This window comes from Pseudomonas sp. 3296, assembly GCF_031456615.1.
Taxonomy (GTDB): domain Bacteria; phylum Pseudomonadota; class Gammaproteobacteria; order Pseudomonadales; family Pseudomonadaceae; genus Aquipseudomonas; species Aquipseudomonas mucoides.
The window spans coordinates 114,636-171,847 of the sequence record NZ_JAVDUY010000011.1; the positions used below are offsets into that span (position 1 = coordinate 114,636).

The 57,212-nt window shown below is 57.4% G+C and carries 55 protein-coding genes and 1 tRNA gene (1 of these 56 only partly in view); 19 read left to right on the forward strand and 37 right to left on the reverse strand.

Translation table 11 applies throughout. From position 1 onward, the window contains the following. The first annotated feature begins 199 nt into the window (after positions 1-199). Complete coding sequence (locus J2X66_RS27765; protein WP_310271158.1) at positions 200-1,132, forward strand: LysR family transcriptional regulator; 933 nt, start codon at positions 200-202, stop codon at positions 1,130-1,132. Between the two features lie 2 nt (positions 1,133-1,134). Here J2X66_RS27765 and J2X66_RS27770 read toward each other — a convergent pair whose 3' ends face one another. From J2X66_RS27770 to J2X66_RS27795, 6 genes are all read right to left on the reverse strand, one after another. Beyond that, positions 1,135-1,500 (reverse strand): 5-carboxymethyl-2-hydroxymuconate Delta-isomerase, encoded by a 366-nt coding sequence (locus tag J2X66_RS27770; RefSeq protein WP_310271160.1) that lies wholly within the window; start codon positions 1,498-1,500, stop codon positions 1,135-1,137. A gap of 57 nt (positions 1,501-1,557) precedes the next feature. After that, complete coding sequence (locus tag J2X66_RS27775; RefSeq protein WP_310271162.1) at positions 1,558-2,484, reverse strand: LysR substrate-binding domain-containing protein; 927 nt, start codon at positions 2,482-2,484, stop codon at positions 1,558-1,560. A 73-nt stretch (positions 2,485-2,557) separates the two neighbouring features. After that, positions 2,558-4,681 (reverse strand): DUF6311 domain-containing protein, encoded by a 2,124-nt coding sequence (locus tag J2X66_RS27780; protein ID WP_310271165.1) that lies wholly within the window; start codon positions 4,679-4,681, stop codon positions 2,558-2,560. Continuing rightward, a complete protein-coding gene (locus J2X66_RS27785) occupies positions 4,678-5,064 on the reverse strand; it encodes a GtrA family protein (RefSeq protein WP_310271168.1) in 387 nt (128 codons plus the stop codon). Before J2X66_RS27785 ends, J2X66_RS27780 begins: the two co-directional genes overlap by 4 nt. Beyond that, a complete protein-coding gene (locus J2X66_RS27790) occupies positions 5,061-5,771 on the reverse strand; it encodes a methyltransferase domain-containing protein (RefSeq protein ID WP_310271170.1) in 711 nt (236 codons plus the stop codon). The genes J2X66_RS27785 and J2X66_RS27790 overlap by 4 nt, the downstream gene beginning before the upstream one ends. A 3-nt stretch (positions 5,772-5,774) precedes the next feature. Next, positions 5,775-6,743 carry a glycosyltransferase family 2 protein gene (locus J2X66_RS27795; RefSeq protein ID WP_310271173.1) on the reverse strand — a complete coding sequence of 323 codons (969 nt, stop codon included), beginning with the start codon at positions 6,741-6,743 and terminating at the stop codon, positions 5,775-5,777. A 277-nt stretch (positions 6,744-7,020) separates the two neighbouring features. Between J2X66_RS27795 and J2X66_RS27800 the strand changes: the two genes are divergently transcribed. Continuing rightward, on the forward strand, positions 7,021-7,212 hold the full coding sequence (locus J2X66_RS27800; protein WP_310271176.1) for a DUF1508 domain-containing protein: 192 nt from the start codon (positions 7,021-7,023) through the stop codon (positions 7,210-7,212). Between the two features lie 141 nt (positions 7,213-7,353). Here the strand turns inward: J2X66_RS27800 and J2X66_RS27805 are convergent, their stop codons facing one another. The 14 genes from J2X66_RS27805 to J2X66_RS27870 form a co-directional block, all read right to left on the reverse strand. Next, positions 7,354-8,058, reverse strand: a complete 705-nt coding sequence (locus J2X66_RS27805) for an NAD(P)H-dependent oxidoreductase (protein WP_310271179.1) — start codon at positions 8,056-8,058, stop codon at positions 7,354-7,356. Between the two features lie 67 nt (positions 8,059-8,125). Further along, positions 8,126-9,541 (reverse strand): aldehyde dehydrogenase family protein, encoded by a 1,416-nt coding sequence (locus J2X66_RS27810; protein WP_310271182.1) that lies wholly within the window; start codon positions 9,539-9,541, stop codon positions 8,126-8,128. Beyond that, positions 9,534-10,724: a pyridoxal phosphate-dependent aminotransferase gene (locus tag J2X66_RS27815; RefSeq protein ID WP_310271185.1), complete on the reverse strand. Its 1,191-nt coding sequence runs from the start codon at positions 10,722-10,724 to the stop codon at positions 9,534-9,536. The genes J2X66_RS27810 and J2X66_RS27815 overlap by 8 nt, the downstream gene beginning before the upstream one ends. Before the next feature lie 27 nt (positions 10,725-10,751). Beyond that, a complete protein-coding gene (locus J2X66_RS27820; protein ID WP_310271188.1) occupies positions 10,752-12,359 on the reverse strand; it encodes a 5-guanidino-2-oxopentanoate decarboxylase in 1,608 nt (535 codons plus the stop codon). Positions 12,360-12,369: 10 nt separating this feature from the next. After that, complete coding sequence (locus J2X66_RS27825) at positions 12,370-14,469, reverse strand: acetate--CoA ligase family protein (protein ID WP_310271190.1); 2,100 nt, start codon at positions 14,467-14,469, stop codon at positions 12,370-12,372. 18 nt (positions 14,470-14,487) lie between these two features. Beyond that, positions 14,488-15,648 (reverse strand): acyl-CoA dehydrogenase family protein, encoded by a 1,161-nt coding sequence (locus tag J2X66_RS27830; protein WP_059181450.1) that lies wholly within the window; start codon positions 15,646-15,648, stop codon positions 14,488-14,490. Positions 15,649-15,688: 40 nt separating this feature from the next. Beyond that, the gene (locus J2X66_RS27835; RefSeq protein WP_310271194.1) at positions 15,689-16,480 is read right to left on the reverse strand and encodes an enoyl-CoA hydratase/isomerase family protein; all 792 of its coding nucleotides are present in this window, start codon (positions 16,478-16,480) and stop codon (positions 15,689-15,691) included. A 270-nt stretch (positions 16,481-16,750) separates the two neighbouring features. Continuing rightward, on the reverse strand, positions 16,751-18,163 hold the full coding sequence (locus J2X66_RS27840; RefSeq protein WP_310271197.1) for an amino acid permease: 1,413 nt from the start codon (positions 18,161-18,163) through the stop codon (positions 16,751-16,753). A 193-nt stretch (positions 18,164-18,356) separates the two neighbouring features. Then, positions 18,357-20,618 (reverse strand): ATP-binding protein, encoded by a 2,262-nt coding sequence (locus tag J2X66_RS27845; RefSeq protein ID WP_310271200.1) that lies wholly within the window; start codon positions 20,616-20,618, stop codon positions 18,357-18,359. Beyond that, a complete protein-coding gene (locus J2X66_RS27850) occupies positions 20,615-21,388 on the reverse strand; it encodes a transporter substrate-binding domain-containing protein (RefSeq protein WP_310271203.1) in 774 nt (257 codons plus the stop codon). The genes J2X66_RS27845 and J2X66_RS27850 overlap by 4 nt, the downstream gene beginning before the upstream one ends. A 5-nt stretch (positions 21,389-21,393) precedes the next feature. Further along, positions 21,394-22,110: a response regulator gene (locus tag J2X66_RS27855; RefSeq protein WP_310271205.1), complete on the reverse strand. Its 717-nt coding sequence runs from the start codon at positions 22,108-22,110 to the stop codon at positions 21,394-21,396. 92 nt (positions 22,111-22,202) lie between these two features. Further along, positions 22,203-22,850, reverse strand: a complete 648-nt coding sequence (locus J2X66_RS27860; RefSeq protein ID WP_310271207.1) for a TetR family transcriptional regulator C-terminal domain-containing protein — start codon at positions 22,848-22,850, stop codon at positions 22,203-22,205. A gap of 162 nt (positions 22,851-23,012) precedes the next feature. Continuing rightward, positions 23,013-23,795: a class II aldolase/adducin family protein gene (locus J2X66_RS27865; RefSeq protein ID WP_310271211.1), complete on the reverse strand. Its 783-nt coding sequence runs from the start codon at positions 23,793-23,795 to the stop codon at positions 23,013-23,015. Between the two features lie 75 nt (positions 23,796-23,870). Further along, positions 23,871-24,920: an ABC transporter substrate-binding protein gene (locus J2X66_RS27870; RefSeq protein ID WP_310271213.1), complete on the reverse strand. Its 1,050-nt coding sequence runs from the start codon at positions 24,918-24,920 to the stop codon at positions 23,871-23,873. Between the two features lie 217 nt (positions 24,921-25,137). On the opposite strand from J2X66_RS27870, the gene J2X66_RS27875 reads away from it, so the two are divergent. Both J2X66_RS27875 and J2X66_RS27880 read left to right on the forward strand, forming a co-directional pair. Further along, positions 25,138-27,099, forward strand: coding sequence for an FAD-dependent oxidoreductase (locus tag J2X66_RS27875; protein ID WP_310271216.1), 1,962 nt, complete (start codon positions 25,138-25,140; stop codon positions 27,097-27,099). A 65-nt stretch (positions 27,100-27,164) separates the two neighbouring features. Further along, the gene (locus tag J2X66_RS27880) at positions 27,165-27,761 is read left to right on the forward strand and encodes a cupin domain-containing protein (RefSeq protein ID WP_310271343.1); all 597 of its coding nucleotides are present in this window, start codon (positions 27,165-27,167) and stop codon (positions 27,759-27,761) included. A gap of 33 nt (positions 27,762-27,794) precedes the next feature. Here the strand turns inward: J2X66_RS27880 and J2X66_RS27885 are convergent, their stop codons facing one another. After that, positions 27,795-28,127, reverse strand: a complete 333-nt coding sequence (locus J2X66_RS27885; protein WP_310271218.1) for a hypothetical protein — start codon at positions 28,125-28,127, stop codon at positions 27,795-27,797. Between the two features lie 584 nt (positions 28,128-28,711). Here J2X66_RS27885 and J2X66_RS27890 point away from each other — a divergent pair. The 8 genes from J2X66_RS27890 to J2X66_RS27925 all read left to right on the forward strand — a co-directional run bounded on the left by J2X66_RS27890 (position 28,712) and on the right by J2X66_RS27925 (position 34,987). Then, positions 28,712-29,002 (forward strand): DUF3077 domain-containing protein, encoded by a 291-nt coding sequence (locus tag J2X66_RS27890; RefSeq protein WP_310271222.1) that lies wholly within the window; start codon positions 28,712-28,714, stop codon positions 29,000-29,002. A gap of 279 nt (positions 29,003-29,281) precedes the next feature. Further along, positions 29,282-30,781, forward strand: coding sequence for a tyrosine-type recombinase/integrase (locus J2X66_RS27895; protein ID WP_310271225.1), 1,500 nt, complete (start codon positions 29,282-29,284; stop codon positions 30,779-30,781). Between the two features lie 779 nt (positions 30,782-31,560). After that, the gene (locus J2X66_RS27900) at positions 31,561-31,800 is read left to right on the forward strand and encodes a hypothetical protein (protein ID WP_310271228.1); all 240 of its coding nucleotides are present in this window, start codon (positions 31,561-31,563) and stop codon (positions 31,798-31,800) included. A gap of 161 nt (positions 31,801-31,961) precedes the next feature. Further along, the gene (locus J2X66_RS27905; RefSeq protein ID WP_310271231.1) at positions 31,962-32,156 is read left to right on the forward strand and encodes a hypothetical protein; all 195 of its coding nucleotides are present in this window, start codon (positions 31,962-31,964) and stop codon (positions 32,154-32,156) included. After that, the gene (locus J2X66_RS27910) at positions 32,149-32,376 is read left to right on the forward strand and encodes a hypothetical protein (RefSeq protein WP_310271234.1); all 228 of its coding nucleotides are present in this window, start codon (positions 32,149-32,151) and stop codon (positions 32,374-32,376) included. Before J2X66_RS27905 ends, J2X66_RS27910 begins: the two co-directional genes overlap by 8 nt. Beyond that, the gene (locus J2X66_RS27915) at positions 32,373-32,849 is read left to right on the forward strand and encodes a hypothetical protein (RefSeq protein WP_310271237.1); all 477 of its coding nucleotides are present in this window, start codon (positions 32,373-32,375) and stop codon (positions 32,847-32,849) included. Before J2X66_RS27910 ends, J2X66_RS27915 begins: the two co-directional genes overlap by 4 nt. A 1,222-nt stretch (positions 32,850-34,071) precedes the next feature. Next, positions 34,072-34,287, forward strand: a complete 216-nt coding sequence (locus J2X66_RS27920) for a hypothetical protein (protein WP_310271240.1) — start codon at positions 34,072-34,074, stop codon at positions 34,285-34,287. A gap of 133 nt (positions 34,288-34,420) precedes the next feature. Then, positions 34,421-34,987 carry a recombinase family protein gene (locus tag J2X66_RS27925; RefSeq protein ID WP_310271242.1) on the forward strand — a complete coding sequence of 189 codons (567 nt, stop codon included), beginning with the start codon at positions 34,421-34,423 and terminating at the stop codon, positions 34,985-34,987. 499 nt (positions 34,988-35,486) lie between these two features. Here the strand turns inward: J2X66_RS27925 and J2X66_RS27930 are convergent, their stop codons facing one another. The 6 genes from J2X66_RS27930 to dapA form a co-directional block, all read right to left on the reverse strand. After that, positions 35,487-37,217 (reverse strand): reverse transcriptase domain-containing protein, encoded by a 1,731-nt coding sequence (locus tag J2X66_RS27930; protein WP_310271244.1) that lies wholly within the window; start codon positions 37,215-37,217, stop codon positions 35,487-35,489. Between the two features lie 795 nt (positions 37,218-38,012). Next, positions 38,013-38,102, reverse strand: a tRNA-Ser gene (locus J2X66_RS27935). A gap of 84 nt (positions 38,103-38,186) precedes the next feature. Further along, entirely contained in the window at positions 38,187-38,900 is a 714-nt protein-coding gene (purC, locus tag J2X66_RS27940; protein ID WP_007944067.1) for a phosphoribosylaminoimidazolesuccinocarboxamide synthase, read from the reverse strand. 28 nt (positions 38,901-38,928) lie between these two features. Beyond that, complete coding sequence (locus J2X66_RS27945) at positions 38,929-39,687, reverse strand: MBL fold metallo-hydrolase (RefSeq protein ID WP_123433871.1); 759 nt, start codon at positions 39,685-39,687, stop codon at positions 38,929-38,931. Positions 39,688-39,691: 4 nt separating this feature from the next. Further along, positions 39,692-40,807, reverse strand: a complete 1,116-nt coding sequence (gene bamC / locus J2X66_RS27950; RefSeq protein ID WP_310271248.1) for an outer membrane protein assembly factor BamC — start codon at positions 40,805-40,807, stop codon at positions 39,692-39,694. Between the two features lie 17 nt (positions 40,808-40,824). Further along, positions 40,825-41,703, reverse strand: a complete 879-nt coding sequence (dapA, locus tag J2X66_RS27955) for a 4-hydroxy-tetrahydrodipicolinate synthase (RefSeq protein WP_310271251.1) — start codon at positions 41,701-41,703, stop codon at positions 40,825-40,827. A gap of 325 nt (positions 41,704-42,028) precedes the next feature. On the opposite strand from dapA, the gene J2X66_RS27960 reads away from it, so the two are divergent. Together J2X66_RS27960 and J2X66_RS27965 are read left to right on the forward strand one after the other, a co-directional pair. Then, entirely contained in the window at positions 42,029-42,589 is a 561-nt protein-coding gene (locus J2X66_RS27960) for a glycine cleavage system protein R (RefSeq protein WP_027925530.1), read from the forward strand. Positions 42,590-42,599: 10 nt separating this feature from the next. Beyond that, the gene (locus J2X66_RS27965) at positions 42,600-43,073 is read left to right on the forward strand and encodes a peroxiredoxin (protein WP_123433867.1); all 474 of its coding nucleotides are present in this window, start codon (positions 42,600-42,602) and stop codon (positions 43,071-43,073) included. Positions 43,074-43,187: 114 nt separating this feature from the next. Here the strand turns inward: J2X66_RS27965 and J2X66_RS27970 are convergent, their stop codons facing one another. Both J2X66_RS27970 and J2X66_RS27975 read right to left on the reverse strand, forming a co-directional pair. Continuing rightward, positions 43,188-44,258, reverse strand: a complete 1,071-nt coding sequence (locus tag J2X66_RS27970) for an AI-2E family transporter (protein WP_310271257.1) — start codon at positions 44,256-44,258, stop codon at positions 43,188-43,190. A gap of 31 nt (positions 44,259-44,289) precedes the next feature. Next, the gene (locus J2X66_RS27975; RefSeq protein WP_027925533.1) at positions 44,290-44,529 is read right to left on the reverse strand and encodes a sulfurtransferase TusA family protein; all 240 of its coding nucleotides are present in this window, start codon (positions 44,527-44,529) and stop codon (positions 44,290-44,292) included. Between the two features lie 98 nt (positions 44,530-44,627). Between J2X66_RS27975 and J2X66_RS27980 the strand changes: the two genes are divergently transcribed. After that, complete coding sequence (locus J2X66_RS27980) at positions 44,628-46,061, forward strand: M48 family metalloprotease (protein WP_310271260.1); 1,434 nt, start codon at positions 44,628-44,630, stop codon at positions 46,059-46,061. 74 nt (positions 46,062-46,135) lie between these two features. Here the strand turns inward: J2X66_RS27980 and J2X66_RS27985 are convergent, their stop codons facing one another. The 4 genes from J2X66_RS27985 to rpoE all read right to left on the reverse strand — a co-directional run bounded on the left by J2X66_RS27985 (position 46,136) and on the right by rpoE (position 49,907). Continuing rightward, entirely contained in the window at positions 46,136-47,554 is a 1,419-nt protein-coding gene (locus J2X66_RS27985) for a DegQ family serine endoprotease (RefSeq protein ID WP_405046812.1), read from the reverse strand. Positions 47,555-47,742: 188 nt separating this feature from the next. Further along, on the reverse strand, positions 47,743-48,699 hold the full coding sequence (locus J2X66_RS27990) for a MucB/RseB C-terminal domain-containing protein (protein ID WP_310271265.1): 957 nt from the start codon (positions 48,697-48,699) through the stop codon (positions 47,743-47,745). 8 nt (positions 48,700-48,707) lie between these two features. After that, positions 48,708-49,295, reverse strand: coding sequence for a sigma-E factor negative regulatory protein (locus J2X66_RS27995; protein WP_123433861.1), 588 nt, complete (start codon positions 49,293-49,295; stop codon positions 48,708-48,710). Between the two features lie 30 nt (positions 49,296-49,325). After that, complete coding sequence (gene rpoE / locus J2X66_RS28000) at positions 49,326-49,907, reverse strand: RNA polymerase sigma factor RpoE (protein ID WP_007944079.1); 582 nt, start codon at positions 49,905-49,907, stop codon at positions 49,326-49,328. A 556-nt stretch (positions 49,908-50,463) separates the two neighbouring features. Between rpoE and nadB the strand changes: the two genes are divergently transcribed. After that, the gene (nadB, locus tag J2X66_RS28005; protein ID WP_310271270.1) at positions 50,464-52,080 is read left to right on the forward strand and encodes an L-aspartate oxidase; all 1,617 of its coding nucleotides are present in this window, start codon (positions 50,464-50,466) and stop codon (positions 52,078-52,080) included. Here the strand turns inward: nadB and J2X66_RS28010 are convergent. After that, positions 52,049-52,501: a protein YgfX gene (locus J2X66_RS28010; RefSeq protein ID WP_310271274.1), complete on the reverse strand. Its 453-nt coding sequence runs from the start codon at positions 52,499-52,501 to the stop codon at positions 52,049-52,051. The two genes, nadB and J2X66_RS28010, sit on opposite strands and share 32 nt — an antisense overlap. Next, on the reverse strand, positions 52,485-52,739 hold the full coding sequence (locus tag J2X66_RS28015; protein WP_007944081.1) for a succinate dehydrogenase assembly factor 2: 255 nt from the start codon (positions 52,737-52,739) through the stop codon (positions 52,485-52,487). Before J2X66_RS28015 ends, J2X66_RS28010 begins: the two co-directional genes overlap by 17 nt. Positions 52,740-52,888: 149 nt before the next feature. Here J2X66_RS28015 and J2X66_RS28020 point away from each other — a divergent pair, with 149 nt between their 5' ends. Next, positions 52,889-53,830 carry a folate-binding protein YgfZ gene (locus J2X66_RS28020; RefSeq protein WP_310271281.1) on the forward strand — a complete coding sequence of 314 codons (942 nt, stop codon included), beginning with the start codon at positions 52,889-52,891 and terminating at the stop codon, positions 53,828-53,830. Positions 53,831-53,864: 34 nt separating this feature from the next. Further along, entirely contained in the window at positions 53,865-54,686 is an 822-nt protein-coding gene (locus J2X66_RS28025) for an HDOD domain-containing protein (RefSeq protein WP_310271284.1), read from the forward strand. Positions 54,687-54,751: 65 nt separating this feature from the next. Here J2X66_RS28025 and J2X66_RS28030 read toward each other — a convergent pair whose 3' ends face one another. Together J2X66_RS28030 and J2X66_RS28035 are read right to left on the reverse strand one after the other, a co-directional pair. Continuing rightward, complete coding sequence (locus J2X66_RS28030; RefSeq protein ID WP_310271287.1) at positions 54,752-56,137, reverse strand: sensor histidine kinase; 1,386 nt, start codon at positions 56,135-56,137, stop codon at positions 54,752-54,754. Then, positions 56,130-56,801 carry a response regulator gene (locus J2X66_RS28035; RefSeq protein WP_310271290.1) on the reverse strand — a complete coding sequence of 224 codons (672 nt, stop codon included), beginning with the start codon at positions 56,799-56,801 and terminating at the stop codon, positions 56,130-56,132. The genes J2X66_RS28030 and J2X66_RS28035 overlap by 8 nt, the downstream gene beginning before the upstream one ends. Positions 56,802-57,194: 393 nt before the next feature. Between J2X66_RS28035 and J2X66_RS28040 the strand changes: the two genes are divergently transcribed. Beyond that, on the forward strand, positions 57,195-57,212 hold the 5' end (the start) of the coding sequence (locus J2X66_RS28040; protein ID WP_027925544.1) for a tripartite tricarboxylate transporter substrate binding protein. 960 nt of this gene lie beyond the right edge of the window; the window shows 18 of its 978 coding nt (coding positions 1-18); the start codon lies at positions 57,195-57,197; its stop codon lies beyond the right edge, outside the window.

The following is a 57,212-nucleotide window of genomic DNA, read 5'->3' on the forward strand; positions in this document are numbered from 1 at the left end:
TTGAAGAACCTTGGTTGCAATTTTGCTAAACAATCATCCCCTTGGCACGCCCTGACAGCATTCGTGCCACTACCACCAACACATCGACTGATCAGCGCAGAAACTTCCTACAAGGCATTCTCCTGGCACCATCGTTCCGTTAGGATCTTTCGCACACGTTGCGCATTGATCGCGCACGGAACACAGCGAGACAGAACGGATGCTGAACAGTAACTTGCTTCGAAAGCTCGACATGCAGGACCTCATGGTGTTTGCCGCCGTGTACGAGCAAAGCAGCGTCACCGGTGTGTCGGAGGCGCTCTGTGTCAGCCAGTCCACGGTGAGTTACTGCCTGAAAAAGCTGCGGACCAGTTTTGAAGACGAGTTGTTCATCAATACCCGCACCGGCATGCGCCCCACCTACAAAGCCAGCACCATGTACGCGCATGTGCTGAAAATTCTCGAAAGCATCAACCTGTGCCACGCCAGCACCCAAGCGTTCGACCCGACCTTGCAAGCCGTGACGTTCAACATTTGCGCGCCAGAGTACTTCGAACAGTTGATTCTGCCGCGTCTGCTCAAGCGCTTCGATTTCGCCGACCTGCCGGTGATGGTCAACATGCACAAGTTCGAAACCGACATCCCGGTCGACGAGTTGCGCGATGGCCGCCTCGACCTGGTGATCTGTTTCGGCCCGAATTTCCATCGCAGCCACACCGACTTCAAATCCCGGCTGTTACTGGAAGATGATCTGGTCTGTGTGTTCGACAAGCGCGCCACACCACTGGAGTCACGGCTGAGCCTGCAAGCCTTTGTGCAACGCCGGCATGTGTTTCCAACCCCATGGACGTCCAGCACCAACATGGTCGACGGCTGGCTGGCGCAACAGGCGCACAAACGGCAGATTGTCGCGCGAGCCAACAGCTACAGCGCGGCACTGAAGATGATCACCGGCACCGACTACATCCTGACCCTGCCCCGCCGTATCCAGCAATTGCTCGCCAACGAGGCGATCTTCAATCATTGCGAAGCACCCAACGGCCTGCCGGGTTTCACCCTGGACATGCAGTGGAGTCAAAGTGTCGATCAGGACAGTGCCAACACCTGGCTGCGCGAGCAGGTGATTGACGTCTGTGCCGAGCAGGTGGCCTGAATTCAGGGGGTGATGGCGGTCTTGGTGTAGGACTCGCGATCGATATCGAGAATTTCCACGCACAACTGCACTTCGACACCGGCTGGCCATTCACACAGGTCCTGGACCACCGCCAGCAGGCTTTCCGACAGCTGCTGTTTGATCTGCGGTGAGCGACCGCTCAACAGCGCCAGTTTCACGTGCACAAACGCCCGTTCATTCAACGCAGTGCCGACCTTGAAGGTCTCGACCTTCAGTGCCCGACTCTTGATGTCGAACTCTGCCGCGAACTGACCGGAAGCCACCAAGGCATTATTGAGACGGATCAACGCCACGTCGGCGTTCAGCCCAGGCAGGTTGGCGGTGTATTCCATGTGCACGTGAGGCATGACGCGGCTCCAGATAATGGGCAGAAAGATCCTACGTATAACACAGCGCCGTCTGACTCACTCGGGCAGCGGCAAGGGTGGACGTTCACTCATGAACACCTCCAGGCGCGAACGCAACCAGCGTTCGGCGGGGTCGGTATCGACATGGCTGAGCCAGACCATCGACAGGTCCAGGGTCGGGGTCTTGAACGGGAAAGGTTCCTTGAACAGCAAACCGGTAGCCGCCATGGCGTCGGCCGTGTAATCCGGCAGGCTGGCAATCAGATCGGTGCCCGCGAGCAAGGCCGGCAACGAGCTGTATTGCGGCACGGACAAGACCACCTGACGCGTCCGGCCAATCTCGGCCAGCCACTCATCGGCGTAACCACTGATGTTCGCCGTGTGGGAAACCAGCACATGAGGGCGAGAGCAATATTCATCGAGCGTCAGCGGTGTGTCGGACGCATCGGCGCGCAGGATGCTTGGCTGAATGTGGCGCAACAATTTGCGCTTGGCGTTGGCCGGCAGGCCGCGGGTCTGGCTGATGCCGACCGTGATGTCGCCGGACGCGAGCAAGTCCGGTATGCGCCAGTAATCGACGTGCTGGACCACAAACACCACCTTCGGCGCTTCCTGGCGCAAGGCGCGCAGCAACGGAGGCAGCAGGCCGAACTCGACGTCATCTGACAGCCCGATGCGAAACGTCATGGTGCTGCTGGCCGGGTCGAAACTGTGGGTCAGGCTCAACGCCACCGACAACGAATCCAGCGCCGGCGACAGATACTGAATCAACTCCTCGGCGCGGGCCGTCGGTTCCATGCGGTGGCCAACACGGATGAACAGCGGATCGTTGAACATCGCCCGCAAGCGGTTGAGCGCCGAGCTGATGGTCGGCTGACCGAGAAACAGCTTCTCCGCCACCCGCGTCACGTTGCGCTCGAGCATCAACGTTTCGAACACCACCATCAGGTTGATGTCCGCCTTGCGCAGTTCATTACGATTCATTCCTTGCCCCCGATCCCCAACACTTGAGGCAGTGTAGAAAGGCCCGACGCAAGCGTCTATGTCCAGCGGGGAATCAATTGACGGTCAAGGCCTTCAACCCGAGTGCAAGCGGTCGAACGTCCGGCCCCATCCCGAACTGTTTCGGGCTGACGGCATCGGCGAACTGCAATTGCACAATCAACACCCCCTCGCTCGACACCCGTTGCTGCATCTCGGCCGTAAGGGCCACATCGATGATGTTGCCATCTGCCTGCTCAAGCCGGGTATTCACGGCCGGTACGCCATTGATGTTGATAAGGACACGTTGCCGCGCATGACCTGGCGGAAGGAACGCCGTGGCTTCCAGACGCAAGGAATGCACGGGCGCCGGGACCCGGAACATGACTTCGGCGTCGGGACTTTTCGACCAGGTGCCCCAGAGTTCTGGCTCGGACCATCCATTGGCGAGCAGTGCCCCGCCCTTGCCGCCGTAATTGAACAGGGTCTTTTGTCCGGGTTCGACGCTGGGCACAAGATCCAGCGGGTTGATTTGCGAGGCCTGCTGCAGGCATGTGCTGCATTGTTTCCAACCCGGGGCCAGCACTGTGAACCCGTCAATCCTGGCGAAGAGGTCCGTTCGGGTATCAATATTTCTCACCGCCTGGATCAACGCCCGCTCATCGAGCAGGTACAACGAGTCGGCGGCATACTTGCCCGAGGCCATTTCACGCGCCGTCTCCTGCTCGGATTTGATCCAGTTGGCGGTGTCCATACGCCCGAGGTACACGGCATTCGTTGCCAGGCCATGGGCACCGGCGAAATCAGCCACCGACATCCACTTCGGGGACAGATTCTGCGGAACGATCCAGCGAATGCTCCGGTAATGAGTCGCAGCACTGTTCCAGAACGGATCGACCATGGGCGACACCCACTTCGACGCCGGCTCAACCATCAATTGTTTGCGCACGCCTATCCAGCCGGCATGGGTATCGAGCACCTGGATCAGCAACGCCAGAGACAACAGACTCACGGCGGTACGTGGGGAATTGGCGCGAATCACCAGGAAAATGATGGCGAAGATAATCGCGTAGTAGACCGGCCAGAACATCCGCCCTGACGCCCTGAAAATGTTCGCGATCGAGATCACCCACTGCGGCAACGGATAGGTCCATTCCAGCGAGCCGAGCGCTACATGATTGGAGATCGAGAACAGGCACAGCCCCACCAGAGCCACCAGTAATAGGGGGTGCTGGCCCAATCGCCGAGCAAAACCGGTTTGGCCTTGAAGCAGCCCCATCAGCGCACAAATGCCCAGTGTGATCAGCCCGAGCCCCAGATAGAGAAACCCTTCACCGTCGCCATACCCCTGAACACCGGGCATATCCTTGAGGACATAGGACCACTGCCCTGACCAATTGCCCGGATCGACCAGTGACAGCAGGTTCATGGCGTACAGGCCAAAACCATCCGATACCGCACCACTGCCCACCGAAAAATAGCCCGCCTGCCAGCAGCAAAAACTGACCAGCGAAAACAGCCCGATCAGTTCGATGGCAGCCGACTGCAGCGTCAGTTTTTTCCTGAAATAGCCGGCCGTGAGATCGGCGATCCAGATTACAGCCACCATTGCCAGAAAATACGCATGGATCAACGCGGCCGCCGCCAGCAAAGCGCCCCAGGCCAGTCGTCGACGGCGCAAATTCGGGTGCAGTCCCAGGTACAAGGAAGCCAGCACCAGAAAATGACCACCAAGGGACAAGTGGAACGGCATACGCATGATCATCGGCGGCGCGAAGACAAACAGCGCCGTCCCCACGGCACGCACCCCCACATGCGAAGAAACCAGCCCCAGCAGTTTCCAGGCAAACCAGGCCTGCAAGACGAAGCACGCGAGGAACCACAGCCCGAAATACTGGAAAGGCATCGGCAACAGCGCGGAGAACGGTTTGAACAAGAGGGCCAGCAGCGGATTGGAGTCAGAAAAAATGATGCCATTGCCCAATTCCAGCCCGTAGGACGGATTGAGCCCGACGGGAAAGGACCACGGTGACTGGCGGAAAAACACCCAGCCCAGATAATGCGTCGCCGGATCACCGTTCCCTAGCCACGCAATGTTTTGCGGGTTCAGCGCCCTCGGCCCGACCACGATGAAAAAAGCCACAACACCGATCAACAAGGGCAACAGGTTGAGCGGCAGGCGTTTAACAAGATCCTTCATCGATACGTCCAGAAGTTATGCAGTACAAAGGTGAAGGCCGGAATCGTCAGCGCCACGGCGCCAATCCCCAGCAAGTAATGCAGCCCGGCCATCTGCGCGGCCCAGGCCACCAGCATCGCCAACAGAAAACCGGCGCCGGACACCATCATGAAACGCAACAGCGTCCTGCCGTGCAATCGCGCGGAAAAACTCCAGGTGGTATTGATCACGTAGGACACCACGGTCGCCACGGCAAACGCCACGCCGTTGGCCAATGGTGGCAACGGCGACACGTAATTGATGAACAGCACGGCCACCAATGCATGCAAGGCGGTGACGAACAACCCGGTGACGGCAAAGCGCAGGCCACGCTTGATCAGGGCGGATTTTTCGGCTGACGTCACGGCTTCTGCGCCAGCACAAACACCGTCAAACCGGCCAGACGATTGGCCTTCATGAACGGCAACTCGATGTTGCACAAGGTCTTCAACAGCGTGTTCACCAGCGGGTGATGCTGCTTGAGTTGCGAACGTGGCGGCGACGGTTGCGCGCCTTTGGGCAGCAATCGCAACGTGGCGGCAATCGGGAACACCAGGCCGAAATAGTAGGTGCCCTGCTGCACCGTCAAGCCGGCCGCTCGGGCCACGGTTTCCAGTTGCGCCAGGGTGTAGCGGCGTTTGTGCTCGAGAAACTCATCATGCCCGCTCCAGAGAAACCGGAACGCCGGCACCGTCATCAGGAATCGGCTGCCAGAGGGGACTTTGTCGACATAGGCCTTGAGCAACCCGACGTCGTCGTCGACATGCTCCAGCACGTCCATCAGCAACACCAGGTCGGCGTCCACCGCATCGATTTCGCGCCGGTAATGCACCGGTTTGCCGGCGGTGCTGGCGTCCGAGTCGGCGTCGTAACTGATGTCCACGCACCACGCTTCGCTGGCCGATGAATGACTCAGCAGATGGTGACTAAAGAACCCGGAGCCTGCGCCCACGTCGAGAATTTTCCTGATCGGAGTGCTGCCGAGCAACCGTGTGGTCGCCGCCGCTTTGGAGGCGTAATACCAATGCTGATCGATGCTTGAACCGAGAATGTCGGTTTCCTTGAGATCCACGGTTCAGTCCTTGGGGTCATAGACACGCCGCACCAGATACACCGGCCGGCGTTTCGATTCAATGTAGGTTCGGCCCAGGTACTCGCCCAGCACCCCGATGCCGATCAATTGCAGGCCACCCAGAAAGGTGACCGCCACCATCAACGAGGCATAACCCGGAAGGTCGATACCGGAAATAAGGGTGCGCACGATGATGAAGATGGCGAACGAGAAGGAAATCAGCGAAACGAGCAGCCCGAGGTAGGTCCAGATCCGCAGCGGTTCGGTGCTGAAACTGGTGATGCCCTCCAATGCGAAGTTCCACAACCGCCAGCCATTGAACTTGGTCGCTCCGGCCGCCCGCTCCGGGCGCTCGTAGTTGACCTGGGTGGTGCGAAAACCGACCCAGGCGAACAAACCTTTCATGAAGCGCCGGGACTCGGGCAAGGACTGCAAGGCATCGATCACGCAGCGGTCCATGAGGCGGAAATCGCCGACGTTTTCCGGCAGGTGTTGCTCGGCGATTTTGTTGTGCAGGCGGTAGAACCAGTTGGCCGAGGTCTGTTTGGCCCAGGAGTCGGTGTTGCGACTCACACGATGACCCAGCACCACTTCATAACCTTCACGCCAGCGGGCAATCATCTCGAGAATAACCTCGGGCGGGTCCTGCAAATCAACGTCGATCGGCACCACGACCTGGCCGGTGGCGGTCTGCAAACCCGCGGTCAACGCGGCTTCTTTGCCGAAATTGCGACTCAGGTCAACGATGCGCAGGCGCGGGTCCGTCAACTGGCGTTCCAGCAACAGATCCAGCGTGGAATCGGTGCTGCCGTCATTGACGAACACCAGTTCCAGACCAATCAGCGCCTCGTCCTTGAAGACGTCATTGATCCGCGCGAGGAACAAGTCGACGGTGGCGGCTTCATTGAACACCGGGATGACGAGCGATAACGCCAAATGCCCGGCCAGTTGCGTTCCGTGCTGATGAGTCAATTGATTGCTCTTTTTTATAGTGGTTTTTCTACAATCCGGGGTCGCCGACAGTTTCTCGACGCCATGAGTCGAGTCGTATTAAGCAGGACCATGGGAGGTGATGCAAGGGCGAATCAGAGGGGGTTTTGGCCATTCCCACCGGCCTGCCGGCGCTCGCAGAAATATTTTCAAATGCCTGGAAACAAATGCCCGGTGGCCAAAAAAGCCAGCTCCGCTAGGCTTGCCCCCGACGCGTCACACAGGTTGTCGCAATAACCCATCGCATGGAGCGAGCAATATGTATTTCGAGATTTACAGGCAATCCAAGGGCACCCCGAGCACCGGTAAAGGGCAATGGCGCTGGCGGTTGAGGGCGGGGAATCACGAGACCATCGCCAGTGGCGAGTCGTATGTGAACAAGGCCGATTGTCTGCATGCCATCAGGTTGATCAAAGGGGTTGAGGGTGAGACGCCGGTGAAGGAGATTTAAGCCTGATTGGCATTGCCCAGGCTGCTCGGCTTGGGCAGGGGGCGAGCCATTGGTTTTTTGGCTGGATTCACTGTCCCCATCGCGAGCAAGCTCGCGTTGGGGCCGCAAAGAACACCATCAAACGCCAGGTAAAAACCCGCCTCAAACCGGCAACGGATACAACGCCTCATCAAACTGCGCCAACCGCGGAAACTGCATCGGCTGGTCATCGCTCAAGTGCTCCAGTCGCTGCTGATAGCTCACCAGGAATTCCTTGCGCGCCTCGTCGCTGATGTACGGCACATGCCACGCCACAAACGGTTCCAGCACGTCGAAGCCGACATACGCCAGCGTGCCGCGCAGGATCGGCCGCAGCATGTCTTCCAGCGGACCGTGAATCGCCCCCTCCCCGAACATGTGCTCGCGCCCGCCCAGAGTCACGGTCACCAGTGCCTTCTTGCCGCTCAAGCCGCCCTGATCGTAAAAGCGCTTGCCGCCGTAGCAGATCCCGGACACCAGCACCCGGTCGATCCAGCCCTTGAGCATGGCCGGGGCCGAGAACCAGAAAATCGGGAAATTGAGGATCAGCAGGTCAGCCCACAACAACTTGTCGAGTTCCTGTCGAATGTCCGGCGCCAGCGACTGGCTTTTCACCCCCAGCCGTTGCTCCAGTGCATACACCAGGTACTCCGGGTTCTCCCGAGAAGAAAAGTCATCGGCACTGGCCACCGGGTTCCAGTTCATCGCGTACAAATCGCTGACCTGCACCTCATGCCCTTGGGCTTCAAGGGTGGCGACGGCCTGGTCACGCAGGGCGGCGGTGAAAGATTGCGGTTCCGGGTGAGCGTGGACGATCAGTACTTTCATGACAATTCCTTAAATATTGATCAGCGTTGAATTTGAAGTCGGTAATGCAAGCTCGTCCATTGAGCGGTCACACCTGAATCGCCTTCACTTCAACGAATTCGTTAAGCCCTTCCTCGCCCCACTCCCGGCCATTGCCCGATTGTTTGTAGCCACCGAAGGGCGCCTGATAATTGAACGCTGCGCCGTTGAGGAAGCACTGCCCGGCACGCAACTGCCGCCCCAGGTGCAAGGCGCGTTCGGCACTGCCGGCCCAGACACCGCTGGACAGGCCGAACGGCGAATCGTTGGCGAGCTCAATCGCCTGCGCTTCATCGGTGTAGGGAATCAGGCACAGCACCGGGCCGAAAATTTCTTCCTGGGCGATGCGCATCCGGTTGTCGACATTGGCGAACAGCGTCGGGCTGACGTAGAAACCACGCTCGAAGGCGTCGGCCGTATCGCCGCCGCACACCCGTCGCGCGCCTTCTTGTTGGCCGACCTGAATGTAATCACGCACGGTGCGCCGTTGCGCCGCCGAACACATCGGCCCAAGGAAACTCTGCGGGTCCAGCGGATCGCCCATGCGCAGGCTTTGGGTTTCGGCGATGGCCAGTTCCACTGCTTCGGCGTAGCGACTGGCCGGCAGCAGCATGCGAGTCAACGCGGTGCAGGTTTGGCCGGAGTTGATCATCACGTCTTGCACGCCGTAGCGCACAGCGGCAGCGAGGTCGGCGTCTTCGGCAATCAGCAGCGGTGATTTGCCGCCCAGTTCCAGGCACACGCGCTTCACCGACGGCGCGGCGGCTTGTGCCACGCGAACCCCGGCGCCGGTGGAGCCGGTGAACGACACCATGTCGACGTCCGGGTGTTTGGCCAGCGCTTCGCCGACCTTCGAACCCGGCCCGCTGACCAGGTTGAACACGCCGGCCGGCAAGCCGATGGCTTCAATCATCTGCGCCAGCAAAAAGGCATGCAGCGGGGTTTCCTGGCTAGGCTTGACCACCACCGTGCAACCGGCAGCGAGCGCCGGGGCGAGCTTGCCGATCAGTTGATGCAGCGGGTAGTTCCACGGATTGATGAAGGCGCACACGCCCACCGCTTCGCGAATCACCAGCGAGTTGCCGACCTCACGCACTTCGTCCATCAGGCCTGCGAGCTCGACGTACTGCTCCAGCCCGGTGATCGGGCCGTCGACCTGCACCGAGCGGCACCATTGCACCGGCATGCCCAGTTCAGCGGTGATGACTGAAGCCATCTCGTCAGCCCGCGCACGCAACTGCTCGGCGAGGGCGCGGATGTAGCCGGCCCGCACACTCGAGGGCGTGCGCGACCATGAGCTGAACGCTTTGCGTGCCGCAGCCACCGCGTGGTCGACATCGCGCTCATCGCCCAACGGCACCGAGCCTGCAACTTCTTCAGTGGCCGGGTTGATCACCTCGGCGATGCCCTGCCCCGACGGAGTTTGCCAACGGCCATCGATAAACAGCGCTTTATGGTTATGCATAAACCTGAGACTCCAGCAATTCAGTGGCGCAACGGGTGATGCGCTGGCAGGCGTCACGCAACGGTTCGGCGCCCAACACCAGCCCCAGACGAATGTGCCCGGCGGCGCTCGGGCCGAAGGCTTCACCGGCCAGCACCGACACGCCATGGCGGTCGAGCAAGCGGTCGGCAAACGCCTGGGCGCTGAGCCCGGTGTCGCGGATATCGACCATCACGAACATCCCGCCATCGGGTTTCAAGGCCCGCACGCCGGGGCAATCAGCCAGGCATTCGCACACCAGATCACGGCGTTGGCGATAGGCTTCGCGCATGGCCTCCAGCTCGGGCAAGTGGCTTTCCAGAGCGACGACCGCGGCGTCCTGCACGAAGTCCGGCAAGCCGTAGAGCATGCACAGCGCGAGGTTTTCCAGGTGCGCCGCGAGGGCCGGTGGTGCCACTGCCCAGCCAATTCGCCAACCCGTCATGGCGTGGGATTTCGACAGGCTATTGAGCGTCGCGGTGCGCTCGGCCATGCCCGGCAAACTGGCCGGACTGACGTGCTCGCCGTCGAACAACAGCTCGCTGTAGACCTCATCGGAAATCAGCCACAGGTCATGGGCGATGCACAGGTCGGCCAACGCCTGCCAGGTCGCGCGGGACAAACTGGCGCCCGATGGATTGTGTGGACTGTTCAGCGCCAATGCCCGAGTGCGCGGGGTGATGCGGGCCGCGACATCTTCAGGCAGCAGACGGAAACCGTTTTCCGAACGCACCGGCACCGGAATCACCACGGCGCCACAGGCACCGAATACCGCTTCATAGGTCACGTACATCGGCTCGGCAACGATCACTTCATCGCCAGGGTTGAGCACGCATTGGGCGACGCTGAATAACGCGCATTGCGCGCCGGCCAGGACGATGACCTGATCAGCCGAAACCTGTTGGCCGCTGCGCCGTCCGTAGTGCCTGGCGATGCTTTCACGCAAGGCGCGTTTGCCACGCACGTCGGCGTAGTGGGTGTTGCCGGACAACAGGCTGTCGATGGCCGCCTGCACGATCGGCGCCGGCGTGTCGAAATCCGGGTCACCGACCGACAGCAGCAGAATGTCTTCACCCTGCTCCTGCAGCGCGAGTGCGCGGTAATGGATGTCCCACGCAGCAGCGCCGTCACCGGCGATACGTTGAGTCAGATCGGAAAAACGCATGGCGATACCTCTGCCAGAAAATGAAAATCAGTGCGCGCACGCGTGCTTGAGTTCGATCAGGGTCACGCCGTTGCGCTTGAAGCCGTGGCGCAAGTCGGTTTGCAGCTCGGCCAGGCTTTGCGGTTGATTCACGGTGCAGCCGAACGCACGGCCGAGGGCGGCGAAATCCGGGTTGCGTGGCAGTACGCCAATCGGTTCGATGTCGAGCCCAAGCATGTCATCGCGAATCTGCCCCAGCGCGTCGTTGTTCCACAGCAACACCACCAGCGGGCTGTCGAGCTCTTCGACGGCGGTCGCCAGCTCTTGCGCGGTGTAGAGGAAACCACCGTCGCCGACCAACACCAGCCCTGGCCGCTGCGGCGCGCCGAACTTGGCGCCGATGCCTGCCGGCAAGCCATAGCCCAAAGTGCCGTAACCGGTCGGGTGCAACCAGCTGCGCGGTGCCAGGCTGTTGAAGGCGTAGTTGCCGGTGTAGGCCAGTTGGGTCATGTCGGTGCTGATGAACGCGTCGGCCGGCAACTCGGCGGCGATACGGTCAAGGATCGCCTGGTGGATCGACTGCAACGGGCCATGGCTTGCCTTCACAGCTTCGCGCAAGGCTCCTACGGCAGAAATCGCTGCGCTGGCATCACGCGCGGTGGACGGTAGACGTTCCAGCAGCGCGACGAGGGTTTGTTGGGCATCACCGTGCAATGCCACCGCACACGGGTAGAAATCGTTGAACTTGCGCGGGTCGATGTCCACGCGCAACAGTTCGGCATTCAGCGGCAAGCGCTCGCGCCAGAAATCGGTGTCGGCCATTTCGGTGCCGACCGCCAGCACCACGTCGGCCTCGGCGATCAGGTTCCAGCCGGGTTCGACGCACAGGGTCGAGCCCGCGTTCAGTGGTGCATCCGGCGGCAACAAACCTTTGCCGGCGACGCTGGTGAACAGCGGCGCGGCCAGTCGGTTGCTGATGTCGTGCAGTGCTTGCTGCGCATTCAACGCGCCGCCACCGGCAATGATCATCGGCCGCTTGGCGTTTTTCAGCTTGGCCACGGCCTCGTCCAGCGCTGCGGTTGAGGCGGCGCCACGACCCGGACGACGGACCACGTCGTTGCTCCAGTCACGGGTAATTTTTGCGGACAACACGTCCAGCGGCACCGAGATGTGCACCGGACGCGGGCGCTCGCTGTCGAACACGGCGTAGGCGCGGGCGATCAATTCGGGCAGGTCGTCGGTGCTCAACGCGACCGCCGAGAACGCGGTGATGGGTGCGGTGATCGCGCGCTGGTCCTGGGTTTCGTGCAGGCAACCCCAACCCTTGCCTAGGCTGGCGGTGTGGTTGACGCTGGAAATCACCAGCATCGGAATCGAGTCGGCATAGGCCTGACCAATACCGGTTGCGGCGTTAGTTACGCCGGGGCCGGTGATGACGAAGCACACGCCCGGTTTGCCGCTGACGCGTGCATAGCCGTCAGCCATGAAACTGGCGCCCTGCTCGTGGCGGGTCAAGACGTGGCGTATGCCGCTGCCGGGCAAGCCGCGATACAACTCCAGCGTGTGCACGCCGGGAATGCCGAACACGGTGTCGACGCCGTAGTTGGCCAGCAGACGCACCAGGGCCTGGCCGCCGGTCAATGTTGTGGTTTGCATGTTCACATCCTCACTCGTGGCCAAGGCGAATCAACGCATCGACCGCAGTCGTGCCAGCGGCACCGACCAACAATGGGTTCACATCGAGTTCCAGCAACTGCCCGGCGTTTTCACAGGCGTAATCGGCCACCGCACGGATCGCTGTCACCAGCGAATCCAGATCCGCCGCTTCGCGTCCGCGGAACCCTTGCAGCAACGCCGCACTGCGCAGGCTTAAAACGGCCCTGCGAATGGCACCGTCGGTGGTCGGCAGCAGCAGGCTGCGACTGTCCTTGAGCAACTCCACCAGAATCCCGCCAGTGCCGATAACCAAAGCGAGACCGAAGTCGTTTTCGCGCTTGATGCCAACGATCAATTCAGCCAGCGGCGGCTTGGCCATCGGCTCCAGCAGCACGTGATCGAACGGCACCTGCGGCGCGTACTCGGCAATGCTTGCGCGCATTTTTTCCAGGGCGGCGCTCAGGGCGGTGGCGTCCTTGAGGTTCAGCGCCACGGCACCGGCTTCGGTTTTGTGTGGCAGTTGCGCGCTGACCGCTTTGAGCACCAACGGATAACCCAGTACGTCGGCGTCACTCAGCGCGTTGTCCGGCGTGCTCAAGACGCCGTTGGGCGTCGGCAGGCCGAAGGCATGCAATGCTTTTTTCGACTCCCACTCGTTGAGCAGGCGTCCTTCGCCGATCAAGGCGTGCGGACAATGCGGCACCAGCGCCGATTCACCGAGCGCCAGCAGTGCCTGACGATTGCGCTGATAACCGGCAATGCGCCCCCACGCCGCCAAGCCGTCTTCCACGCCTTGCAACGCAGCGACGCCTTGCGAATGCAGACGTTCACGAGCGTGCGCCGGGAGCAATTCGGGAAACGCCGAGGTGACGAAACCGGTCTTGCCGTGGCGCACCAGCGCGGCGCAAAACAGCTCCAGCAGCAGGTCGCATTCCTTGCGCTCACCGGTGAACTCAGCCGGGTAATCAAGCACCAGCATCGCGGCGTCGGCTTCGGTGCGCAGGGCACTGTCGAGCATGCGGTTCAAGGCGTCGCCATCGCCCCAGATTGCCGTGGTGAAATCCAGCGGATTGACCAGGTTGGCGTAGGTGGGCAGCACTTGCGCCAGTTCCCCGACCTGGCCTTCATCGAGCTTGGGCAGGCTCAGGTCATTGCGTTCGGCGTAGTCGGCAATCAACCCGGCATCACCGCCGGAACAGGCCAGCGCAATCAGGCTGTTGCCCGTCGGCAACTGGCCGCACGCCGCCGCTTTGAGGGTTTCGACAAAACTCACCGGGCCACTGACGCGGATCACGCCGAGACGCGCAAACAGGCTGTCGTAGAGCGCATCGGAGCCGGACAGCGAACTGGTGTGACTGAGCGCCAGTTCGGCACCGATCTGCGACACGCCGGTTTTCAGGGCGATGATCGGGATGCCCTTCTCCAGCGCCTTGTGTGCGGCACGGGCGAAACCCGGCACGTTTTTCAGGCCTTCGAGGTGCAAGCCGATGGCCGTGACGCGCGGCTCATCGAGCAACACGTCCATCAATTCGGCAATGCCCAGTTGCGCCTGATTGCCGACTGACGCCATGTAGGCCACCGGCAGCGAGCGGTCGCTCATCGACAGGTTGTAGGCGAAGTTGCCGCTCTGGGTCAGCACGGCGACGCCCTTCTCCACCGGTTTGCCGCCATGGGCCACCGGCCACAGCGCGGAGCTGTGCAGGTAATCGAGCAAGCCGTAGCAGTTGGGGCCGAGCAACGCCATGCTGCCGGCCGCTTTGAGTAACTGTTGCTGCAAGGCCAGGCCTTCAGCGCCGGTTTCGGCAAACCCGGAGGCGTAGCAAATCGCCCCGCCCGCGCCCTTGGCCGCCAGTTCGGCGACACAGGTCAGGGTCAGCTCGCGGTTGGTCGCGATGAACACCGCGTCAGGGCCGCACGGCAGCTCGGCGATGCTGCGCACACAGGGCACGCCTTCAAGCGTGTCGTGCTGCGGATTGATCAGCCACATCTCGCCCTGGTAGCCACCGTCGGCGCAGCGCTTGAGCGCGCGGGCCATGCTGCGCCCACCGACAAACGCCAGATGGCGCGGTGCGAGCAGGCGTTTGAGGTTGTCACGAATCGTCTGCGACATACACATTCTCCGGGCCGATCAGCGCAAAAGCGGCCGCAGCAATTCGCGGGAAATGATGTGGCGCTGGATCTCCGAAGTGCCTTCCCAGACACGCTCGATCCGCGCGTTACGCCAGATGCGTTCCACCGGGCATTCATCCATCAGGCCCATGCCACCGAAAATCTGCACCGCCTCATCAGCGACCTTGCCGAGCACTTCACTGGCGAACAGTTTGGCCATGCCGGCTTCGCCATCGGTCATGGTGCCCTGGTCCATTTTCCAGGCGGTGTGCAAGGTCAGCAGTTCGGCCGCGCGGATCTGCGTGACCATGTCCGCGAGCTTGAACGAGACACCTTGATAGGTACCGATTGGCTGGCCGAACTGCTTGCGATCCGCCGCCCATTGCAGCGACACATCCAGCGCCCGTTGCGCCTGACCGACGCAGTTGGCGGCGACCATGACGCGCCCGGCGGTCAGCCAGGCGTTGGCCACGTCCCAGCCCTTGCCGACTTCGCCCAGCACTTTGGAAGCGGGGACGCGGCAGTCGTCGAAGAACATTTCGTAGGTGTGGTAACCGCGATTGCTCACGCACTTCGGACCGCGGCGGATGGTCATGCCCGGTGTGTTGCGGTCGACCAGAAACGAGGTCACGGCGTTGCGCTGGCGGCCGTTGTGCTCGTAGGTGTCGGTCACCGCGAAGACGATGGCGAAGTCGGCGTGGCCGGCGTGGCTGATGAAGTGTTTGCTGCCATTCAGAATGAAGTCATCACCGTCGCGGACGGCGCGGGTCTTGATCGCGTTGGCGTCGGAACCGGCACCCGGTTCGGTGAGCGCGAAGCAATCGATTTTCTCGCCCTGGATGCACGGCAACAGGTAGTCGTTGATTTGATCACCGGTGCAGGCCATGAGGATTTTCGACGGCCGGGCAACGAACACATGCAGTGCCCAGGAGACCTTCGACAATTCACGTTCGATCAGCGCCTGGGACAGGTAGTCCAGACCGCCGCCGCCGACTTCTTCCGGCATGTTGAAGGCATAGAAACCGGCGGCGATGGCCTTGCCGCGAATCTGTGCCGCCAGCTCCGGGGAAACTTCGTCGGCACGGTCGACCGCTTCCTCATGGGGCAGCAGTTCCTTGGCGACAAAACTGCGTACCGCGTCCACCAACATTTCTTGTTCTTGGGTCAGTTGGAAATTCATGGGGCTACCTGTTGTTCGTGTGCTGAAGATGGTGTCGGGCTTAGCGGCCGATGAAATTGGCCGGGCGTTTTTCGATGGAGGCGCGCAGGGCTTCATTGCCGTCTTCGCTGCGGCCGCACAACAGGCCGGCGGCGAGTTCGGCTTGCAGTTGCTCCGGCAGGCTGCGCTGGGCGCCTTCACGCATGAGTTTTTTGGTCTGGGCGAAGGCGAAGGTCGGGCCGTTGGCCAGGCGCGAAGCAAGTTCAGTGGTGACGTCGAGCAGTTGCTCATCGGCGCAGACCTCGCCAACGAGGCCGGCGGCCAAGGCACGATCGGCACCCCACAACTCGTCGAGGAACAACAGGCGTTTGGCTTGCTCGGTGCCGATCAACCGAGGCAGATGCCAACTGGCGCCAGCGTCCGGCGAGTAAGCCATGCTGGTGTAGCCGGCCTTGAAGCGCGCCGATTGCGCAGCTATGCGCAAATCGCAGCACAGCGTCAGGTCCATGCCGGCGCCGACGGCGGTGCCGTTGATGGCAGCGATGGTTGGTTTTTCCAGGCTGTACAGACGACTCATCAAGGCGTGAGCGGTTTCGGTCCAGCCGTAGGTTTCGAGGGCGCCACGGGCTTCGGCTTCGGCCCACTCGGCGAGGTCAGCACCGGCGCAAAAACTGCGACCGCTGCCGGTCAGCACAACGACTCGCACGGCGGGGTCGGCGTTGAATTGGTCCAGCAAGGCGTGGAGGTTTTTCAGGGTCGGAATGTCCAGCGCATTGCGCTGGGCGGTGCGATTTAGGGTGATCCAGGCAATGCCGGCTTCGACCTGACTGAGCAGAGAAGATTGAGTAGTCATGCGAATCCTCGAATTATTGTGATTGGTCTGAGGTGATGCGACTTGAGGCCATACTAAACGAGTGTTCAGTAAGGCGGCAATCGGCAGGAAAATGAGTTGTAAAAGCTTAAAAACAAATCCATCTATTTGTATTTAAAGGAATTATTAGAAAATACCGGCACTGTGAGGATTGCGCTGTTACAACTTCGAACAACTGCCTACAGCCCACCGCAAAACAACTGTGGGAGCGGGCTTGCTCGCTCCCACAGGAACAGCGGTGAGTTCAAAGAATTAAACGGTCGGCAAACTCGGCGCCAACACCGCTTCACGCTTGCGATGAATCAGGAAGTACGCGCCGTAGCACAGCGCAATAAACCCAAAGCCCCAGTACAGCGAAGGCCGTTGCGTTTCATCCAGCGCGAGAAACACAAACAGTGAGCTGCACAACGCAATGCATGTCAGCGGCAGCAGCGGGAACCACGGCGCCCGATACTTCAGATCACTGAGCTTGCCGCCATCACGCAGATACGCCCGGCGGAATTTGTACTGCGCCAACGCAATCACAATCCAGGTCACGGTGCCAGACATGCCGCTCACGGCCATCAGCACCATAAACAGCGTGTCGGCCGCGACAAAACTGGTCATCAGCGACACCAGTGCAAAGCACAAGGTGATGCTCAACGCCCGCAGCGGTACGCCGCGCTTGCTCAAGGGCGACAGGCTTTTCGGCGCCATGCCGGTCTTCGACATTGCCCATAGAATGCGCGTCGAGGCATACAGGCCGGAGTTGCCCACCGACAGAATCGCCGTGAGGATCACGAAGTTCATCAGGTCCGCGGCATAAGGAATGCCGACCATGTCGAACACCTGCACGAACGGACTTTCCATTAACCCAGCCTGCTGCCACGGCACAATCGCCGAGAGCACCACAATCGCCAGCACATAGAAAATCAATACGCGAAACACCACGTTGCGCACCGCGCGCGGGATGCTTTTTTCCGGCTGATCGGTTTCGCCGGCGGCCACGCCCATGATCTCGCAGCCCTGAAAGGCATAGACCACAGTCATCATCACCGCGAACACCGCCGACAGGCCGTTAGGGAACAGCGAGTCGCCGACCAGGTTGCTCATCATCGGCGCCGGAGCACCGCTGGTCAGCGGGATGGCGCCGAAGATCACCAGCACGCCGACGACGATAAAGCCCAGAATCGCCGCGACCTTGATCCCGGAGAACCAGTATTCCGCTTCACCGAAGGCGCGGGTCGCCAGTGCGTTCAAACCGAACAGCACCACCACGAACAGCGCCGACCAATACCAGATCGGCACCGCCGGAAACCAGCGCGTCATCAACATGCCCGCCGCCGTGAATTCCAGCCCCACAGTGGTCGCCCAGCTCATCCAGTACACCCAGCCGATCATGAAGCCAGTGGCCGGCCCGATGAATTTGGTGGCGTGGGTTTGAAACGAGCCGGACACCGGCATTTGTACGGACAGTTCGCCCAGGCAGACCATCACCAGGTACATCAGGAAGCCCGCGACCAGATACGCCAGAATCGCGCCCACCGGCCCGCCCTGATTGATCGTCACGCCGGAGCCCATGAACAGCCCGGTGCCGATCACGCCGCCCAGCGACAGCATGAAAATGTGCCGGCTTTTCAGGGCGCGGGTAAGTTGGATGCCTTTGGTTTCGGTAGATTCGCTCATGTCCGCACCTCAATAGTCAGCAAGGTGTGCGGCATGGCGCGGGGAAGGATCAGCTTTACGGCAGTTCATTATTATTATCTCCAATAAGCTTCGAAGACCGCGCTGTGGCGGTTGCCTCGATTATTGGAAGCGCATGTAAGGTCCGGTTGACCGTAAAGATCGAAGTTGTAAAAAGTCGTAACGAACTTGTACGTCAGCGGGACAACAACTCAGCCAGCGTCTGTTGCGAATGCTGCAATTGCGCATCAAGTTGAGAAGCCAAGGTCCGCATCGTCTGCTCATCATTGACCATCGCGGCCTCTTCCAAAGCGCGCAGCACATTGGCCAACGCGCGAAAGCCCAATGAGTCGCTGCTGCCGGCCAGTCGATGCGCCAGATGGGCGACTTCAGTGCAATCGTCAGCCTCGATGGCTTCGGTGAGTGCGTCACGATGCTGATGGATCGAGTCGCGCAACACCGCCAGCAAGCCCTGAAGTTTCTGCTCCCCGAGCAACATGCGATGGGTATCCAGCAGCGGCCAATCCATCGCCTCGTCATCCGCTTGTGGCGTGGACACCGGCAGTTGCCCGGCGAGCACTTGTCGCAGGTTTTCGAGCTTCAGCGGCTTGGCGAGAATGCCGTCCATCCCGGCCTCCAGATAACCGCGCATCAAGGCCGGCTGCACGCTGGCGGTCAGGGCGAAGATCCGCGTCTGACGGTTCGGGCCTTGGTTGTGACGGATCAGTTTGCACAGTTCGACACCGCTGATGCCCGGCAGATGCACATCGAGCAAGATCAAATCGAAGGCCTGCCCGGCACATTGCACCAGTGCCTGTTCGCCTTCTTCGGCAAGCCAGACCTGATGCCCGTCACGCTGCAACAAACCGCTGACCACTTCGCGATTCAGCGCCACGTCCTCGACCACCAGCACCTTCAGCGCCTGCAAGGATTCGCTGCTCTGCGCCACAGTGGCAATGCCGGTAGACGCCTGCAATGTCAGCTCAAACCAGAAACAACTGCCCCGCCCGACTTCACTTTCAACACCGATCCGTCCGCCCAATTGCTCGACCAGATGCTTGCTGATCGCCAGCCCCAGCCCGGTTCCGCCGAAGCGTTGCGCCACCTCTTCGCTGGCCTGGGTGAAGCGCTCGAAAATCTTCTCCTGCATGGCCGGAGCGATGCCTATGCCGTTGTCCGTCACGCTCACGCGCACACGCTGCCCTCTCTGCTCCGGGCCTTGCGCCAGCAGCGCGACGTCGACCTCAACCTCACCGCCTTCGGTGAATTTGATCGCATTGGCCAACAAGTTACTCAGCACCTGACGCAAGAATTGCTCGGCTCCATGATGCCGTTCGGCGACCCGCGGATCGGTTCGGCAGTGCAGCGTCGTGTCGTTGCTCAACGCGCGCGGTTCCAGCAGCGTCAGCACCTCTTCAAGCAATTGCCGGATCGAAAAGTCGACCGGTTCCGGGTGGCTGACGCCCTCCTCCAATCGCGCGAAATACAGCACTTCGTTGAGGATCGACAGCAGCCCTTCCCCGGCCTTGTACAGCGCATCCAGACGTTTGCCGTCGCGCTCATCCAGGCGTGCACCGCGTAGCAGTTCGGCCATGCCGAGAATGCCGTTGAGCGGGGTGCGCAACTCGTGGCTCATGGTCGCCAGAAAGCGCGATTTGGCGAGGTTGGCGGCCTCGGCTTCGTCCTTGGCGCGCATCAGACTGGCGGTGCGGCGCTCGACCAGCCTGAGCAATTCATCGCGGTTGTCTTGCAGGGCCAGCCGATCGGTTTCGCGGCGGTCAATGTCACTGAGAATCGCCCGGCGCATGTCGTCCAGCGCGTGGGCCACGGTGTCGATTTCGTCTTCGTGGGCATGGCGGCGCTTGTCCAGGTGCAACGGCTCGTGCCAGTCACCGGCAGCGATGCGTCGGGCAAACTCGGCCATGACTTGCAGGTGCCGGGTGACCAAGCGGTAGAACAGCCCGGACAACGCCACGGCCAGACCGCACAGAAACACGCTCATCCACAGCAGGCTGGTCAAACCGGTGGCGAACAGGCGCTGATGCACCGCGCCCAGATCGGTGCTGACCTCCAACTGGCCCAAGTGCCGTGAAGGCCCGGTCGGCGGTTGATAATCCAGTTCAAAACGCTCGACGCGCAATGGCCCGACCGGCTCGGAGTTGCCTTGCAGCAGATCGAAATCGGGGCTGATCAGGTGCACCCGCGCCACGTCGGAAAAGTCCACCAGCCCCCGCAACTGCACGTTCAGTTGTTCCTGGTTCAAGTCCCAGAGACTGCGCTCCAGACTGGCCAGGTAACCGGCCCGAATCAGCTCCATGCGCGAGTCGATGTCGCGCATCTCGCGGCGGTATTCGAAATACAACTGCACAGTACTCGCCAGCACGGTGAAACACAGGCTGAACAACAGAATGAACAGCAGCAGACGCCGCAACAGGCCACCCGGACGTGCGCGGATCATTTGGCGTTCGCCGGCAGATTGATCATGTCGCGGTAGGTGACTTCGCTTTCATTCAACCACTGCTCGACTTCTCCGGCATCGACCATGCGTTTCAGTTGCGCGTCGATCTCCGGCATGCGCTTGGCCAAGGGGGATTGGCGTGAAACGGCCACCCGCAAATAGTCGACGCTCAAGGCATTGGGCAGCGCGACGATGTCTTGCGCGCCCGGCAGGTTCTCGACGTACAGCTGGCCGGTGCGCCGTTCAGAGGTGATGAAATCGATGCGCCCGCGAATCAGCTTGCCGAAGTTCTGGCCGCTGTCAGAGACCCATTCGATATTCTGGTGTTGCGCGACCAAGCGATCGAAATCGACGCCGTAACTTTCACCGAAGAGCAACCCGCCACGGTAATGGGCCAGGTCCTCCAGACGCTCGAATTTCACCGGGTGCTGACGATTGATGAACAACGCAACCTCCTCGCGCAACACCGGCACCGTCGAAAAAACCATGCTCTGTTCGCGTTGCGCCGTGCTGTAAGCCAACACCACATCGACCCGGCCTTCGGCAGCGTCGAGCAGGCAGCGTTTCCAGTTACCGAGCACGACGATGTCGACGTCATAACCCAAACGACCGAAGAGGTTTTTCACCACGCTCGGGGCCAGGCCGCGCACTTGCTTGCCGTCACTCCAGGAGATCGGCGGGTACACCGGGTAGTCGCAGTAGCGCACTTTTTCTGCGGCTATCGCGCTGTTCGCGGTCAGCGCCAACAGCAGGCCAAACATACGCAGCATCGGGCTCAGGCTGCCACGCTGGCAGTGAACAAATAACCGGCGCCGTGAATGGTAATGATCAATTGCGGCTCGGCCGGGTCGTCATGCAACTTGCGGCGCAAGCGTCCGACCAGCACGTCGATGGAGCGATCGTTGGGCACCCATTCACGGTTGCGGATCTGATCCATCAATTGATCGCGACTCAAGGTGTGGCCGCTGTTGCGCAGGAACACGCTGAGCAACTGGTATTCGCCGTGGGTCAGTAAAGTCTCGCTGCCGGTCGGGTCGATCAGCCGTCGGCGGTCGGTGTCCAGCGCCCAGTCAGCGAACTGTTTGACCGGTTTGGCGATGGCTGCCATTGGTTGCGGCGTTTGCGCGTGACGCACCCGGCGTATCAGGTTTTTCGCCCGGGACACCAGCTCGCGAGGGTTGAGTGGTTTGATCACGTAGTCATCGGCGCCGCATTCAAGACCGACGATACGGTCGATTTCGTCGTTGCGCCCGGTGATCAGAATGATCCCGACTTCCGAACGGACCCGCAGCTCTCGGGTCAGGGTCAGGCCGTCCTTGCCCGGCAGGCGGATATCGAGCATCACCAGATCGACCGTCTGGCTCGCCAGGAAAGTCTCGGCCAGCTCTGCCGTGGCGGCGCAATGCACCTCGTAACCTTCCTGGGACAAGTAAGCCTGCAGCAGTTCGCGAATCAACGGATCGTCGTCGACGATCAATACCCGAGGAGTCATCGCATGGTGTCCCGCGTGTGCCCGAAGGCGTGTTTCTTATTAGAGTGTTTTGTTGCTATGGCGCCAGAGAGTATCGACTGCTGAACGACTGATCAACAGCCCGTCGTCTGGACGCAAAACCGCTGGCGGCCACCTGCTTGCAATCCGTCGACCCAGGCTTCGCAAATCTGGATGCCCTGCTCCGGGGTGAAGGTGCCAGGGTTGAGGCCGGACTCCAGCCACAAACCATCGAGCAAGGCGCTGAGGCTGATGGCGGCCAGATCGGCGTCGAAATTTTCCCAGTTTTCTTCCTGTGCCAGTTCGGTCAGGACCTTGCGCAGGATGCCGCGATACTCGCCATAGGAATGTTCGTGCGCGAGGTTGATCGACTCGGCGGTACGCACCGCGCCCCAGAATGCCAGCCAGGCGTCGATCAATTGTGGATCGAGCAATTCGGCTGAAAACGAACCGCGGAAGAACGCCGACAGACGCTCGCGGGGGTTGGGGGCCGCGTGTTCCATGGCGTTGCGCAACAGGCTCATGACGCGGCCGGTAATCGCGCGGTAGGCCTCGGCCACCAGTTCATCCTTGCCGGAATAGTGATGGCTGATCAACCCGACCGAAACACCGGCCTCGGCGGAAATCTTGCGGATCGAGGCGCCCTGAAAACCGTGGCGCTTGAGGCACACCAGCGTCGCCTCGATCAGATTGGCCTTGCGCAACTCCGGCTCCATGCGGGAAAAACGGGCTTCCTGACTCATGCGCGACACTCTCCGTGGGATCGATCGTTAGGGGCGCGGTGGGTTAATCCACGCGCTGAACGACTGTACAGCAAGAGGGTGGATAGTCTCTAGTCGGTTGCAGGGTTCTGAGACCGTGTCGCGCACATCGCGGGCAAGCCCGATCAACACAGGCCCCCTAGGTCAATCCCGATAACCCGGCGCCACCCGATCAAGCAATCGCAGCATCGCAGCCCAAGCCAATTGCATGGCATCCGGGTCACTCAACTCGCCTTCTTCCAGCGGCCGGCCAGGGTCATTGAACTGGCGCTCGGTGTGTTCGCAAACCTGCGCCGGTGGCAACACCAGCTCACCTGCTGCCTGCGCGGCAAGCTGAATTTCGCAAGCTTTCTCCAGGTAATACATGCGTAAAAACGCCTGGCTGACGGTCTCCCCCACGGTCAACAAACCATGGTTGCGCAGCATTAACACCGGCTTATCACCAAGGTCCCGCACCAGACGTTCCTGCTCACTCATGTCCAGCGCCACACCTTCATAATCGTGGTACGCAACCCGGCCATAAAACTCCATCGAGATCTGGTTCACCGGCAACAACCCGCACTTCAACGCCGCGACCGCGCAACCGGATTTGGTGTGGGTGTGCAGCACGCACTGCGCGTCTTCACGAGCCCCGTGAATCGCGCTGTGGATCACAAACCCGGCAGGATTCACCGGGTACGGCGACGCCTCCACGGCCCGGCCATCCAGGCCGATCTTCACCAGATTGGACGCGGTGATTTCATCAAACATCAACCCATATGGATTGATCAGGAAGTGATGCTCAGGCCCCGGTATGCGCACCGAGATGTGGGTAAAGATCAGATCGGTCATGCGAAAGTGCGCGATCAATCGGTAGCAGGCGGCCAATTCCTCACGCAGATGTTGCTCGGTGGCGCTGCGCTGAGAAAACATGGCGATCTCGTTCATTGTTTTAGGTCTCCAGGCTGATCGACTGCGCGAAACAGTAAGGCTGGACGCGCTACCACGTCCAGCCGCGTGCGATTACTTGCTGGCCCAGGCGTTGAATCGCTCTTCAAGTTCTTCACCGTGATCAACCCAGAACGCCACGTCCATCGACAGCGCACCCTTCAGGTTCTGCGGCGCGGTGGGCACCCATTGCGCGAGTTTGCTGTCCAGTTTGGCGGCGGCTTCGGTGTTGGTCGGGCCGTAAGGGATCTGCTCGACGTACTTGACCTGAGCGTCCGGCTGATTGGCGAAGGCGATAAAACGCTTGGCCTGATCGACATGTTTCGAGCCTTTGATGATCGCCCAGTAATCCATGCCATACAGACTGCCCGGCCAGACCAATCCGAGATGACTACCGCTTTGCGCAGCAGCGGCCACACGTCCGCTGTAGGTCGAGGTCATTACCACATCCCCCGCCGTCAGCCATTGCGCCGGTTGCGCGCCGGCTTCCCACCACTGGATGTACGGCTTGAGCTGGGTGAGTTTGGCGAAGGCGCGGTCGACACCTTGCGGGGTGTTCAGCACGGAATACACGTCCTCGACTTTCACGCCGTCAGCCAGCAAGGCGAATTCCAGGTTGTACACCGCGCGTTTACGCAGGCCACGCTTGCCTGGGATTTTCTGCACGTCCCAGAAATCCGCCCATGACGTCGGGGCTTGCGCCAGTTTTTGCGTGTCGTAGGCAATCGCTACGCTCCACACCAGCGCCGCCGAACCGCACGCCTGTGCCGCATCGGGTATCAGTTGATCGACGCGACCGAGTTTGCTCCAGTCGAGTTTCTCGTACATGCCTTCATCGCAGCCGCGCATCAGGTCCGGGCCTTCGATCTGCACCACGTCCCAATCGGCATTGCCGGTGTCGACCATCACTTTGATCCGGGCCATCTCGCCGTTGTATTCACTCTGAATCAGCTTGCTGTGATCCGCGACGCTGAACGGCTGGAAAAACGCCACATCCTGGGCTTTCTGGCCGGCACCGCCGTAACCTACCACCACCATGTCCGGTGCTGCCTGAGCGCTGCCCAGGCCCATGGCCAGGGACAGCATCAAGGGATAAAAACCGTGCTTGAGCGTGTTCGATTTCATCAGTGGTTCCTCTTGCAGGTGCCACGCGACTCAACGCCGCCGTAGCCCATTTTTATTGTTGTGAGGTTTGCCCCAGGTGCGGGCGCCCAATGAATCTACTGTGAGCCCAAGTAAAAAAACAAGTTGATTTTTTACTGAAGGTAAATTTCTATAGGCAAATAATAACAACGCCGAAAACCCGGCCTTTCGGCTTCAGCCTGCCTGGAGTACCCGCACCATGCCGTCCTCTTCCGCCGCTTTTGCACACCTGTTCGAACCCTTGCAGCTGCGGGGCAAACGCCTGAAAAACCGCATCATGTCCAGCGGTCACGACACGTCGATGCCCACCGACAACCTGGTCAACGAGCAACTGATCGCCTATCACACCGCGCGAGCCGAAGGCGGTGTCGGGCTGATCGTGCTGCAAGTGGCCGGGGTGCATGACAGCGCGCGGTACACCTCGCATGTGCTGATGGCGACCGATGACGCGTGCATCGAGGGTTATCGGAAAATCGCTGACAGTTGCCATGCACACGGCACGGTGGTGTTGTCGCAGATCTTCCATCCGGGGCGGGAAATCATGGAGTCCAGCGATGGCCTGCTGGCCGTCGCGTACTCACCGTCGGCGGTGCCTAACGAGCGCTTCCGGGTGATGCCGCGAGCGCTGGATCAGACGATGATCGACGAGATCGTCGCCGGTTATGGGGCAGCGGCGCGGCGCTTGTATCAGGCCGGAATCGACGGCGTGGAAGTGGTCGCCAGCCACGGTTACCTGCCGGCGCAATTCATCAACCCACGGGTCAACCGCCGCACCGATGGCTACAACGGCGAACTCGAACAGCGCCTGCGTTTTCTGCGCGAAGTGATCGCCGCGGTACGCGCCAACACCGATGAGCACTTCATCATCGGCCTGCGCATTTCCGCCGATGAACGTGATCCCGAAGGCCTGACCGAAGACGAGTCCTTGTCGGCCGTGCAATCGCTGCAACCGCTGCTGGATTACGTGCACATCGTCGCCGGCACCTCGGCCTCCTTGGGCGGCGCGGTGCACATCGTGCCGCCGATGGCGATCGAAGCGGCGTACCTGGCCAAGGAGGCCGGAACGTTCAAGGCCAGCCTGTCGATTCCGCTATTCGTCACCGGGCGCATCAACCAGCCGCAGGAAGCCGAGCTGATTCTGTCGCGCGGTCAGGCAGACGTCTGCGGCATGACCCGTGCGCTGATCTGCGACCCGCAAATGCCCAACAAGACCGACACCGGCCACGTCGAAGATGTGCGCGCCTGCATCGCCTGCAATCAGGCGTGCATCGGTCACTTCCACAAAGGCTTGCCGATCTCCTGCATCCAGCATCCCGAAACCGGGCGCGAATTGATCTTCGGTCAACGGCAACCGGCGAAGCAACGCAAACGCATCATGATCGCGGGCGGTGGCCCCGCCGGCATGAAAGCCGCCGCCGTGGCCGCCCAGCGCGGACACGAGGTGACCCTCTACGAAGCCAACTCGCAACTCGGCGGCCAGGTTTTGCTCGCGCAACTCTTGCCCAAGCGTGCGGAATTCGGTGGCGCGAGCACCAACCTGCAACGTGAAATGGAACTGGCCGGCGTGCGAGTGGTACGCAACACCCGCGTCGACCGGGCACTGGTGGAACGCGAACGACCAGACATGGTGATCGTCGCCACCGGCGCCGAACCGTATTGGCCGGCGTTCGAGCGCGGCGGTGAATTACAGGTGGTCGACGCCTGGCAAGTGCTGCGCGACGAGGTGCAAATCGGTCGTTCGGTGATGGTGGTCGACTGGCGCTGCGACTGGATCGGCCCCGGCATCGCCGAACGCCTGGTCCGCGCCGGTCATCAAGTGCAACTGGCGGTCAACGGCACCCATTGCGGCGAAAACCTGCCGTTGTACGTGCGCGATCAACTGGCCGGCGAACTGCACAAGCTCGGCATCCCGATCACCCCCTACGCCCGCCTGTATGGCTGCGACGACAACACCGTCTACCTGCAACACACCGCCAGCGGCGAACCGATGATCTTCGAAAACATCGACACCCTGGTCCTCTGCCAAGGCCATCAACCCGTCGATACCTTGGGCGCAGAACTGCAAGGCCTGGTGGAGTTTCGCCGCATCGGCGACTGCCTCGCCCCACGCACCGCCGAAGAAGCCATCTACGAGGGTTTGAAAGTCGCCTGGGAGCTTTAAGGCTGTTTATACTCCGGGGTTTTGCGAACCCCGGTTTGGAGCACGCCATGAGCAACAGCAGCAAGATGCAGCCTGCCACCGGCGCGCCCACACAGGACAGCGCCGCCGCGCCGCACTTCCTTGGCACCCGGATTCGAGGCCTGCGTAAGCGCCGAGGCATGACCCTGGCCGAGTTGGCGCAGATGAGCGAATTGACAGCGGGCTACATCAGCCAGCTCGAACGCAACCTCGCCTACCCTTCCATCCCGGCCCTGTTCAACATCGCCCGCAGCCTGGGCGTGACCATTCAATGGTTCTTCGCCAGCGAAACGCAAACGGCGCCGGAAGATGACGGCATTGTCGTGCGCAAAAACACCCGCATGAGCGTGCATTACGAAGACGGCATCGTCGATCACCTGCTGACGCCGCAGCCGAATCGACAGCTGGAGATGCTGCATTCACGGTTTCCACCGGGGGCTTACAGTCAGCAGAGTTATAGCCATGAAGGCGAAGAGGCTGGGTATTTGCTGTCGGGCAGTTTTGAATTGTGGGTGGGGGAACGGCATTTTTTGCTGGGTGAAGGGGATAGCTTTAGTTTTTCCAGCCAGGAACCGCACCGGTATGGGAATCCGGGGGAGGTGGATGCTGTGGTGATTTGGGTGGTTACGCCGCCTACGTTTTGAGCGTTTGCCTGGCTTTATCTGCCAAATGTCAGCTCACAGACTCTTCTGTTGAGCTGGATCGTCCGCAGACAGGATGAGCGGCGGCTGCGCTGCCAGCTCTGAGTCGGTATCAGCGTTCGCTTGAGGTTGGGGTTTGGCGGTGACAAATGGGGCTATTAATCGCCGTATACCTTCTTCAATGAATGAGAGAAGCCCGAAGGTGATGAAGCCGAAGATCAGCCCGACAACCAGAATACTCAACGGATGTATTCGCGAGGCGTCAGTGCTGTCCATCATGTAAAAGAAGGCCTGAACACCGGCGGCTACGCAGGCCGCTACGGCTGTTATCAGCTTCACAGACAACCAAAGCCGTTGCCATCTGTTCATGCGTCCTCCGTCATCCGGATATTTGTTGTGTATTGCATGATAGCTAATGACGTGGATTTTCCTTCGCGCAGTCGCTTCCTGTTTTGGCGTTCGGGTTTTGTGTTGCTCGGTTAGCAGACTATCCGGGTGACTCTTGATGAAGTTGTAGGCAAAATCCGAGAGTTGCGTACGAGGGTACGTTTGCTCTGCAATTGGGCAAGTTACCTCCTTGTTGGTCATATCTACGTCGGGATACTCTCCAGACGTCGCTGTACATTCAGCGATCGGGCGTGAGACCCCGGGTACCAATCAAGGCGCAAAGCGCCACAGAACCCATCGCGGTGTTTTTTAACCTGCGATACGGTTTTATGGCGGCTGTGCGTGGAAGGCCTTCGGGCCTACCGGTTGCCTTGATTGCCGGGTCTCACACCACGCACGGCTGCCACCCAAGCTTTTGAGACGGCTAAGTGGCAGTTCCTCAAATCAAGGGAACTGATAATGAATAAAGTAAATCCGTCTAAAAATCGTCCTTTCGCTTACCGCTGTCTTGCACTACGTAGCTTCCCGTTTAGTCGCCTCCACCTGTGCATCAATGGAGGTGGCAAATGAGCGAACCAACAGAAGCAAAAACCATCGGCTTCACCCCTATCTACTGCTCGGACAATGCAATGTTCCACGTCAGCGCGGGCGTGCCCATCAGTGTTGCATTGGCACAGGCCTCGGATTTCCTGTTCCTGGCCAAGGCGCTCACAGAAGATGCAGCTTATGCAAAAGACACGGACCGTCATGCTTGGGCTGCGCACTATTTAACTTCGATGGGAAAAGCGCTGATCGATGATGTGGTAAAGGCTGTTTCGCCACGGCCATTTCGGAATAATGAAAAGACAGCAATTTAGTGGCTCGCCATTCTGAGTATTCGCCCGAGATATCAGGGGCCTTCAACTCTGGTTGAAAGCGCAGCTAAAAATGCCCTAAACCAAACACCAGAAACGAAAAAGCCCCTGAAATCTTTAACGATTTCAGGGGCTTAGTCTTATTCAATAATGGCGGAGAGATAGGGAGTCTCCGATTACGACCTCAGACCCCATAAAACCCAGTGTTTACTGACCACAACCACCATCAGTAGTAGAAAACAGTAGTAGAATCGGTACTACTACTCACGCCTTGGTGCACTCATGCCCGACAATCTCGTTCAGAAGAAAAACGAATCAACGTGGTATGTCCGGCTGGATGTACCAAAGGATGTCCGCCGTGCGCTTGGCAATCGAACCGTGCTGATTCAATCACTGAAAACCGGTATGAGGTCAGAGGCGATGGTGAGGCGTCTGCCGATACTTGCGCAATGGAAAGCTGACATTGCAGCAGCACGTGACCAAAAGATCACAGCACGCGAACAGTGGCGACCTGAACTGGCGAACAAAGGTTCTGAACTGGAACAGAAGATAAATACACGTTTGCTAGATGCGGTAAAGAACCCATCCAAAGGTTCAGACTTCCTCTCTCGTGCGTACCAGTTGGACATATCTGAACAAGAGTTACCATGGACGGGTATACAACCGGGGCAACCAATCCCAAGTGAATACGTAGAAGTCATGAAGGCTGCTTTTAAACGAGAACCTTCCTCAACTGTCGATACCGTGTTGGGTGGTTCTCAATTCACTACTGACTTTATGGTATTACTCGCCAAAGACAAATATAAACTTTCTCAACTTGAATCGGAGGAAGCGCGTGAGTTAATTATTAATCCAACTATCTACAAACCACGTTCACCAATCAGTGCATCAATGATTGAGGCATGGGCAAATCACCTTGTCACTCAGATTGACACAGAGAAAACCCGTGACAGTCACAAAGCCCGCGTTGAAAAAATATCAAAGTTTCTGACAACAGAAGGTACACCACTTAACTTTGACACCATTCACAAATTTGTGGAAAAACAAGGTGGTGCTCGCCAGACACTTATGAACTATTTATGGTCTGGCAGAGATTTTTGGAAGTGGGCTATAAAATACAACGCCCAGTTTCGTGAACAATTCTCCGGACAACAATGTCCGTTTGATGGTCACGAGTTACCAAAGGTTGGAAAAGAAGCTGGTGAACCGTGGGTACCCTTTACTCGCAAAGAGGTTGAAGACCTTCATAAGAAAGCAAAATACGCGGCCAAAGATGAACTAGTAAACCTTATTGTCTTTGGTGCATACACGGGTGCTAGGATTGAAGAAATTGGGCATATAAAAATAGATAGTACAATTTTTGACGACGATGGTGAACCTATTGGTTTCAACATCCCTGACGCCAAGTCAAAGGCAGGTGTCAGGGATGTCCCTATACACTCTTCTCTTGTACCACTGTACAAACTTCTTTGTTCGCAAGCACAAGCTAATGATGGATACTTGTTCAAAGGTGGTAATAACAAATACGATAACCGACTTGACAGATTGGGCAAGCAGTTTGGGAGATTGAAAACGAAAGCTGAATTCTCTGACCTTCATGTTTTCCACAGCATCCGAAAAACAACCACCACTGAGCTTCATCGAGCAGGTGTTGGTTTGGAGGTATTGCCGTACATCGTAGGACACGAAAACAAATCATTTACACTGAGCGTCTACAGTGGTGGTTGTTCATTCGAACAGAAGCAAAAAGCGATACAACTTTTACACTTTGACTTTCAGTAAAATAGTTGAACGATAGTGTTCAAAACAGTCGTCACGGTATTGACAATTATTCTCATTTCGTGAGATAATGTCTTTATTGGAGTTGAACAGATCACGCCGACTCTTTCCAGTTGTCAGCCATCAACTGCGGCACCTCTATTACAAATCTTGCCCTTCCTTCAAGGTTTGTATGGTGGTTTGATCCTCCAACCAATTCTCTCCTGAACCTAACCCCATATTCTTTAACGAGTATGGGGTTTTGTTTGTCTATCGTAAACAGTTCCAAACACTATCAATTACTAACGAGGTAATATCTTATGCCTATTAACGTCTGTCGTGCCTGCAATACCCCTTTGGTTAACCGACGACCACAAACACGGACATGTAACGCAGCCTGTAGAGCAAAGGTATGGCGTCACTCAAAGATGAAAATGTTGCCAGTGAATATCATGTTCAACCTTACAAACTATGCACTGATTAAAAATGTTGCCGAAACGGCTGGCATCTCAATTAATCAATATGCGCATGATCGTCTAGTCCAGACAATAGGGTGTGAACAATGATTATCAGATTGAACCAAGAAGCTCAACAACAACTTGAAGCTCTAATGCTAAGGACCGGATACACCAGTCACAACCATTGCATAAACGTGATGATCAGTAGCGTTACCAACAATCTTCGTCGCGAAGACGAGAAGAAAGCCAAGATAAAAGCAACACACATTTAATACACCCATCAATCAAAAATACTTTCAACCTACACAGTAGAGGATAGAACGTATCGCATAGAGGAATAGAATCATGAACTACTTGGTAACTCATAAACCATCGCAACTCATTCTAAAAGTAATAACAACAGCTCACACACCAATACCTGATCGTGATCATACGTTTCATCCTGCATCAGTCGCAGTGCTTGATAAATTTTACAAGCTCGCGACTAAAGCACGTCGTAAAGGTGTATTAGTAAATGTGGGTGACCTTGCTAATGTCAGTCCAAGTTTCTTGCAATCACTGTTAGATTCAAAGAATCAGCACTAAGCCATTTCATTGACCCAAATCGATTAAATATGCGTACTCCTGACTACCCTATAGGGTACGGTGTTTTGCATGTCTACATCCCTTGTAAACCGGGCATCAAATACATCAAAAACGCCTGATGTCAGGTGTAATTCATACAACCAACCAAAAGGAATAATCCCATGATCGAAACAACCATCGACCTTGACCGTCACCTTGCCGTTAAACAGATGGTTCACTATCTGAACCTGCAACAAACAGCACGAACTATTGGTGACCATCATGAATACCGACGTACAACGGATATCATTGACCAACTGACCACTGAACATGGCATGTCAGTGTTACATGATGCATATGGTGGTTGCCGTGAGTGATCTAGACCGCTTCAGTCGCGGACTCACAAAAGCATTTGAACGAAGACGTGCGCTGCAACAACAAACAATGCAACAAACACAAATTGTAGAGAAGACTGATGACGATAGTGATGCAATCATCACCAACACTAAAACCAACACACTGAGCAATGATGAGCAATACAAACAAACTATCGTGCAAAACATGATTGCACTGATCCACAAAAGGAAAACAAAATGAGTGACAAAATCAAGATCGTAGGTAGTGCCAGAAAGTTTGACCAAGCAGAACTTGAGAGACGCCAAGCTGGTTATCACAATGTCTACAAATCAACCGACCAGTGTACAACTGTTGTGCATGGTGACATTGCCTTTGGATTCTTAACCAAAGTAATCGAGATGACCACGCAGGGTTACGTCCTTACCCATAAATACCCAATCGTCTGTTCTCCAACGGTTTATTACTGCTCAATGACCAAGCCCGAATCAGAGCAGGCTGTTGACCTCCAGGTCATCAACGACCGTGTGAAACGCGAGTATGTGAAAGAACTGGAAGAGGAGCTCGCAGAGTACAAACAGATGCTGACCGCACAACTTCTTCAAGCAGCACAATTGAAGGAAGCTGAGAAGGTTGAGAAAGCCAAAGCGAAACTGCTTGCTGACATCCAGAAAGAAGTGGATGCAACCTTTTCTGATCTAGTGATCCCTGATTGATTACAGGGTAACCGACTGATCCCGTGGCCGACGGCGACGACACCAGCGGCAGCGACACCATCCTGTGCAGCTCCATAGCGCGTTCTGAGAACCGTTCCCCATGAAACCCTACCCATCATGGCCCCGGCAGATTACCCAGCCTGTACGGGGCTTCTGTTTGCCCGTAGGAAAGGTGGGTAGTCTGTTCGACTGCTCTAAACGAGAATGATCACCAAATGAGAATGGGTCTTGACAAATCCAGAAAAATCAGTATAATAGAGCTTAGCGAACGAGTGATAACGAGTGAGCTAAGATCAAAAGCTTTATATTTAAAAGATTGTTATATTAGAAGATATATTATTATAGGGTAACTACCCTATATTATTTATTAAAGAACATAGAGAGAAAGAGGTAGGAGTAAACCTACCTACAAAGAGTATTATATTTAAAGAATAATATTATCAGCTATAGCTGATAGAAGTTATTATCTAAAGAATAACTATTCTGTCGTTACGACAGTAATTACTTTTCTGTATTCACAGAAGACAAATCAAAAGCGAGATAGCTTGCGCTTATCATCTCTTCTGAAAAGCAGTTCACCTTCGGTTCACCTTGCTGATCATCTCTTTGTATGTAGAGTTAACAAACTTCTATAGAACCACTCCTGATTGAAAATCAGATGTCAGAAATCTCTGTGTAAATGTACACAGAATACAACTGATGAACATTCAGGAAGAGATGAACGGAAGTGAAGCCAAACACCAAACATTTTCTTCACACCGTTCAACGGTGATATACAATTCTTAAATCAACCCTTGATACCTAACCAGTGTCAGGGGTTTTTTGTGGATGTTGATATTTCTCACTGGTGTCAATCAGTGGTAATAGTTTTCAGGGATGAGATCAGATAGCTACTATCCACATTCAGTTCCAACTGACAGACCAATATGGTCGCAAACACTGATTTTATATGGGCTCATCGAGCTATTGGTTTAAACACTGTTGCAGCTCTATCTGCAATATCTTTTCGGCTGAATGCAATCCAGTGGAAATCAGAAGAATAATCCAGATTCAGCAGACGCCGGTTGATCATCCATCACAAACCTTTGCACAAACGCTGCGTACATTCCCATACGGGTGTTAATGCCAACCCTGACTAAAATGTCGATATGACGACAGATACCACAGCGTCATTCTGCAACATCTGAGCTACGATCTGTTTTCACCAATCAAGGATGACCCCATGCCAGACAACCACGCCGCAATCGCTACCGCCGATGTACTCACACTGTTGCTGCACAACCAGCACGCGATTGCGGCAGCAATCGAAGAAGTTTCTGTGTGGGTAAAATCAACAGGTTCGCCCGACGTGCATGACAACGTGATCGCAGCACTGGAAACCATCGACATGAACGCATCTGCCATCACCACTGGCATTCTCAAGATACGTCAGTGTTGATCGTGTTCAATTGGGTACACCCTATGACCACTGGTCTGGTGAATACGTAAAAGCGTATTCATAGGGTTGCTTTCAGTCTGATACACAGGCAAAGTTCAGCCTTCTAGATCCTATGACTACAGAGGCGCACCAAATGGTTGACGTTGCATACATCCGAGTTTCATCCGTTGACCAGAATACCGACCGTCAACTTGACGGCCTGACCTTCACCAAGACATTCACAGACAAAGTGAGTGGCGCCACAACAGACCGTCCCAAGCTACAACAGATGATTGAGTTTGTGCGTGAGGGTGACTGCATCCACGTGCATTCGATTGACCGCTTGGCTCGTAGTCTGGAAGACCTGTTGAAACTGGTGAAAGACTTCACAGCCAGAGGTGTAGCAGTTAAGTTTCACAAGGAGGCTCTCCACTTCACAGGTGAAGCTAACCCAATGCAGGAACTGATGCTGTCGATGATTGGTGCAGTCGCTCAGTTTGAACGCTCCATGATCAAAGAGCGTCAACGTGAAGGTATCGCCAAGGCAAAGGCCAAAGGGGTTTACAAGGGACGCACCAAGGCGGTATCCAATGATGATATCCGTGCTTTCATTGCTAGTGGTAAGAGCTACAGAGCCGCTGCTGAGTCCCTTGGTGTATCACTATCGTCTGTTCAACGTGCCATGAAGGAACAGCACTTGGTAATAAGTTTGCACCAATGACAGTAAAACGCATGATGGAACGTCTTAACCTTCCTTTTCCTGTAGCGTCCACAGAGCAACGATAAACGCCAAGGCCGTGTATGAAACTCGCGACGAGTTAAAACAGCCTGTACGCGATCCTACGCACCCTCAGGCGGCATCCTCACCATTACAGGGGGATTCCTATAATCTTGGGGGGCTCAGTCGCCCGTATTCCTGTATAGGTTGGATATACCAGATCAATATCTGATCTAGAACACCCATAGGGATTCCGACAACAGTTCATACTGATTCGACTCTGAAATCAGATTCTGAAAATACAGGGGTTGGAAACCTGGGAATTGTGCGCGTACGTGAAAAGTACAGAACATTGATCCACACCATTTCTCACATTTCACACAGCAACGCGTGGCAGCATCAGGTGGTTTGGGGACTGAGGAAAATGGCGGTAGCGAGTACGGCGCCACTTTTCACTAATTTCATTACTCGACTCAATAACTCTTAAATCCTACTTTTGGTACTAGACCACGACGAGCGTCGTTTGAAAATCTTTGAGAACTTTAACAACTTCGGAAGCACACACAAATTCGTTGGTTCCTTCCGGGTCTCCTGCAGCACCGCGTCTAACCACACCAACAACATGTTGATTGGAATTGAGTAATGGTCCACCGCTATTTCCGCTATAGAGCACTTTATCAACACTACCGCACTCAATGGTGGACCTGACATACTTACCATTGACCGCAGCCCAGAATCGACACACATCAGTAGACCCAACTTTAAAGTTGGGGAAGCCTAACACGGAAACTTTGTCATCTATTGCCACTTGCAAAGTTTCTTCCAGACGGAAAAATTCAAACTTTTCATCCACCTGATCTATAGATACGACAGCCAAGTCACGATGCTTATCTAAGAATAGTGCTTTTGCTGTATATTTTTTTGTCCTGTCATTTACTCGATAAACTATACAGTCATCAAACCAAACTTCGTCACAGTCATGTGCATTACCATATTCGACATCCGAGTCGATACCTGATCTCAACTTGTAGTTGAATGCATGTGCACACGTGATCATTATATTATTTTCAAGCATGAATCCTGTTGCTTGAGTTGACCACTTTTCACTTTCAATAACCCAGCAACGGCGTATATTTAGTTGATTATGCTTCATTCCGGCATCATCAAGAACTTCTACAAACTTCGCCAGAGGAAGTTTGTATGGGGTTTCAAGTTGATTGAATTTCATTGCAAGGCGTCGATAAACGGGAGAGTCTACACCCTTAACTTGATGGATAAATAACAGTCGACCAAAAACGTGTCCAGATAGCTCAGCAGATGAGTCGGGAGACTTCGTCTTGTAAATAAGATTTGCATTATCCACGCCAAGAGTCGAGAGCGAATGAATCATGGCTGATGTTGTACGTATGTATCGCCGATCAGTATTTACTTTCTGATTAACAATTAAGCCAGTAACTACCTGCTTTTCGTCTCGTCTTTGAAGTCTGACTTTTTTAGGATTTATCGTAAATCCTTTTTTTGAAACAATCTCGCTGAGCACTACACCAACTGATACTACGTGATGTGTTTTACCACCATCATTAACACCTAGCACTACAATATCTTCTGGCAAATACTGCGCAGGAACATAAAAGGAAAAAGTTATATCATCTGCATATCTTGTATAGCTAGCTTTATGTTTCTTAGCAAGGGTGCGCAACTGTGTATCTAAAGAGGCACAAATCATATTAGATATAACAGGTGAACAAGGTGACCCTTGCGGAAGCTTTCCGTCAACCGTTGCCAAGTGCGCAATTACTGTCGCAGTTTCCGGCGTTAAATTATAGGGCTGGCTTATAAGCATCGCTCGCACGCGAGCAAATGTTATAGACGGAAAAAAATCCTTCAAATCTATATTGAATACGAAATTCTTGCGCGTATGAAAAGACGCATTGCGAACAATAGAAGAATTACTTAAAAACGCAGTAGCGCGAGGACTGGGCTTGTAGAGAAACGAAAGTTGGCGAGCAAGTCTTTTTTGAAGAACCTTTAATTGATTATCTGGTGCCAAAATCTCTCGTTTACCACCGCCTTTTTTAGGAATATAGAACGTACTATAATGACCTGCCACGCGCTTAGTGTAGTATAGATACTTGATCTTCGGATAGGTCGTACCAAGAATGTTGGCCAGATCATCTACATCAGACTCGCTAGTCAGCCTCAAACTCTCGTCGACTAAAGAGCCCTCGTCCATATTTCACCCTATTCACTTTGAGTTATCCATTCAGCGTACCATTAGCAGAACACTGAGCAGTTGCTTGTAGCATTGTTCCTTATGGTCGCATTTAATTCAACCAAGTTTAATCCCGGACGAGGGCGCACAGACGCTAACATGAAAACATCAGTAAATCTAGCATTACCAGAAGATGGGCGAGAACTTCTAGAGCTACACCCTTACGGCTACCGGCTCCTTCCATCTTGGCTCGTCATGTTGTTGGCAATCGCCTGAAATAGATCAACGTTCACTCTTACCATGATCGCCGTAGGCGTACGTCATTCGTGATGTCTCCCGCTCCGTCTCCCTTCGGTACAGGTCACTCAGCGTCCAGCGTAGACGCTCATGCTCAAGCCGCAACGCCGCCAACTCCTTGGAACTGGTACGCCACATACAAATCACCCCAGCAAGGTTCTTGTGAGCTTGTCGAAGGTCACGCCGCGTTACATCCAACTCAGAACACAGCAAATCACATTGATGCTTGAGCATTTCTTCACGGGAAGGAAGACCTAGCTCAAACCCAGAATCATCGATCAAATCGTCTTTCATCACGCACGCTGCATACTGTATGCATGACCAGTATAGCCGAGAATGGCAATGTTCAAACTGACTGCGATGGATGGCAGAAGAATCCATGTGGGCAACTGGTATAGCGACCAGCATCGACATCGAGATATTTACAGGAAGGAGTAGTAGAAATGAGTAGTAGAATCGAAAAACACACAGACACAAAAAAGCCCCGTAAATCATAGACTTACGAGGCTTTCATTTGTATGGCGGAGAGATAGGGATTCGAACCCTAGGTACCGGTGAAGGTACAACGGATTTCGAATCCGTCCCATTCGGCCACTCTGGCATCTCTCCAACGGCGCGCATCATAACAACACTTTCGCCGGAAGCGAACCCCCTTTTGCGATTTTTTTCCGTGCTATCAGATGCTTGCGTCGATTAAAGCGGTACGCCCAGACGATTGGCGACTTCTTCGTAGGCTTCGATGACGTCACCGAGGCCCTGACGGAAGCGGTCCTTGTCCATTTTCTTGCCGGTGGCCTTGTCCCACAGGCGGCAGCCGTCCGGGCTGAATTCGTCGCCCAGGACGATGGAGCCGTCGTGGAATACGCCGAATTCGAGTTTGAAGTCGACCAGCAGCAGGCCGGCGTCGTCAAACAGTTTGCTCAGGACTTCGTTGACTTTGAGCGACAGTTCTTTCATGCGAACCAGTTGCTCGGCGGTGCCCCAACCGAACGCCACGACGTGGGATTCGTTGATGAACGGGTCGCCCTTGGCGTCGTCCTTCAGGAACAGTTCGAAAGTGTAAGGGTTGAGCTTCATGCCTTCTTCGACGCCCAGGCGCTTGACCAGGCTGCCGGCGGCGTAGTTACGCACGACGCACTCGACCGGGATCATGTCGAGTTTTTTCACCAGGCATTCGTTGTCGCCCAGCAGTTTGTCGAATTGGGTCGGCACGCCGGCGGCTTCGAGTTTCTGCATGATGAAGGCGTTGAACTTGTTGTTCACCATGCCTTTGCGGTCGAGCTGCTCGATACGCTTGCCGTCGAACGCCGAGGTGTCGTTGCGAAACAGCAGGATCAAGCGGTTAGCGTCGTCGGTCTTGTAAACCGATTTGGCTTTGCCGCGGTAGAGTTCTTCACGTTTTTCCATGATGGGCTCCGCTTGCTAAGTAGGTGGGCTAGGCGATGTGTCGCCAGTCGAGCCCTGAATCTTGATCGGCCAGTTGCAGCCAGTCGGGGTCGCACCCGAGGGTGTCGACAAAACATTGCCGGGCCAGCTGCGGCAGGTTGTTCTTGCTGCTCAGATGGGCCAGGACCAGGTGTTGCAGGCCTTGCCAGCCCAACTCAGACACCAGGAATGCCGCCTGGTGGTTGTTCAAATGTCCCAGTTCACCGCCCACCCGCTGCTTGAGAAAGTACGGGTAGTGACCGCGAGCCAGCATGTCACGGCAATGGTTGGACTCGATCATCAACGCATCGAGATCCCGATAGCCGTCCAGCACCGTGTTGCAATACGAGCCCAGGTCGGTCAGCAGGCCGAAGCGCCGCTCACCGTCGCTGAAGACGTATTGCGTCGGCTCCTGTGCATCGTGGGCCACGGCAATGACGCCGATGCTCAGAGCGCCGATCTGCAGTTGCTCGCCGCCGGCCAGAAGGCCAGCCGGTTCAATCGGTTTGCGCATCCCGCGCAGGGTCCCGCGACTGAGGTAGACAGGCAGATTGTAGCGCCGAGACAGCAAACCCACGCCATGCACATGGTCGGCATGTTCGTGGGTCACGAGTATCGCGCTCAGCTGCGCAGGGTTCACACCCAGGCGCAGCAGGCGTTTTTCGGTTTCCCGCAGGGAGAAACCACAATCCACCAGCACGTACGTATCATCGCTGGCTACCAGCGTGCCGTTCCCTTGGCTACCGCTGCCGAGAACGGCAAAACGCATGTGATCAGCCCAGTTTGTCCTGAATCTCACTCAACACTTTACGCGCCACGTCTGCCGGCGCCACGGTGTTGATGTTTTTCTCGACGGTCACCTGGACGTTTTCACCGACCTTGCTCAGGCGAACCTGATAACGCTCGGCACGGGCTTCAACTTCTTCCTTGCTCGGCGCGCTGCCGAACAAGCTGCTGAAGAAGCCTGGCTTCTCGTCTTTCTTCTCGGCTTTTTCGGAGAGGTTGATGTAGTACAGGCCCAGGCTGCGGTTGATGTCTTCAACGCGCCATTCGCCCTGTTCCAGCGCACGACCGACGCTCGACCAGGCACGGTCCAGGTCGTTGCCGACGTTCAGAACCGGGTTGCCGCTGCCGTCTTCGCTCAGGCTGATACGACTTGGCGTATCGAAATCACGCGAAGCCAGCATCGAGACCGAACCGCCCTTCTCCGAAATGCGGCTCATGCTCGCGAGCATGTCGTCGACCAGTGCTGCGTCCAGGCCGGTGTTGACCGAACGGTTGGTGAAGTCCACATCGGCGGTGCTGCCGGCAGGACGCTCGGCGCTGACCACATAGACTTCACTGGTGTTGCGCTGCACGCCTGGCTCGATCCGCACTCGCACGCGGGTTTCGCTGTCGGTGCTGACGCCGGCTGCGCTCAGGCGTTTAGCCATCGCTGCAGACAGTTCGTCGGAATGCTGCCAGGTCGTAGTGAATTCGCCGGTTTGCGGCTTCTGTTCATCCAGACGGAAACCGTTGTCCTGGAAGAACTGCACAGCCACTGGCCAGACTTCGGCCGGAGGGTTCTGCGCCAGGATCGAACGAGAATCGCCGACTTTCTGCAGGGAGTAGGCACTGGCATCGGCCGACGCCGACAACGGCTGCGGACGAGGAACGATGTATTCGCCCTTGGCGGTGTCATCGGCCACGTTACGCGGGATCGGCAGCAGCGGATCCAGACGTTTGGCGGTGGTGACATCCGGTGGCAATTGCATGGGTGCAGTCTGTTGCGCTTCCAGGTAGTCGCTACCACGGTCACGGAAATAACCTTCCGGGCCCCAGACCCATCCACAGCCACTGGTGCTGGAGATAATCAAGGCAAGTGCGGAAAGTCCGGCCATTCGCTTCATGCGTTGTACTTCCTCAATTAAACCAGGACGCCGCACTGGCGCAGGGCCGAGCGAAGCGTTTCATGACAAGGTGTGCTCAGCCAGGTCAGCGGCAGGCGAATGCCTTCATGCATCAAGCCCATTTCGACCAAAGCCCACTTCACCGGAATCGGGTTGGCTTCGATGAACAGGTCCTTGTGCAGCGGCATCAGTTTTTCGTTGATGGCCCGTGCAGTCTCGGCGTCGCCCTTGAGCGCGGCCTCGCACAGGTCGGCCATTTCGCGCGGGGCGACGTTGGCGGTGACGGAGATGTTGCCCTTGCCGCCCAGCAGGATCAGCTCGACAGCGGTCGGATCATCGCCGGACAGCACGATGAAGTCCTTGCTCACGCCATCAAGGATTGCCTTGGCACGCTTCAGGTCGCCAGTGGCTTCCTTGATACCGATGATGTTCGGCACGGTGGACAGGCGAATCACGGTCTCGGCCTGCATGTCGCAGGAGGTGCGGCCAGGAACGTTGTAGAGGATCTGTGGAATGTCGACCGATTCAGCGATGTGCTTGAAGTGCTGGTACAAGCCTTCCTGAGTCGGCTTGTTGTAGTACGGAACGACCAGCAGGCAGGCATCGGCGCCGGCCGCTTTGGCGTTGCGGGTCAGCTCGACGGCTTCGCGGGTCGAGTTGGCGCCGGTGCCGGCGATCACCGGAATACGGCCATTGACCTGCTTGACCACGGCCTTGATGACCGCGATGTGCTCGTCTACGTCGAGGGTTGCCGACTCGCCGGTAGTACCGACCGCGACAATGGCATGGGTGCCGTTTTCAAGGTGGAAGTCCACGAGTTTGCTGAGGCTGTCCCAGTCAAGACGCCCTTGTGCATCCATGGGTGTGACCAGTGCCACCATACTGCCCGCAATCATGAAACCGCTCCTGCCGGAAAAAGAGAGCGGTAATGGTACTGGCGCCAAGATGCTTGCACAAGCAAAGTACTGCGCTGCCGCCATTCCCCTTGGCGTTGCTTTTCGCTACCCTTCAGACTTTGATCGGTACTGATAAGCTCGTACGCCAGGTTCAAGCCTCCATTTACGGCATCACAAGCCCCGATCCAGCGTTGCCACCCCTCGCTCCTGCCTCACTGGAGCACGTTGCAACTTGTGACTCGGGTTTTCTGAATTCGCATCCGCAGGCTTGTCCCCGAAAAAAGCCCTTAGTCGTACCGACCGCTCATCGCTTTAGGAATGCTGCATGTCCACCCCCACAGTTCGCGAACAATTCCTTGTCATCAGTGCCCTCGGCGCCAACCCCATGGAGCTGACTAACGTCCTGTGCCGCGCCAGCCATGAAAATCGCTGCGCCGTGGTCACTTCCCGCCTGACCCGTCATGGCGAGTGCAGTGCGTTGATCCTCGAGATTTCCGGTAGCTGGGACGCCCTGGCGCGTCTGGAAGGCAGCTTGCCGAGCCTCTCCAAAAAGCATGCGTTCACCGTCAATGTGGTGCGCAGCGCGGCCCTGGAGAACCGTCCCCAGGCGCTGCCTTACGTGGCTTATGTCAGCTCGGCCTACCGGTCTGACATCATCAATGAGCTGTGCCAGTTTTTCATGGACCACAACGTCGAGTTGGAAAACCTGACCTGTGACACCTATCAGGCACCACAAACCGGCGGCACCATGCTCAACGCCACGTTTACCGTGACCTTGCCGGCTGGCGTGCAGATCAGCTGGCTGCGCGATCAGTTCCTGGACTTCGCCGACGCGCTGAACCTGGATGCGCTGATCGAACCGTGGCGCCCACAAAACCCAATGTAAGGAAGCTTTCATGGCCGTTGCCATCGACCAACCGGTTGCCGACTTCGAAGCACCCGCCACCAATGGACAGACCGTCAGCCTCGCGGGCCTTAAAGGCAAGCAAGTGGTGATCTACTTCTATCCAAAGGACAGCACGCCGGGTTGCACCACTCAAGGTCAGGGCTTTCGCGATCAGCTTGAGGCGTTTAAAGCGGCCAACACCGAAGTCTTCGGTGTATCGCGTGACAGCCTCAAGTCCCACGAAAATTTCAAGGCCAAGCAGGCGTTCACCTTCGAGCTGATCAGCGACAAGGAAGAAGCGCTTTGCCAGCAGTTTGATGTGATCAAGCTCAAGAAACTGTATGGCAAGGAATACATGGGCGTCGATCGCAGCACGTTCCTGATCGACAAGAACGGTGTACTGCGTCAGGAATGGCGCGGTGTGAAGGTGCCGGGGCATGTGGATGCGGTGTTGGCGGCTGCTCAGGCTTTGAATAAGGCCTGATTTTTTTGGCGCCTGTTACGACGCTATCGCGAGCAAGCTCGGTCCCACAGGTATCGTGATATCCCTGTGGGACCGAGCCTGCTCGTTATGGAGGCCATCAGCCTCACTGAAATACTAAAGCAGCGGCGCGACTTCCGGCTCTTTGCGCGGCCATGCATCCAGCACGGCCTTGAACAACGTCGCCAGCGGAATCGCAAAGAACACGCCCCAGAACCCCCACAACCCGCCAAACAACAGCACCGCGCAAATGATCGCGACCGGGTGCAGGTTGACCGCCTCCGAGAACAGCAACGGCACCAGCACGTTGCCGTCCAGCGTCTGAATGATCCCGTAGACCGCCATCAAATAAATGAACTGATCGCTCCAGCCCCACTGGAACAGCGCAATCAGCATGACCGGCACGGTCACTACCACGGCGCCGACGTAGGGCACCACCACCGACACGCCCACCAGTAAGGCCAGCAGCGCGGCGTAGTTAAGCCCCAGCACGACAAATCCGATGTAGGTCACCCCGCCGCAGATGAAAATCTCGATGACCTTGCCGCGAATGTAATTGGCGATCTGCCGGTTCATTTCGTGAGCGACGCGGGTGATCAACGCCCGTTCACGGGGCAGGTAACCACGCACCCACTGGCCGATCATCTCCCGGTCCTTGAGGAAGAAGAACACCAGGATCGGCACCAGGACGAGGTAGATCATGATATTCACCAGCAACGGCAGACTCGACAACGAGAACGTCAGCGCCCACTGGCCGAATTTACCGATCTCGCCCCGCGCCACTTCGATGGCCTGCAATACCTGCTCATCGGACACCAGATGCGGATAACGCTCGGGCAGCAACAATAACAGCGACTGCCACTTGGCGAGCATGCCGGGCAGCTCGTTGAACAGCGTAATCAGCTGATGCCACAGCAGCGGCACCAGGACAATAATGAAGACCAGCAACGCCCCCATGAACAGTGTGAACACCAGCCCCACCGCCACGCCACCGGGCATGCGCAAACGTTCGAGGGTGGCCACCAGGCCGTGCATGAGGTACGCCAGCACCATCCCGGCCAATACCGGCGCGAGCATACCGCCCAACGTCAGCACGGCGGTGAATGCCAGCACCAGCAGCACCGCCAGCACCACGGCTTCTTCATCGGAAAAGTAGCGCTGAATCCAGTCGCGTAACACCTTGAACATCAATATTCCTTAGAAACGAACGCAGCAGGTTTCAGGCTTTTTTTAACCAGTAGCGGTAAACACCCGCCTCATCTTCTTCGCGAAGCAGCGTATGACCGGCCAATCGGGCAAAGGTGCGGAAGTCACGCTGCGAACCCGCATCCGTGGCGATTACCTTGAGCACCGCGCCGCTGGCCAGGCGATTGAGCTCTAGCTTGGCCTTGAGCAACGGCAACGGACAATTCAGGCCGCTGGCGTCCAGTTCGACGTCATGCTCTACAGCGTCGGTCATTGTTTCACTCCGGGTCAGGTGGTTGAGTTGCCTAGAATATCTGGTCCCAAGCCCAGTGTCCGGCTACAGTAAGGTCTTTGTCGACTAAGGCTTTGTGCATGACTTTTTTGCGCCCTACCCTGCTGACGCTCGCTTGCCTGCTCGCCTCACCGGGCTTTGCCGACGACTTGCCGTCACTCGGCGACGCCAGTTCTGCCATCGTCTCGCCGCAACAGGAATACCAGCTGGGCCGTGCGTGGCTGGCGCTGTTGCGCAGCCAGGTGGCGCAGCTCAACGATCCGCAGCTCAAGGATTACGTCGAATCCAGCGTTTACCGACTGGTGGAAACCAGCCAGGTCAATGACCGGCGCCTGGAGTTCATCCTGATCAACAGCCCACAGCTCAACGCCTTTGCGGCGCCGGGCGGGATTGTCGGGGTCAACGGCGGCTTGTTCCTCAATGCGCAGACCGAGGGTGAATACGCCTCGGTACTGGCTCACGAATTGGCTCACTTGTCGCAACGCCACTTTGCCCGCGGCATTGAGGCCCAGCAGCGCATGCAAGTGCCGATGATGGCCGCCTTGCTGGCCGGGATCGTGATTGCAGCGGCCGGTGCCGGTGACGCCGGGATCGCGGCCATTGCAGGTACGCAAGCGGCGGCGATTCAGGAACAGCGACGCTTCTCGCGTCAGAACGAACAGGAAGCCGACCGCATCGGCATCGTCAATCTGGAAAAAGCCGGTTACGACCCGCGTTCGATGCCGAGCATGTTCGAGCGCCTGGGGCGCCAGTACCGCTTCGACGCCAAGCCGCCGGAATTCCTGCTGACTCACCCGGTTACTGAATCGCGGATCGCCGACACCCGAAACCGCGCCGAACAGGCTCCACAGGGCGGCATCGAAGACACCCTGCGCTATCAGCTGATTCGTGCACGAGTCCAGCTGTTCTACGAAGAAACCCCAGGCCTGGGCGCCAAGCGCTTCCGTGCCTTGCTTGAAGAAAACCCGAAAAATGACGTCGCGCGTTATGGCCTGGCAATTGCCCAGATCAAGGGTGGCCAGCTGAATGAAGCTAGGGAGAACCTCAAGCCGTTGTTGGCCAAGGCGCCGAACGAGATCATCTATAACCTGGCGGAAGTCGATCTGGACATCACCAACAATCGCCTGCCGGATGCTCAATCACGCGTCGACCGGTTGCTCACGCAATACCCCGGCAACTACCCGCTGAATCAGGTGCGTGTCGATCTGCTGCTGAAACAGAACCGCACCGCCGATGCTGAAAAGGCATTGGAAGGCCTGCTCAAGTCGCGACCGGACGATCCGGACGTGTGGTATCAGGTGGCAGAGACTCGCGGCCTGTCCGGCAACATCATCGGCCTGCATCAGGCTCGCGCGGAGTATTTTGCATTGGTCGGCGACTATCGTCAGGCCATTCAGCAACTGGATTTCGCCAAGCGCAAGGCTGGCAGCAACTTCCCGTTGTCCTCGCGTATAGATGCACGTCAGCGTGAGTTGATGGAGCAGGAGCGCATGATCAAGGACATGATGGGCTGACGGTTCAGCTGTAACTTCCGCGCACAAAAAAACCGCCTCTTTCGAGGCGGTTTTTTATTCAGCCAACAACCGGCTTATTCAGCCAGTTTGAAGGTGATGAAGCTGGCACGACCTTGACGCAGAACCCGCATCGATACCGATCGGTTCTTCGGCAGCGCCTTGGCAATCTCGGTGAACTCCTTGCTGGAGCTGATGGCCTGGTTGTTCAGGTGAGTGATGATGTCACCTGGTTGCAAGCCAATCAGCGAGGCAGGACCGTCCTGAACTTCCTTGATCACCACACCACCTTTGAGGTCGTAGGTTTTCTTCTGCTCATCAGACAGTTCGGCGACGGAGACACCCAAACGATTGCTGCTGATTTCAACGCCCGACTTAGGCATCGAATCCAGTTCTTTGCCTTCGTCAGGAATCGCGCCGACTGTCAGTTCGACGTTCTTGCGTTTGCCTTCGCGAATCACTTCGAGATTGGCCTTGGCGCCCGCTTTCAGTGCGCCCACCAGGTGTGGCAAGTCGGCCGACATGACGATCGGCTGACCGTTCATGCTCAGGATCACGTCGCCCACTTGCAGACCACCCTTGGCTGCCGGGCCATCGTCCTGGATCTGAGCGACCAGCGCACCGGCCGGTTTCTCAAGACCAAACGACTCGGCCAGGTCCTTGTTCACTTCCTGAATCACCACACCCAACCAGCCACGGCTGACTTTGCCACCTTCTTTGAGCTGATTGGAAACATCCATGGCGACATCGATAGGGATCGCGAACGATACGCCCATGAAGCCCCCGGAGCGGGTGTAGATCTGCGAGTTGATCCCGACCACTTCGCCATTCAGGTTGAACAGCGGACCACCCGAGTTACCCGGGTTGATCGGCACGTCGGTCTGGATAAACGGCACATAGTTTTCGTTTGGCAGGCTACGCCCGATGGCGCTGACGATGCCTTGGGTCACGGTGTGGTCGAAACCGAACGGCGAACCGATGGCGACCACCCACTGACCGGCTTTCAGATCCTGGGATTTGCCGAGTTTAAGCACTGGCAGGTCTTTGCCTTCGATCTTCAACAGCGCCACATCGGAACGTGGATCAGTGCCAATCAGTTTGGCTTTCAGCTCACTGCGATCAGCAAGACGCACGAGGATTTCATCGGCATCGGCAATCACATGGTTGTTGGTCAGGATGTAGCCATCAGGCGAAATGATGAAGCCCGAACCCAGGGACTGGGCTTCACGCTGGCGATCACCACGAGGCGAACGCGGTTGAGGCATGCCCCGCTCGAAGAACTCGCGCAGCGCTGGCGGCAGGCCTTCAAGGTCGGGCATTTGCCCGGACACTTTGCGGTCCGGCAGTTTCTGGGTGGTACTGATGTTCACCACGGCAGGCGAGGCCTGCTCGACCAATTGGGTGAAATCAGGCAGCTCGACCGCTTGCGCAGTGACCGCCTGACCGAGCACCAGCACGGTGGCAAAAATGGAAAGGTAAGACTTCAAGCGTGGTATCGACATACGGCTCCCGTTACGACGAGCATGGTTAAGCGATATGGAGCAAGGAACACCGGAAACAATACGCCGGTATTTTTGTTCCGGGAACTACAAAACAAGGCCAGAGCCGTGAGGCTCTGACCTATAGAAAAATTCAGGATTTTTTGCAAATTGAAATGCTCACCAAACATTTCGGTAATGACCCACTACTTGGTTGCGGTGGCATCGGTGCGCATGGACAGCGCAATACGTTCAGCAGTGCCTATCGGAATCTCACCTACCACGGTCACCATCACTTCGCCCTGAGGCGTGGTCAGACGGCGGGATACAGCAACGGTAGGGCCCAATTGTGTGCGAGTGTCCGTCACGGTTGCGCCATTCAACGGTTCAAGGAAAACCGAGAAACGCGCCAGGCCGTCGTCATACATCAGACTGTTGACCTGTGTTTTGGTCTCCGGATCTTTGCGAGCACTGCTGCTGGTCAACTCAAAACCGGGTGGTAGCCAGTCCGAATGCCACACCTGAGCGACCTTAATGGCGGAAGCCTTGTCACTGTCGAGGGTGACTGCCTTGCAATCATCACCCGCCTGCAAGTCTTTGTCAGACGGCACGTCGGCGGTATCCAGTTGTGTGAACTGGAATCGCTCCAGCAACTGCCCTTTGTCATTGAGCAACAATGACTTGAGCGGCAGGCCGGTTTCTTTGTCCAGATGAAGCTCAAAACCGTATCGATGCTGATCACGTGGCGTCAGCGAAACAATCACTGCCGCACGCCCAGCCACACGCGACTTGCCAATGACGGCAAGGTCATACCAATTCTTTAACTTTTGTGGATCCAGTGCACGAGCAGCAGTATTGGGTGAATCCCCCAATCCTGCTATCAGGGTGCCGCTGACGCATTGAGTATGCCCATCAATGCGCACGACTTCCTGTGCAGAGCCGTCGAGCTGGAGTAAACGCTCTCGGACTTTGCCATCCTGGACGCGATGCCAAATGTTATGGGTAGAAAAACTACCGTTACGCTCGTAAACAAAAGTACCGTGAAAGCTTTGCTGTTGCTCGGCCTGGCCTAGACGGGTCAACCAGTCCTGGGCTTCATCAGCGTGGGCTGGTACAACAAACCAGCCTGCGAGCAGAAGCGAAAGTAGAGGTATGGCGCGCATGATCCTCCTTAGCGGTTTTCCAGGCTTGCTGCACGAGCATAAGGCAGAGCACTTTCAGTACCTTTCAATGCAGCTTGTTGAGCATGTTGGCGCAAGTAGCTTGGCAGACGCTGATCGTGCCAGCCTGGCTGACCTTGCAATACACCGCTGGCCATAGGGCCAGTGGCATCCGAACTCTCATTGTAGCCTGCCAATACAGCTGGACCCTTGACCTGAGGAACGGCCAGACCCGGTTGATTGGATTGCTGAGCCAGTTCGACACCAGCGATCTCGTCCTGGTTGTACAAACGAACGCCGGCCAGTACAGCCAGTGTGACCGAAGCGGCTACTGCCAGGCGACCCAGGCTGCGCCATGGACCACGGGAGGCTTTTGCCGGTACGGCTTCGTCGGCCAACGCAGCAGACACGGCTGCAGCGATATCCAGGCGTGGAAGCAGCAAGTCCTTGTGCATGACTGCCCGAGCGATTTGGTAACGAGCCCAGGTTTCACGGGTTTCAACATCGTCAAAGGCATTTAATACCCGACGCAATTCCAGTTCGTCCGCTTCGTTATCCATCACTGCGGACAGCGATTCCTGCAGGGCTTCACGACTCATGGCGTTCCTCTCTTGGCTGTCGCCGCTGTCTCAGTTTTCCTGCAACAACGGCTGCAGGGCTTTATCGATGGCCTCCCGAGCGCGGAAAATCCGGGAGCGCACGGTACCCACCGGACATTGCATGACGGCCGCAATGTCCTCGTAACTCAGACCATCGAATTCACGTAAAGTTAAAGCCGTACGTAAATCTTCTGGCAGTTGCTGGATGGTCCGATGGACGGTGCCTTCGATCTCATCCCGCAGCAACGCTCGTTCTGGCGACTCGAGATCCTTGAGGCCATGATCGCCATCGTAGAACTCTGCATCCTCGGAACTGACATCGCTATCCGGCGGCCGACGGCCGCGTGAAACCAGATAGTTTTTCGCCGTGTTAATGGCGATACGGTAAAGCCACGTGTAAAACGCGCTGTCTCCGCGAAAATTCCCTAGGGCTCGGTACGCCTTGATAAAGGCTTCCTGCGCCACATCCTGGGCTTCATGGGTGTCGTGCACGAAACGCACGATCAACCCGAGAATTTTGTGCTGGTATTTCAGCACTAGCAGATCGAAAGCTCGCTTGTCGCCACGTTGAACGCGCTCGACCAGCTGCTGATCCTCTTCCTGGGTTAGCATGAACACTCCTCGATAAGCTCGGAGGAAGCTTGCATAACTAAACGACCAGACTTGCAAACATAGACTCGGGCTTTTCGCAAAAGTTCTCCCCCTCCAAGCAAGTTTCCTGCGGGCTCTGATTTGGCACGCACGAAAAGCGCAGCGCGGGTTACCGGCTGCGCGAATAATCTTGTCGTCGGATTCGCCAGCAAGGATCAAACTGCAGATCCTGCCCAGAAGCCGACACTGTCCCTTGAATCAGGCAACCGTCTATTGATCTTTGGCCTTTGGCAAAAGTTCCATTATTTAAAACCGGACGGCACCGACATTGTGAGACCGTGAGTAGAAAAATACTGTTAAATCCACGATACAGTCGCCTTGTCGTCGAACCGGTCAAAAAACCATCCGACGAAGCGTCGAGTATTTCCCGTCACAGTAGTTTCACAATGCCATATGCGCTCGGGTATTGTGCCGCTCCCCCCCTCTATATACTAGTGGGCTGTGTGGCCGACTTGACTCGCCGATCCAGCAGTCTTGCGCCAACCCCGACCCGGGTCGCTTTGAGCGGAATCCTGAAATGAGCCAACAGTTTCAACACGATGTTCTGGTGATTGGCAGCGGCGCTGCCGGTTTGAGTCTTGCGCTGACCCTGCCGGGTCACTTGCGCATCGCGGTACTGAGCAAAGGCGACCTCGCCAACGGCTCGACATTCTGGGCCCAGGGCGGCGTCGCTGCCGTGCTGGATGACTCCGACACCGTTGAGTCCCACGTCGACGACACCCTCAATGCCGGCGGAGGCCTGTGCCACGAAGACGCCGTGCGCTTTACCGTCGAGCATAGTAAAGAAGCGATTCAATGGCTGATCGACCAAGGCGTGCCGTTTACCCGCGACGAACAATCCGGAACCGAAGACGGCGGGTTCGAGTTTCACCTGACCCGCGAAGGCGGCCATAGCCATCGGCGCATCATTCATGCCGCCGATGCCACGGGCGCTGCGATATTCAGAACGTTGCTGGCCCAGGCCAGACAACGGCCCAACATCGAATTGCTGGAACAGCGCGTCGCGGTGGACCTGATCACCGAAAAACGCCTCGGCCTGGAAGGCGATCGCTGCCTCGGCGCCTACGTACTCAACCGCGGGACCGGCGAAGTCGACACCTACGGCGCACGCTTCGTCATCCTCGCGTCCGGTGGCGCGGCCAAAGTCTACCTCTATACCAGCAACCCCGACGGCGCCTGCGGAGACGGTATCGCTATGGCCTGGCGTTCCGGTTGCCGGGTGGCGAATCTGGAGTTCAACCAGTTTCACCCCACCTGCCTATACCACCCGCAGGCAAAAAGCTTCCTGATCACCGAAGCCCTGCGCGGCGAAGGTGCGCACCTCAAACTGCCTAGCGGCGAGCGTTTCATGCAGCGCTTCGACCCGCGCGCAGAATTGGCGCCACGGGACATCGTTGCCCGGGCCATCGACCATGAAATGAAGCGCCTGGGTATCGACTGCGTCTATCTGGACATCAGCCACAAACCCGAAGCGTTCATCAAGACACACTTTCCGACGGTGTACGAACGCTGCCTCGAGTTTTCCATCGACATCACCAAGCAGCCGATCCCGGTGGTTCCGGCGGCGCACTACACCTGTGGCGGCGTGATGGTCGATCAGAACGGCCGCACCGACGTGCCGGGGCTGTATGCCATTGGCGAAACCAGTTTCACCGGCCTGCACGGCGCCAACCGCATGGCCAGCAATTCGTTGCTGGAGTGTTTCGTTTACGCCCGTTCGGCGGCGGCGGACATTCTTGAACAGTTGCCGCACGTATCGATCCCCGCCGCCCTGCCTATCTGGGATGCGAGCCAGGTCACCGATTCCGACGAAGACGTGATCATTGCGCACAACTGGGATGAACTGCGTCGATTCATGTGGGACTACGTCGGCATCGTGCGCACCAACAAACGCTTGCAGCGTGCGCAACATCGCGTGCGGCTGCTGCTGGACGAAATCGACGAGTTCTACAGCAACTATAAAGTCAGCCGCGATTTGATCGAATTGCGCAACCTGGCCCAGGTGGCCGAACTGATGATCCAGTCCGCCATGGAGCGCAAGGAAAGCCGGGGCCTGCATTACACCCTCGACTATCCGAATATGTTACCGGTTGCCTTGGACACTATTCTGGTGCCGCCCACCTACGTCGACTGAACGTCAATCGAACCCGCAGGCGTCGGTGCACATCCGCCGCCTGCGAGTCGCGGGGTACGCAGATCGACCGGATACGGCGTTCGCCGCGCAGGCGAAACCGCAGCACCACGATCAACGGCAGCGCCAGGCTGTCCGGTCGTAACTGCACCGGCTGCCAACCCCGCGCCTGATTCCACAACTGCCAGCCTTCGGCATCGCGACGCAAGCCGCGATATGCCTGCGGATGTGTCAGCAGAATCTGACGGGGCAATACCCAAACGCCATGCGCCAGACAGCAGAAAGCGCCGAGCACACTGGCCCAGACCGGTATAGACAAAAGAAACAACGAGCCCAGCGCGAACAGCTGGGCCAGAAGATACGCCGCCAGCAACTGCCGTGAGGCATGCCAGCGGCATTCGAACGTATTACTTGGGCTGGACACGGTCCAGGATCATGCGAACCATGCGCTGAAGCTCCGGATCTTCCGATTCGGCGCGTTCCATGAACCAGCCGAACATGTCCTGATCTTCGCACTCGAGCAGCTTGCGGTAGCAATCGCGGTCGACATCGTTGAGGTGCGGGTAGACTTCTTTGACAAACGGCACCAGCAATACGTCCAGCTCAAGCATGCCGCGGCGGCTGTGCCAATAGAGGCGATTCAGTTCAACATCTTCGACCATGGAGCGCTCCTCAAATAGGCGGCAAGTATACAGCCCCGCGCCTCGTCGAACAGTCGGCTTTGGTCGGGCACTGCCGACCTTTTGTGAACTACCCATTTCACGGGCGCCCCCTTATGATGTCCCCCAGACTCTTTACCCTGCGATGACCCATGGCCGATTCTGCTTTTTTCTGCACCCTGTCTCACGAAGGCGTTCTCGCGGTCCGCGGCGCGGATGCCGGCAAATTCCTGCAAGGCCAATTGACCTGCAACCTCAATTACCTCAGTGAAACCCAGGCCAGCCTGGGCGCGCGCTGTACGCAAAAAGGCCGGATGCAGTCGAGTTTCCGCATCATGCTGGAAGGTGACGGCGTAGTGATGGCCATGGCCACCGAACTGCTGGAACCGCAACTGGCGGACCTGAAGAAGTACGCCGTGTTCTCCAAATCCAAATTGACCGACGAAAGCGCCGCCTGGGTCCGCTTCGGCCTTGATCATGGCGATGCCGCGCTGAGCAGCCTTGGTCTGGCGTTGCCGGCAGACACCGACAGTGTCGTGCGTCACGAAGGCCTGATCGCCATCCGCGTCTCGCCGCATCGCGCGGAACTGTGGGTCGCCGCCGATCAGGCCGTCGCCATCAAGGGCAAGCTGTCCGCCCTGCTGGCCGAAGGCACTCTGAATCAATGGCTGCTGGGGCAGATCCGCGCAGGGATCGGTCAGGTCATGCCGCAAACACGCGAACTGTTCATCCCGCAGATGCTCAACCTGCAAGCCGTTGGTGGTGTGAGCTTCAAGAAAGGCTGCTACACCGGTCAGGAAATCGTCGCGCGCATGCAGTACCTGGGCAAACTCAAGCGCCGCTTGTACCGTCTGACCCTGGACGCCAGCGAATTGCCCGCCCCCGGCACGCCGCTGTTTTCCCCGAACCATGGCAGTTCCATCGGCGAAGTGGTGCTGGCGGCCAACGCGCAACAAAACATTGAACTCCTTGCCGTGCTGCAAGCCGAAGCTGCCGAGGGTGGCGACATTCATCTCGGCACCCTGGAAGGACCCGCCCTGAACTTGCTCGACCTGCCTTACTCACTGGACCGCGATCGCGAGATCCAGCGTTAACCGCAGCATTTGTGGCAACACCTAGAGAAACGAAATGAGCGATCTGGCGGAAAAGGTCCAACAGGATTTGGTTGAGGCCATCGATAACGATGACCTGGTTCTGCCAACATTACCGGAAGTGGCCATGCAGATTCGCAAGGCCGCCGAAGACCCGGAAATCAGTGTCAGCACCCTGAGCAAAGTGATCGGCCGCGATACGGCGTTGTCGGCGCGTCTGATCAAAGTGGTCAATAGCCCACTGCTGCGCGCGACTCAAGAAGTCAACGACCTGCACACGGCGATCACGCGACTGGGCGTCAACTACAGCAGCAATCTGGCGATCGGTCTGGTGATGGAACAGATTTTCCACGCCCGCTCCGAGGTGGTGCAGCAAAAGATGCACGATGTCTGGCGCAAAAGCCTGGAGATCGCCGGGGTCAGCTATGCGCTGTGCCGCAGCTACACGCAACTCAAGCCCGATCAGGCCGCCCTCGGCGGTCTGGTGCATCAGATTGGCGTGTTGCCGATTCTGACCTACGCCGAAGATCACTATGAGCTGCTGTCCGACCCGGTCAGCCTCAACCATGTGATCGACCACATTCACCCCCTGATCGGAGACAAACTGCTCAGGGTCTGGGAATTTCCAGAGAAACTGGTGAAGGTGCCGGGGCAATACCTGGACTTCAAGCGTGAGTCCGAGCGGATTGATTATGTGGATCTGGTGCAAGTGGCCAGTCTGTATTGCCACAAGGACAGCGACCACTCGCTGGCCCGTTTCGACCTGACCAGCGTGCCGTCCTTCAAGAAGCTTGGGATTGATCTGGAGAACGACGCGGTGATCAAGGATCTGGAAGAATCGCGGTCGATGTTTTACTAGTCGAGACCGCGTCGCCCCCCCCATCGCGAGCAGGCTCGCGAAGGGCCAGCCCAGTCAATGCAAAACTACCCGGCAATAAAACTCACCCGCACCTTCAATCCCTTCGTCTCGCCATCGTGCAGACTGATCTGCGCCAGATGCGCGCGGCAGATCTCCCCCACAATCGCAAGCCCCAACCCAGACCCGGCGACCTGTTGATTACGCCGATAGAAGCGCTCAAACACCCGATCCCGCTCATCCACCGGAATTCCCGGCCCGTCATCCTCGACCTCCAGCACCGCCGGAGCCGTCACCCGCAGAATCACATTGCCGCCCGACGGCGTATGGGCCAACGCGTTATCCACCAGGTTACTCAGCAGTTCGTTCAGCAGCGTCGGCTCACCACGCAGCCACACCGGCTCGTCCGCTTCGAGTGCCAGGGCCACGCCGCGCGCATGGGCCAACGGCGCCATGGCCATGCCCAACTCCCGGGCCAACTGACTCAAATCCAGCAACTGCGCGCCGCCCTCGGCAATGGCCCGGGCACCGTTTTCGACCCGTGCCAACGACAGCAATTGATTGGCCAGGTGGGTCAATCTGTCCGTGCCCTGGGCCGCCGTTTCCAGGGTGCTGCGCCAGGTTTCCGGTTCACTCGCCCGCAGGCCAAGTTCCAGCCGCGCCTTGAGCGCTGCCAGCGGCGTACGCAGTTCATGAGCCGCGTCGGCGATGAACTGTGCCTGGCGCTCGAACTGTCCGCGCAGCCGCTCGGTAAAGTGATTGAGCGCGCGTACCAGCGGCCACAACTCGCGCTGCACTTCCACCAACGGCAATGGCCGCAGATCATCCGACTGGCGTTCTTCCACCGCCGTGCGCAAGCGCTCCAGCGGACGCAACGCCGCACTCACCGCGAACCACACCAGCAACAGCGCGCCAATCGCCAGCATGCCCAACCGCAGCAGCGTATCCGCCGCCAGACTGCGCGCCATGCTGACCCGCGCCTCATCGGTTTCGGCCACGCGAATTTCCGCCATGCCATTCATGTTCGGCTCGCTGACCGGCTTGAGCAGGCTGACCACCCGCACGTTCTGTCCGCGATACGTAGCGTTATAAAACCGTGCCAGCGCCGGGTAGTCATCGGTGCGCGGCGTTCCGGGCGGTGGCGCAGGAAGGTTTTCGTAACCGGAAATCAAGTTTTGATGGATGTCATTGACCAGGTAAAAAATTCGCCCCTCACTGTCGTAGGCAAACGTGTCCAGCGCTACGTAGGGCACGTCGGCACTGAGCGTGCCGTCACGCTGAGTGACACCCGCGGCAATGGTTCGCGCCGACGCCAGCAAGGTGCGGTCATACGCCGTGTCGGCTGCTTCGCGACCATTCCAGTACGCGCTCAAACCGCTGGCCAGCATTAACACCACCAGCAACAGCGCGAGGTTCCACAGCAAGCGCCAGCGCAGGCTGCTGGGCTTATGCATCGCGGCTTTCCAGCAAGTAGCCGAGGCCACGGAACGTCACGATCGCGACCGGTTGGCCGTCGAGTTTTTTGCGCAAGCGATGCACGTAGATTTCGATGGCGTCAGGGCTGGCTTCTTCGTCCAGGCCGAACACCTGGGAGGCCAGTTGCTCTTTGCTCATGACTCGCCCGGGCCGGGCGATCAGCGCCTCAAGAACTGCCTGTTCGCGGGAGGTCAGGGTCAGCAATTCTTCGCCGAGGCTGAAGCGCCGGGTGTCCAGGTCATAGGCCAGCACGCCGCAGCGCTGCTGACGTTCACCGCCCAGCACACTGCGGCGCAACAAGGCTTTGACCCGGGCTTCGAGTTCGGTCAGTTCAAAGGGTTTGGCAAGGTAATCGTCAGCGCCAAGGTTCAAGCCATGCACCCGATCCTTGACGTCGCTGCGCGCGGTCAGCATCAGCACCGGCAGGTTTTTCCCGCGGGAACGCAAGCGCGCGAGCACTTCAAAACCGTCCATGCGCGGCAGGCCGACATCGAGAATGGCCATGGCGTATTCCTCGCTGCTCAAGGCCAGGTCTGCGGCCACGCCGTCGTGCAGCACGTCCACGGTCAGCCCGGTGCTCTTGAGCGCCTGGGCGACACTTTCGGCCAGCTGCAAATGGTCTTCGACGAGCAGAACGCGCATGGATCTTTACCTCATTCAGGGGATGGTCGACGCCATTCTTTGGCGCGGAGTTTACAGCCGCATCCGCTGCTGTGAAGCCCGAAAACCGTGAAAGCCTGCTGAAAGGTTAGTGAAAGGTTGGCCCGTTAGAGTCCCCCCACGGATGGTTTCGACTGCCGACCTTCCAATCGTGCTTTGAAATGTAGCTCCCGAAAAACGCCATGACGCGTTTTCGCCAATAAGAACAATAAACGAGGTACTGCACCATGCTGTCCACACAGCTTCAGGCTTACCCGCCCCACTCTTTCTTCCAAATCCCGTCGTTGATGCCTGCCAGCGCCGTTGTCGGCTGCACGACGCGAAACTGCCGCACCTGAAACATCCCCAAAAACAAAAACTCCCGTGGAGACAATAATGAATCGATCACTGCGC

Coding starts and splice junctions, on each gene's coding strand:
- J2X66_RS27765 (WP_310271158.1), top strand. CDS start 200: ATGCTGAACAGTAACTTGCTTCGAAAGCTCGACATGCAGGACCTCATG.
- J2X66_RS27770 (WP_310271160.1), bottom strand. CDS start 1,500: ATGCCTCACGTGCACATGGAATACACCGCCAACCTGCCTGGGCTGAAC.
- J2X66_RS27775 (WP_310271162.1), bottom strand. CDS start 2,484: ATGAATCGTAATGAACTGCGCAAGGCGGACATCAACCTGATGGTGGTG.
- J2X66_RS27780 (WP_310271165.1), bottom strand. CDS start 4,681: ATGAAGGATCTTGTTAAACGCCTGCCGCTCAACCTGTTGCCCTTGTTG.
- J2X66_RS27800 (WP_310271176.1), top strand. CDS start 7,021: ATGTATTTCGAGATTTACAGGCAATCCAAGGGCACCCCGAGCACCGGT.
- J2X66_RS27805 (WP_310271179.1), bottom strand. CDS start 8,058: ATGAAAGTACTGATCGTCCACGCTCACCCGGAACCGCAATCTTTCACC.
- J2X66_RS27810 (WP_310271182.1), bottom strand. CDS start 9,541: ATGCATAACCATAAAGCGCTGTTTATCGATGGCCGTTGGCAAACTCCG.
- J2X66_RS27815 (WP_310271185.1), bottom strand. CDS start 10,724: ATGCGTTTTTCCGATCTGACTCAACGTATCGCCGGTGACGGCGCTGCT.
- J2X66_RS27820 (WP_310271188.1), bottom strand. CDS start 12,359: ATGCAAACCACAACATTGACCGGCGGCCAGGCCCTGGTGCGTCTGCTG.
- J2X66_RS27825 (WP_310271190.1), bottom strand. CDS start 14,469: ATGTCGCAGACGATTCGTGACAACCTCAAACGCCTGCTCGCACCGCGC.
- J2X66_RS27830 (WP_059181450.1), bottom strand. CDS start 15,648: ATGAATTTCCAACTGACCCAAGAACAAGAAATGTTGGTGGACGCGGTA.
- J2X66_RS27835 (WP_310271194.1), bottom strand. CDS start 16,480: ATGACTACTCAATCTTCTCTGCTCAGTCAGGTCGAAGCCGGCATTGCC.
- J2X66_RS27840 (WP_310271197.1), bottom strand. CDS start 18,163: ATGAGCGAATCTACCGAAACCAAAGGCATCCAACTTACCCGCGCCCTG.
- J2X66_RS27845 (WP_310271200.1), bottom strand. CDS start 20,618: ATGATCCGCGCACGTCCGGGTGGCCTGTTGCGGCGTCTGCTGCTGTTC.
- J2X66_RS27850 (WP_310271203.1), bottom strand. CDS start 21,388: ATGCTGCGTATGTTTGGCCTGCTGTTGGCGCTGACCGCGAACAGCGCG.
- J2X66_RS27855 (WP_310271205.1), bottom strand. CDS start 22,110: ATGACTCCTCGGGTATTGATCGTCGACGACGATCCGTTGATTCGCGAA.
- J2X66_RS27860 (WP_310271207.1), bottom strand. CDS start 22,850: ATGAGTCAGGAAGCCCGTTTTTCCCGCATGGAGCCGGAGTTGCGCAAG.
- J2X66_RS27865 (WP_310271211.1), bottom strand. CDS start 23,795: ATGAACGAGATCGCCATGTTTTCTCAGCGCAGCGCCACCGAGCAACAT.
- J2X66_RS27870 (WP_310271213.1), bottom strand. CDS start 24,920: ATGAAATCGAACACGCTCAAGCACGGTTTTTATCCCTTGATGCTGTCC.
- J2X66_RS27875 (WP_310271216.1), top strand. CDS start 25,138: ATGCCGTCCTCTTCCGCCGCTTTTGCACACCTGTTCGAACCCTTGCAG.
- J2X66_RS27880 (WP_310271343.1), top strand. CDS start 27,165: ATGCAGCCTGCCACCGGCGCGCCCACACAGGACAGCGCCGCCGCGCCG.
- J2X66_RS27885 (WP_310271218.1), bottom strand. CDS start 28,127: ATGAACAGATGGCAACGGCTTTGGTTGTCTGTGAAGCTGATAACAGCC.
- J2X66_RS27890 (WP_310271222.1), top strand. CDS start 28,712: ATGAGCGAACCAACAGAAGCAAAAACCATCGGCTTCACCCCTATCTAC.
- J2X66_RS27895 (WP_310271225.1), top strand. CDS start 29,282: ATGCCCGACAATCTCGTTCAGAAGAAAAACGAATCAACGTGGTATGTC.
- J2X66_RS27900 (WP_310271228.1), top strand. CDS start 31,561: ATGAACTACTTGGTAACTCATAAACCATCGCAACTCATTCTAAAAGTA.
- J2X66_RS27905 (WP_310271231.1), top strand. CDS start 31,962: ATGATCGAAACAACCATCGACCTTGACCGTCACCTTGCCGTTAAACAG.
- J2X66_RS27915 (WP_310271237.1), top strand. CDS start 32,373: ATGAGTGACAAAATCAAGATCGTAGGTAGTGCCAGAAAGTTTGACCAA.
- J2X66_RS27920 (WP_310271240.1), top strand. CDS start 34,072: ATGCCAGACAACCACGCCGCAATCGCTACCGCCGATGTACTCACACTG.
- J2X66_RS27925 (WP_310271242.1), top strand. CDS start 34,421: ATGGTTGACGTTGCATACATCCGAGTTTCATCCGTTGACCAGAATACC.
- J2X66_RS27930 (WP_310271244.1), bottom strand. CDS start 37,217: ATGGACGAGGGCTCTTTAGTCGACGAGAGTTTGAGGCTGACTAGCGAG.
- purC (WP_007944067.1), bottom strand. CDS start 38,900: ATGGAAAAACGTGAAGAACTCTACCGCGGCAAAGCCAAATCGGTTTAC.
- J2X66_RS27945 (WP_123433871.1), bottom strand. CDS start 39,687: ATGCGTTTTGCCGTTCTCGGCAGCGGTAGCCAAGGGAACGGCACGCTG.
- bamC (WP_310271248.1), bottom strand. CDS start 40,807: ATGAAGCGAATGGCCGGACTTTCCGCACTTGCCTTGATTATCTCCAGC.
- dapA (WP_310271251.1), bottom strand. CDS start 41,703: ATGATTGCGGGCAGTATGGTGGCACTGGTCACACCCATGGATGCACAA.
- J2X66_RS27960 (WP_027925530.1), top strand. CDS start 42,029: ATGTCCACCCCCACAGTTCGCGAACAATTCCTTGTCATCAGTGCCCTC.
- J2X66_RS27965 (WP_123433867.1), top strand. CDS start 42,600: ATGGCCGTTGCCATCGACCAACCGGTTGCCGACTTCGAAGCACCCGCC.
- J2X66_RS27970 (WP_310271257.1), bottom strand. CDS start 44,258: ATGTTCAAGGTGTTACGCGACTGGATTCAGCGCTACTTTTCCGATGAA.
- J2X66_RS27975 (WP_027925533.1), bottom strand. CDS start 44,529: ATGACCGACGCTGTAGAGCATGACGTCGAACTGGACGCCAGCGGCCTG.
- J2X66_RS27980 (WP_310271260.1), top strand. CDS start 44,628: ATGACTTTTTTGCGCCCTACCCTGCTGACGCTCGCTTGCCTGCTCGCC.
- J2X66_RS27990 (WP_310271265.1), bottom strand. CDS start 48,699: ATGCGCGCCATACCTCTACTTTCGCTTCTGCTCGCAGGCTGGTTTGTT.
- J2X66_RS27995 (WP_123433861.1), bottom strand. CDS start 49,295: ATGAGTCGTGAAGCCCTGCAGGAATCGCTGTCCGCAGTGATGGATAAC.
- rpoE (WP_007944079.1), bottom strand. CDS start 49,907: ATGCTAACCCAGGAAGAGGATCAGCAGCTGGTCGAGCGCGTTCAACGT.
- nadB (WP_310271270.1), top strand. CDS start 50,464: ATGAGCCAACAGTTTCAACACGATGTTCTGGTGATTGGCAGCGGCGCT.
- J2X66_RS28015 (WP_007944081.1), bottom strand. CDS start 52,739: ATGGTCGAAGATGTTGAACTGAATCGCCTCTATTGGCACAGCCGCCGC.
- J2X66_RS28020 (WP_310271281.1), top strand. CDS start 52,889: ATGGCCGATTCTGCTTTTTTCTGCACCCTGTCTCACGAAGGCGTTCTC.
- J2X66_RS28025 (WP_310271284.1), top strand. CDS start 53,865: ATGAGCGATCTGGCGGAAAAGGTCCAACAGGATTTGGTTGAGGCCATC.
- J2X66_RS28030 (WP_310271287.1), bottom strand. CDS start 56,137: ATGCATAAGCCCAGCAGCCTGCGCTGGCGCTTGCTGTGGAACCTCGCG.
- J2X66_RS28035 (WP_310271290.1), bottom strand. CDS start 56,801: ATGCGCGTTCTGCTCGTCGAAGACCATTTGCAGCTGGCCGAAAGTGTC.